This is a genomic window from Halorubrum sp. FL23, from assembly GCF_052439115.2.
Lineage (GTDB): Archaea > Halobacteriota > Halobacteria > Halobacteriales > Haloferacaceae > Halorubrum > Halorubrum persicum.
Genome location: NZ_JBQVRO020000011.1, coordinates 1 through 57,196, shown reverse-complemented (window position 1 = coordinate 57,196; position 57,196 = coordinate 1). Strand labels below are relative to the sequence as shown.

At 64.8% G+C, this 57,196-nt stretch carries 50 protein-coding genes and 2 pseudogenes (1 of these 52 cut by a window edge); 27 read left to right on the top strand and 25 right to left on the bottom strand.

Annotated features, from left to right (window positions below; translation table 11 throughout):
- The 5 genes in view from ACT4MF_RS13665 to ACT4MF_RS13645 are tightly spaced (at most 36 nt apart) and all read left to right on the top strand, a layout consistent with a single transcriptional unit that may run on beyond the window.
- Positions 1–285, top strand: partial view of a branched-chain amino acid ABC transporter permease gene (locus ACT4MF_RS13665; protein WP_444683017.1) — the end only. It extends 675 nt beyond the left edge of the window; the window shows 285 of its 960 coding nt (coding positions 676–960); its start codon lies beyond the left edge, outside the window; the stop codon is at positions 283–285.
- Positions 282–1,463, top strand: coding sequence for a branched-chain amino acid ABC transporter permease (locus ACT4MF_RS13660; protein WP_444683016.1), 1,182 nt, complete (start codon positions 282–284; stop codon positions 1,461–1,463). The genes ACT4MF_RS13665 and ACT4MF_RS13660 overlap by 4 nt, the downstream gene beginning before the upstream one ends.
- Positions 1,456–2,244: an ABC transporter ATP-binding protein gene (locus ACT4MF_RS13655; protein ID WP_099255400.1), complete on the top strand. Its 789-nt coding sequence runs from the start codon at positions 1,456–1,458 to the stop codon at positions 2,242–2,244. Before ACT4MF_RS13660 ends, ACT4MF_RS13655 begins: the two co-directional genes overlap by 8 nt.
- A complete protein-coding gene (locus ACT4MF_RS13650; protein ID WP_099255398.1) occupies positions 2,241–2,990 on the top strand; it encodes an ABC transporter ATP-binding protein in 750 nt (249 codons plus the stop codon). The genes ACT4MF_RS13655 and ACT4MF_RS13650 overlap by 4 nt, the downstream gene beginning before the upstream one ends.
- A 36-nt stretch (positions 2,991–3,026) precedes the next feature.
- Complete coding sequence (locus tag ACT4MF_RS13645) at positions 3,027–3,962, top strand: DMT family transporter (protein WP_099255397.1); 936 nt, start codon at positions 3,027–3,029, stop codon at positions 3,960–3,962.
- A gap of 21 nt (positions 3,963–3,983) precedes the next feature.
- On the opposite strand, the gene ACT4MF_RS13640 is transcribed toward ACT4MF_RS13645, so the two are convergent.
- A complete protein-coding gene (locus ACT4MF_RS13640; RefSeq protein ID WP_099255396.1) occupies positions 3,984–4,781 on the bottom strand; it encodes an RIO1 family regulatory kinase/ATPase domain-containing protein in 798 nt (265 codons plus the stop codon).
- Positions 4,782–4,906: 125 nt separating this feature from the next.
- Here ACT4MF_RS13640 and ACT4MF_RS13635 point away from each other — a divergent pair, with 125 nt between their 5' ends.
- On the top strand, positions 4,907–6,055 hold the full coding sequence (locus ACT4MF_RS13635) for an acyl-CoA dehydrogenase family protein (RefSeq protein ID WP_444683015.1): 1,149 nt from the start codon (positions 4,907–4,909) through the stop codon (positions 6,053–6,055).
- Positions 6,056–6,091: 36 nt separating this feature from the next.
- Here the strand turns inward: ACT4MF_RS13635 and ACT4MF_RS13630 are convergent, their stop codons facing one another.
- From ACT4MF_RS13630 to glpA, 4 genes are all read right to left on the bottom strand, one after another.
- Entirely contained in the window at positions 6,092–7,120 is a 1,029-nt protein-coding gene (locus tag ACT4MF_RS13630) for a hypothetical protein (RefSeq protein ID WP_444683014.1), read from the bottom strand.
- Between the two features lie 102 nt (positions 7,121–7,222).
- Complete coding sequence (locus ACT4MF_RS13625) at positions 7,223–8,743, bottom strand: anaerobic glycerol-3-phosphate dehydrogenase subunit C (RefSeq protein WP_444683013.1); 1,521 nt, start codon at positions 8,741–8,743, stop codon at positions 7,223–7,225.
- Positions 8,740–10,119: a glycerol-3-phosphate dehydrogenase subunit GlpB gene (glpB, locus tag ACT4MF_RS13620; protein ID WP_444683012.1), complete on the bottom strand. Its 1,380-nt coding sequence runs from the start codon at positions 10,117–10,119 to the stop codon at positions 8,740–8,742. The genes ACT4MF_RS13625 and glpB overlap by 4 nt, the downstream gene beginning before the upstream one ends.
- Positions 10,106–11,911, bottom strand: a complete 1,806-nt coding sequence (gene glpA / locus ACT4MF_RS13615) for an anaerobic glycerol-3-phosphate dehydrogenase subunit GlpA (RefSeq protein WP_444683011.1) — start codon at positions 11,909–11,911, stop codon at positions 10,106–10,108. Before glpA ends, glpB begins: the two co-directional genes overlap by 14 nt.
- A gap of 391 nt (positions 11,912–12,302) precedes the next feature.
- Here glpA and glpK point away from each other — a divergent pair, with 391 nt between their 5' ends.
- Complete coding sequence (gene glpK / locus ACT4MF_RS13610; RefSeq protein ID WP_099255390.1) at positions 12,303–13,844, top strand: glycerol kinase GlpK; 1,542 nt, start codon at positions 12,303–12,305, stop codon at positions 13,842–13,844.
- Positions 13,845–15,011: a DUF7973 family transport facilitator gene (locus ACT4MF_RS13605; RefSeq protein ID WP_099255389.1), complete on the top strand. Its 1,167-nt coding sequence runs from the start codon at positions 13,845–13,847 to the stop codon at positions 15,009–15,011.
- 109 nt (positions 15,012–15,120) lie between these two features.
- Here the strand turns inward: ACT4MF_RS13605 and ACT4MF_RS13600 are convergent, their stop codons facing one another.
- A complete protein-coding gene (locus ACT4MF_RS13600; RefSeq protein ID WP_099255388.1) occupies positions 15,121–15,519 on the bottom strand; it encodes a hypothetical protein in 399 nt (132 codons plus the stop codon).
- 154 nt (positions 15,520–15,673) lie between these two features.
- On the opposite strand from ACT4MF_RS13600, the gene ACT4MF_RS13595 reads away from it, so the two are divergent.
- From ACT4MF_RS13595 to ACT4MF_RS13585, 3 genes are all read left to right on the top strand, one after another.
- Positions 15,674–15,877, top strand: a complete 204-nt coding sequence (locus tag ACT4MF_RS13595; protein WP_099255387.1) for a hypothetical protein — start codon at positions 15,674–15,676, stop codon at positions 15,875–15,877.
- Between the two features lie 82 nt (positions 15,878–15,959).
- Positions 15,960–17,132, top strand: coding sequence for a Cdc6/Cdc18 family protein (locus ACT4MF_RS13590; RefSeq protein WP_099255386.1), 1,173 nt, complete (start codon positions 15,960–15,962; stop codon positions 17,130–17,132).
- Positions 17,133–17,217: 85 nt separating this feature from the next.
- Positions 17,218–17,901, top strand: a complete 684-nt coding sequence (locus tag ACT4MF_RS13585; protein ID WP_099255385.1) for an HAD hydrolase family protein — start codon at positions 17,218–17,220, stop codon at positions 17,899–17,901.
- Positions 17,902–17,941: 40 nt separating this feature from the next.
- Here the strand turns inward: ACT4MF_RS13585 and hpt are convergent, their stop codons facing one another.
- The 3 genes from hpt to ACT4MF_RS13570 form a co-directional block, all read right to left on the bottom strand.
- Positions 17,942–18,511, bottom strand: coding sequence for a hypoxanthine/guanine phosphoribosyltransferase (gene hpt, locus ACT4MF_RS13580; protein WP_099255384.1), 570 nt, complete (start codon positions 18,509–18,511; stop codon positions 17,942–17,944).
- Between the two features lie 90 nt (positions 18,512–18,601).
- The gene (locus ACT4MF_RS13575; protein ID WP_444683010.1) at positions 18,602–19,378 is read right to left on the bottom strand and encodes an enoyl-CoA hydratase/isomerase family protein; all 777 of its coding nucleotides are present in this window, start codon (positions 19,376–19,378) and stop codon (positions 18,602–18,604) included.
- A 68-nt stretch (positions 19,379–19,446) separates the two neighbouring features.
- On the bottom strand, positions 19,447–19,668 hold the full coding sequence (locus ACT4MF_RS13570; RefSeq protein WP_444683009.1) for a hypothetical protein: 222 nt from the start codon (positions 19,666–19,668) through the stop codon (positions 19,447–19,449).
- 105 nt (positions 19,669–19,773) lie between these two features.
- On the opposite strand from ACT4MF_RS13570, the gene aroC reads away from it, so the two are divergent.
- Both aroC and ACT4MF_RS13560 read left to right on the top strand, forming a co-directional pair.
- Entirely contained in the window at positions 19,774–20,961 is a 1,188-nt protein-coding gene (aroC, locus tag ACT4MF_RS13565) for a chorismate synthase (protein ID WP_099255381.1), read from the top strand.
- Positions 20,962–21,018: 57 nt separating this feature from the next.
- Positions 21,019–22,491, top strand: a complete 1,473-nt coding sequence (locus ACT4MF_RS13560; RefSeq protein ID WP_444683008.1) for a PAS domain S-box protein — start codon at positions 21,019–21,021, stop codon at positions 22,489–22,491.
- A gap of 49 nt (positions 22,492–22,540) precedes the next feature.
- Here ACT4MF_RS13560 and ACT4MF_RS13555 read toward each other — a convergent pair whose 3' ends face one another.
- The 3 genes from ACT4MF_RS13555 to ACT4MF_RS13545 are packed head-to-tail and all read right to left on the bottom strand — an operon-like array spanning position 22,541 to position 24,209.
- Positions 22,541–22,750 (bottom strand): hypothetical protein, encoded by a 210-nt coding sequence (locus ACT4MF_RS13555; RefSeq protein ID WP_444683007.1) that lies wholly within the window; start codon positions 22,748–22,750, stop codon positions 22,541–22,543.
- A 52-nt stretch (positions 22,751–22,802) separates the two neighbouring features.
- The gene (locus tag ACT4MF_RS13550; RefSeq protein ID WP_444683006.1) at positions 22,803–23,603 is read right to left on the bottom strand and encodes a ZIP family metal transporter; all 801 of its coding nucleotides are present in this window, start codon (positions 23,601–23,603) and stop codon (positions 22,803–22,805) included.
- 57 nt (positions 23,604–23,660) lie between these two features.
- Complete coding sequence (locus tag ACT4MF_RS13545; protein WP_444683005.1) at positions 23,661–24,209, bottom strand: TIGR04206 family protein; 549 nt, start codon at positions 24,207–24,209, stop codon at positions 23,661–23,663.
- A 97-nt stretch (positions 24,210–24,306) separates the two neighbouring features.
- On the opposite strand from ACT4MF_RS13545, the gene aglM reads away from it, so the two are divergent.
- Together aglM and ACT4MF_RS13535 are read left to right on the top strand one after the other, a co-directional pair.
- On the top strand, positions 24,307–25,626 hold the full coding sequence (gene aglM, locus ACT4MF_RS13540) for a UDP-glucose 6-dehydrogenase AglM (protein ID WP_444683004.1): 1,320 nt from the start codon (positions 24,307–24,309) through the stop codon (positions 25,624–25,626).
- A 57-nt stretch (positions 25,627–25,683) separates the two neighbouring features.
- Positions 25,684–26,526 carry a DUF7847 domain-containing protein gene (locus ACT4MF_RS13535; protein WP_099255066.1) on the top strand — a complete coding sequence of 281 codons (843 nt, stop codon included), beginning with the start codon at positions 25,684–25,686 and terminating at the stop codon, positions 26,524–26,526.
- Positions 26,527–26,653: 127 nt separating this feature from the next.
- Here the strand turns inward: ACT4MF_RS13535 and ACT4MF_RS13530 are convergent, their stop codons facing one another.
- Entirely contained in the window at positions 26,654–28,003 is a 1,350-nt protein-coding gene (locus tag ACT4MF_RS13530) for an alkaline phosphatase family protein (protein WP_444683003.1), read from the bottom strand.
- Between the two features lie 126 nt (positions 28,004–28,129).
- Here ACT4MF_RS13530 and ACT4MF_RS13525 point away from each other — a divergent pair, with 126 nt between their 5' ends.
- The 3 genes from ACT4MF_RS13525 to ACT4MF_RS13515 all read left to right on the top strand — a co-directional run bounded on the left by ACT4MF_RS13525 (position 28,130) and on the right by ACT4MF_RS13515 (position 29,826).
- Positions 28,130–29,101, top strand: coding sequence for a phosphoadenosine phosphosulfate reductase family protein (locus tag ACT4MF_RS13525; protein ID WP_444683002.1), 972 nt, complete (start codon positions 28,130–28,132; stop codon positions 29,099–29,101).
- A gap of 123 nt (positions 29,102–29,224) precedes the next feature.
- A complete protein-coding gene (locus ACT4MF_RS13520; RefSeq protein WP_444683001.1) occupies positions 29,225–29,500 on the top strand; it encodes a DUF433 domain-containing protein in 276 nt (91 codons plus the stop codon).
- Positions 29,500–29,826: a DUF5615 family PIN-like protein gene (locus ACT4MF_RS13515; protein WP_444683000.1), complete on the top strand. Its 327-nt coding sequence runs from the start codon at positions 29,500–29,502 to the stop codon at positions 29,824–29,826. Before ACT4MF_RS13520 ends, ACT4MF_RS13515 begins: the two co-directional genes overlap by 1 nt.
- 1 nt (position 29,827) lies before the next feature.
- On the opposite strand, the gene ACT4MF_RS13510 is transcribed toward ACT4MF_RS13515, so the two are convergent.
- The gene (locus ACT4MF_RS13510; RefSeq protein ID WP_444682999.1) at positions 29,828–30,739 is read right to left on the bottom strand and encodes an NAD-dependent epimerase/dehydratase family protein; all 912 of its coding nucleotides are present in this window, start codon (positions 30,737–30,739) and stop codon (positions 29,828–29,830) included.
- A gap of 236 nt (positions 30,740–30,975) precedes the next feature.
- Here ACT4MF_RS13510 and glmU point away from each other — a divergent pair, with 236 nt between their 5' ends.
- Positions 30,976–32,184, top strand: coding sequence for a bifunctional sugar-1-phosphate nucleotidylyltransferase/acetyltransferase (glmU, locus tag ACT4MF_RS13505; protein WP_444682998.1), 1,209 nt, complete (start codon positions 30,976–30,978; stop codon positions 32,182–32,184).
- Between the two features lie 16 nt (positions 32,185–32,200).
- Here the strand turns inward: glmU and ACT4MF_RS13500 are convergent, their stop codons facing one another.
- Positions 32,201–34,444 carry a hypothetical protein gene (locus ACT4MF_RS13500; protein WP_444682997.1) on the bottom strand — a complete coding sequence of 748 codons (2,244 nt, stop codon included), beginning with the start codon at positions 34,442–34,444 and terminating at the stop codon, positions 32,201–32,203.
- Positions 34,445–34,589: 145 nt separating this feature from the next.
- Here ACT4MF_RS13500 and ACT4MF_RS13495 point away from each other — a divergent pair, with 145 nt between their 5' ends.
- Positions 34,590–35,750: a sensor histidine kinase gene (locus ACT4MF_RS13495; RefSeq protein ID WP_444682996.1), complete on the top strand. Its 1,161-nt coding sequence runs from the start codon at positions 34,590–34,592 to the stop codon at positions 35,748–35,750.
- Here ACT4MF_RS13495 and ACT4MF_RS13490 read toward each other — a convergent pair.
- Genes ACT4MF_RS13490 through ACT4MF_RS13480 form a run of 3 tightly spaced genes read right to left on the bottom strand, consistent with a single transcriptional unit; the run spans position 35,747 to position 39,424 of the window.
- The gene (locus ACT4MF_RS13490; protein ID WP_444682995.1) at positions 35,747–37,756 is read right to left on the bottom strand and encodes a glycosyltransferase family 2 protein; all 2,010 of its coding nucleotides are present in this window, start codon (positions 37,754–37,756) and stop codon (positions 35,747–35,749) included. The genes ACT4MF_RS13495 and ACT4MF_RS13490 overlap by 4 nt on opposite strands.
- A 19-nt stretch (positions 37,757–37,775) precedes the next feature.
- Positions 37,776–39,041, bottom strand: coding sequence for a HEAT repeat domain-containing protein (locus ACT4MF_RS13485; protein ID WP_444682994.1), 1,266 nt, complete (start codon positions 39,039–39,041; stop codon positions 37,776–37,778).
- A gap of 2 nt (positions 39,042–39,043) precedes the next feature.
- Entirely contained in the window at positions 39,044–39,424 is a 381-nt protein-coding gene (locus ACT4MF_RS13480; protein WP_444682993.1) for a response regulator transcription factor, read from the bottom strand.
- 105 nt (positions 39,425–39,529) lie between these two features.
- On the opposite strand from ACT4MF_RS13480, the gene ACT4MF_RS13475 reads away from it, so the two are divergent.
- Both ACT4MF_RS13475 and glmS read left to right on the top strand, forming a co-directional pair.
- Complete coding sequence (locus ACT4MF_RS13475; protein ID WP_444682992.1) at positions 39,530–40,714, top strand: sugar phosphate nucleotidyltransferase; 1,185 nt, start codon at positions 39,530–39,532, stop codon at positions 40,712–40,714.
- A 2-nt stretch (positions 40,715–40,716) separates the two neighbouring features.
- Positions 40,717–42,582 carry a glutamine--fructose-6-phosphate transaminase (isomerizing) gene (gene glmS / locus ACT4MF_RS13470; protein ID WP_444682991.1) on the top strand — a complete coding sequence of 622 codons (1,866 nt, stop codon included), beginning with the start codon at positions 40,717–40,719 and terminating at the stop codon, positions 42,580–42,582.
- 206 nt (positions 42,583–42,788) lie between these two features.
- Here the strand turns inward: glmS and aglF are convergent, their stop codons facing one another.
- Positions 42,789–43,562, bottom strand: a complete 774-nt coding sequence (aglF, locus tag ACT4MF_RS13465; protein WP_444682990.1) for a UTP--glucose-1-phosphate uridylyltransferase AglF — start codon at positions 43,560–43,562, stop codon at positions 42,789–42,791.
- A gap of 165 nt (positions 43,563–43,727) precedes the next feature.
- On the opposite strand from aglF, the gene ACT4MF_RS13460 reads away from it, so the two are divergent.
- Together ACT4MF_RS13460 and ACT4MF_RS13455 are read left to right on the top strand one after the other, a co-directional pair.
- A complete protein-coding gene (locus tag ACT4MF_RS13460; RefSeq protein WP_444682989.1) occupies positions 43,728–45,161 on the top strand; it encodes an oligosaccharide flippase family protein in 1,434 nt (477 codons plus the stop codon).
- 206 nt (positions 45,162–45,367) lie between these two features.
- On the top strand, positions 45,368–47,257 hold the full coding sequence (locus ACT4MF_RS13455) for an N-acetylneuraminate synthase family protein (RefSeq protein ID WP_444682988.1): 1,890 nt from the start codon (positions 45,368–45,370) through the stop codon (positions 47,255–47,257).
- On the opposite strand, the gene ACT4MF_RS13450 is transcribed toward ACT4MF_RS13455, so the two are convergent.
- From ACT4MF_RS13450 to ACT4MF_RS13440, 3 genes and pseudogenes are all read right to left on the bottom strand, one after another.
- Positions 47,254–47,952, bottom strand: a complete 699-nt coding sequence (locus tag ACT4MF_RS13450; RefSeq protein WP_444682987.1) for an acylneuraminate cytidylyltransferase family protein — start codon at positions 47,950–47,952, stop codon at positions 47,254–47,256. The two genes, ACT4MF_RS13455 and ACT4MF_RS13450, sit on opposite strands and share 4 nt — an antisense overlap.
- Positions 47,953–48,026: 74 nt before the next feature.
- A complete protein-coding gene (locus ACT4MF_RS13445) occupies positions 48,027–48,857 on the bottom strand; it encodes an FkbM family methyltransferase (RefSeq protein ID WP_444682986.1) in 831 nt (276 codons plus the stop codon).
- An 87-nt stretch (positions 48,858–48,944) separates the two neighbouring features.
- Positions 48,945–49,774, bottom strand: a pseudogene (locus ACT4MF_RS13440) (IS5 family transposase).
- Positions 49,775–50,077: 303 nt separating this feature from the next.
- Between ACT4MF_RS13440 and ACT4MF_RS13435 the strand changes: the two are divergent.
- Both ACT4MF_RS13435 and ACT4MF_RS13430 read left to right on the top strand, forming a co-directional pair.
- Positions 50,078–51,502, top strand: coding sequence for a hypothetical protein (locus ACT4MF_RS13435; protein ID WP_444682985.1), 1,425 nt, complete (start codon positions 50,078–50,080; stop codon positions 51,500–51,502).
- Between the two features lie 109 nt (positions 51,503–51,611).
- On the top strand, positions 51,612–52,517 hold the full coding sequence (locus tag ACT4MF_RS13430; RefSeq protein WP_444682984.1) for a glycosyltransferase family 2 protein: 906 nt from the start codon (positions 51,612–51,614) through the stop codon (positions 52,515–52,517).
- A gap of 15 nt (positions 52,518–52,532) precedes the next feature.
- On the opposite strand, the gene ACT4MF_RS13425 is transcribed toward ACT4MF_RS13430, so the two are convergent.
- The 3 genes from ACT4MF_RS13425 to ACT4MF_RS13415 form a co-directional block, all read right to left on the bottom strand.
- Complete coding sequence (locus ACT4MF_RS13425) at positions 52,533–53,726, bottom strand: glycosyltransferase (RefSeq protein WP_444682983.1); 1,194 nt, start codon at positions 53,724–53,726, stop codon at positions 52,533–52,535.
- 23 nt (positions 53,727–53,749) lie between these two features.
- Positions 53,750–55,189: a sulfatase family protein gene (locus tag ACT4MF_RS13420; protein WP_444682982.1), complete on the bottom strand. Its 1,440-nt coding sequence runs from the start codon at positions 55,187–55,189 to the stop codon at positions 53,750–53,752.
- A gap of 629 nt (positions 55,190–55,818) precedes the next feature.
- Positions 55,819–56,796 (bottom strand): IS1595 family transposase, encoded by a 978-nt coding sequence (locus tag ACT4MF_RS13415; protein ID WP_444682981.1) that lies wholly within the window; start codon positions 56,794–56,796, stop codon positions 55,819–55,821.
- 71 nt (positions 56,797–56,867) lie between these two features.
- Between ACT4MF_RS13415 and ACT4MF_RS13410 the strand changes: the two are divergent.
- Positions 56,868–57,062, top strand: a pseudogene (locus ACT4MF_RS13410) (acyltransferase); the annotation flags it as partial.
- Positions 57,063–57,196 lie beyond the last annotated feature (134 nt).

Genomic DNA, 57,196 nt, shown 5'->3' with positions numbered 1-57,196 from the left:
CGGATGGGGTTCAACCTCCTGCTGGTCATCTTCGCGGCGGTGATCCTCGGCGGCATCGGCTCCGTCTACGGCGCGATGGCGGGCGGCTTCCTCATCGGCATGATAAACCAACTAACGCCGTTCTTCTCCAACGTGGTCGGGGCGCTCCCGATCGCCCCGAACTGGCTCGAACGGTTGCTTGAGAGTCTGATCAGCATCGAGTACGCGAACGCGATCGCGTTCGTGATCATGGTCGCCGTGCTGTTGATCCGGCCGAACGGGATCGCCGGAGAGGGGGCGATATGAGCGCCCTCGACGGCGTGACGGAGGCGGTGGCGGACCTGAGTCGCCCCGAGACGTGGGTGCTCGGCGTCAGCGCCGCGTTCGCGCTGTTCCTGCTCGCCGCGCTGCTCACCGGCGCGCTCGGGCCGACGTACTTCCTGTTCCTCGTCGGCCTCGCCGGGATGTACGCGCTGTTGTCCTTCGGGCTGAACGCCCAGTGGGGGTTCACCGGGCTGATCAACTTCAGCGTCGCCGCGTTCTTCGGGGTCGGCGCGTACGGCTCCGCGCTGATGACCGCCGACAGCTCGCCGATCGCGGGCGGATTCAACCCGCTCGTCGGGCTCGTCGTCGCGCTCGTCGTGGCGTTCGTGCTGGCGCTCCTGATCGGCATCCCGACGCTCCGGCTCCGGGCCGACTACCTCGCGATCGCCTCGCTCGGACTCGCGGAGGTCGTGCGGCTGATCGTCCTCAACGAGCGCTGGCTGACCAACGGGAGCGCGGGGTTACGCGGCATCCCGAGCTTCTTCCAGGGGTGGCCGGTGCTCTCGTCGTTCCCGGAAGCGATGCCGGGGCTCCGGCTGGTGGTGATCCCCGGATCGCCGATCCTCCTCGAAACGGCGTTCTGGCAGTCGCTGCTGAACGTCGCGCTCGTGCTCGCGTTCGCGGGCGGGGCGTTCCTCGTCTTGCGCCGCGCCCACCGGTCGCCGTGGGGACGGGTACTGCGCACGATCCGATCGGACGAGGACCTCGCGCGGGCGCTCGGCAAGAACACCTACTCGTTCAAGATGCAGTCGTTCATCCTCGGCAGCCTGATCATGGCGCTGGCGGGCGTGTTCTACACCCACCTGAACCTCTACGTCGGGCCGGGGGATCTCGACCCGATCACGACGTTCTACGCGTGGGTCGCCGTGATCTTGGGCGGCAGCGGCTCCAACCGCGGCGCGCTGTTCGGCGGCATCGTCATCGTCACCATCCGCGAGGGGACGCGCTTCCTCAACGACGTGGCGCTCCCGATCGACCCCGCGCCGCTGCGGCTGCTGCTGATCGGCGTCGTGATCGTCGCGGTCATGCGCTACCGGCCGCAGGGGATCCTCCCGCCGCAGCGAGAGCTGATCTGGCCGAGCGCGGTCGACGGGGGCGGAACCCCCGAGCCGCCGGACAGCGGCGTCCGCGAACAGAAAGGGGGTGGTGGCGATGAGTGAGGGCGCGCTCCCGAAGGAGGACGCCGTCCTCCGCGTCGACGACCTCCAGAAGTCGTTCGGCGGCCTCGCCGCGACGGACCACGCGACCTTCGCGGTCGAGCGCGGCACGATCACCGGGCTCATCGGCCCGAACGGCGCCGGGAAGTCGACGCTGTTCAACCTCATCTCCGGCTTCTACGAGCCGGACGGCGGGACCGTCGAGGTGAACGGGACCGACGTGACCGGGATGGAGCCGTACGAGGTCGCCGACCACGGGCTCATCCGGACGTTCCAGACCCCCCGCAAGCTGGAGGGGATGACCGTCCGCGAGGCGATGCTGGTCGGCCCGCGGAAACAGCCCGGGGAGTCCTTTCTCAAGCTGTTCGCCGCGCCGGGGGCCGTCGGGGAGAGCGAGTCGGCGAACCTCGCCGAGGCGGAGCGGATCTTAGAGGAGTTCGAGATCGACCACCTCGCGACCCAGCCGGCGACCGACATCTCCGGCGGGCAGATGAAGCTCGTCGAGCTCGCGCGGGCGATGCTCGCCGAGCCGGAGGTGCTGCTGCTCGACGAGCCGGTGGCGGGCGTGAACCCCACGCTCGCGAAGAAGCTCAAAGACCAGATCCGGCGGCTCAACGAGCAGGGCACGACGTTCCTGCTGATCGAACACGACATGGAGTTCGTGATGGACCTGGCCGACCCGATCGTCGTCTTAGATCAGGGACACGTCCTGACGGAGGGGACACCGGAGGGGGTCCGCAGCGACGATCGCGTCATCGACGCGTACCTCGGAGGCGGCACATGAGCGACGACACCACCCGGCCCGCAGGGGCCACCGACGGATCCGATCCCGTGCTCTCGCTGTCGAACGTCGACGGCGGGTACGGCGAGGTGCAGGTGCTCGACGACCTCTCGATCCGGCTCGATCCGGGCGAGATCGTCTGTCTCGTCGGGCCGAACGGGGCCGGGAAGTCGACGGTCCTCAAGACGGCGTTCGGCATGCTGACGCCGTGGACGGGGTCGGTCGAGTACCACGGCCGCGATATCGGCGGGATGGCGCCCGAAGACATCGTCCGCGAGGGGATCGGCTACGTCCCCCAGACCGACAACGTGTTCGGCTCGTTAACGATCGACGAGAACCTCCGGATGGGCGGTGTCGCCCGGGACGGCGGCCTCGAAGACGTGATCGAGACGCTGTACGACCGCTTCCCGATCATCGATCGGAAGCGGACCGCGAAGGCGAAGACGCTCTCCGGCGGCCAGCGGCAGGTGTTGGCGTTCGCCCGCGCGCTCGTGATGGAGCCCGACGTGCTGCTCATCGACGAGCCGTCCGCGGGGCTCGCGCCCAACACCGCCGACGACGTGTTCGAGGACGTCCAGGAGGTCAACGATATGGACACGGCGATCCTGATGGTCGAACAGAACGTCACGAAAGGGCTCGGCATCTCCGACCGGGGGTACGTCCTCGATCAGGGGACGGTCCGGTTCGAGGGGACGCCGGAGGAACTGCTCAACGACGAAGAGGTCTCGCAGCTGTATCTCGGCGGCTGAGACGCCCCAGCGACCCCTTTCCCCTTCAGAACTCGTATGTCACCCAGCGTCGGCCGATACGCGTTCGCGCTCGCTCCCCTCGCAGCCGCGGCGCTGTGGGGCGGGATGTACGTCGTCAGCAAGTGGGGGTTCGAGCTGATCCCGCCGGTGACGCTCGGCTTCCTGCGCGTCGCGGTCGGCGCCGGGGCGCTCTGGCTGGTCGTCGCCGGACGGGGTGGCCCTGCGCCCTCCCGCGAGGAGTGGCGGCCGTTCATCGCGCTGGGCGGCTGGGTGACGCTGACGGTCGCGACCCAGTTCGTCGGCACGGAGCTGACCAACGCCAGCCAGGGGTCGCTCCTGACGGTTCTCACGCCCGTGTTCACGGTGCTGCTCGGCGCGGCCGTGCTCGGCGAGCGCGTCACGGCGACGAAGGCGGGCGGAATGGCGGCCGCCGGCGTCGGGACCGCCGTCGTCATCGCCGGCCAGTACGAACTCGGATCGATAGCCGCCGGCAACGCGCTCGGCGTGGCCCTGCTCTTGGCGGGCAGCGCGACGTGGGCCGGCTACACCGTCTGGGGGGTGCCCGCCGTCAGGCGCCACGGCGCGCTGCGGGCGGCGACGTACTCCTCGCTGGCGAGCGTCCCGATGCTCGGCGCGCTCGCCGCCGCCGAGCTGTGGTATCTCGGCCTCTCGCCGGCGGAGATCCCGGCGACCGCGGAGTCGGTCGCCGCCGTCCTGTACCTCGGTGTGGCGTCGACGGCGGCCGCGTGGTACCTCTGGTACAAGGGGTTGGAGTACGTGCCCGCCGGGACCGTCGCCGTCTTCTTCTTCGCACAGCCCGCGGTCGGGGCGGCGCTCGGCGCCGCGCTGCTCGGCGAGGCGCTCGGGTCGGGGTACCTCCTCGGCGGCGCGCTGATGACCGTCGGGATCTGGGCCGTGAGCCGAGAGCGCGCGGGGGCGCCCGACGAGACGCCGGACGCGGCCGCCGAGTAGCCCGCCTCCCCGACGGCGTCCCTACGTCGCCCGCTTCTCGAGTTCGCCGTTGAGCCCGGCGGCGTCGAACTCGTGGTCGGGTCGGACCGCGACGAAGTCGAGGAACCGCCGGGCGGCCAGAATTTCGTCGGTCGAGTAGCTCTCCAGCGCGGCGTCGACGGCGTCGGCCGCGCCGATCAGGGGTTCCAGCGCGGCGAGGGCGCTCGCGAGGTCGTACGACCGCGCCGACTCCCGGCCCGCCTCGCTCACGCTCGTCGCGTCGATGACGTAGAGGTCGCCGTCGCGCACGAGCACGTTTTCGGCGCGGAGGTCGCCGTGGGCGAGCCCGGCGTCGTGGATCGTCCGGAGCGTGGCGAAGAGCGCCGGGGCGAGCGCCGCCACGTCGTCGGCGTCGAGCTCGTCGAGCGTCCGGAACTCGGGGAGGTACTCCAACACGACGACGCCGAGGTCGCCCACCTCCAGCGCCTCGATCGGTTCCGGGGCGTTGACGCCGATCTCGCGGACCTTCCGCGTCGCCTCCAGCTCGTGGCGCGCCATCTCGTAGGGGGTCTCGTAGCGCTCGAAGAACCCCTCGGTGCCGGCCGAGAAGGCCCCGAGGTTGCGACCGGTGGTGAACAGCGCGTGGACCAGCGTGTTCTGGCGGGTGACGACCTTCACGAACAGATCGTCGTCGATCACCATCGGGGTCGACAGCCAGTTGTCGGCGTCGAGGAAGCGGACCCGCATCTCGTCGCGGTCGTACCGGTCCGCCAGCTCGCGGACGACCCGCTCGATGTCGGGCCAGTCCACTCGACCGCGCACGAGCCGGCGAAGCTCCATGAACGGTGGGAGACGGTCGGGAGTGATAAATGGTCACGTCGGGACCGAAACGCGCGGCGCGTCGGCCCGCAGGATCGATCACGGTCGTTCGTATCGTTTATGCCGGCGCGACGCAATTCTTGCGCATGGACTTCGACCTGCCCGCGGAACACCGGATGATCCGCGACACCGTCCGGGAGTTTTGCGAGGAGGAAATCCGCCCGATCGCTCAGGAGATCGAGGACGAACACCGGTTCCCCGACGAGGTGTTCGCCGACCTGAACGACCTCGACGTGATGGGCGTGCCCGTGAGCGAGGAGTACGGCGGGCTCGGCGGCGACCAGCTCATGTACGCCGTCGTCACCGAGGAGCTGGGGCGCGTCTCCGGCGGCATCGGGCTCTCGTACGCCGCCCACACCTCGCTTGGCGCGAAGCCGATCGAGCTGTTCGGGACGGCCGACCAGAAGGAGCAGTGGCTCCGGCCCCTCGCCGAGGGCGGCGAGCTCGGCGCGTGGGCGCTCACGGAACCGGGGAGCGGCTCCGACGCCTCGAACATGGACACGACGGCCGAGTACGACGCCGACGCCGGCGAGTACGTCCTGAACGGCACCAAGCAGTTCATCACGAACGCGACCGTCGCCAACAGCGTGTTGGTGAAGGCCGTCACCGACCCCGACGCGGGGTACGACGGCATCTCGACGTTCATCGTCGACCCCGACAACGACGACGGGTTCGAGGTGACGACCGTCTGGGACAAGATGGGGCTCAACTGCTCGCCTACCTGCGAGATATCGCTCGACGGCGTGCGCATCCCGGAGGACCGGCTGCTCGGCGAGGAGGGCGAGGGGTGGACGCAGACGATGAAGACGCTCGACGGCGGGCGGATCTCTATCGCGGCGCTCTCGGTGGGGCTCGCCCAGGGCGCCTACGAGGCCGCCAAGGAGTACGCCGGCGAGCGCGAGCAGTTCGGGAAGCCGATAGCGAAGTTCGACGCGATCCGGGACAAGGTGGTCCACATGCACCGACAGACCGAGCGCGCCCGCCTGCTCACGCAGAAGGCGGCCGCGAGGTACGACGCCGGCGAGTCGGTTACGCGGGAGTCGGCGCTGGCGAAGCTCGACGCCAGCGAGGCCGCCCGCGAGGTGGCAGAGGAGGCGGTCCAGACGCTCGGCGGCTACGGCTACACCACCGACTTCGCGCCGCAGCGCTTCTACCGCGACGCGAAGCTGATGGAGATCGGCGAGGGAACGAGCGAGATCCAACACGTCGTGTTGGGGCGCGAACTCGGACTGTAACCGACCGCGCACGCCGTCACGGGCCGGGACGACCGGTCACAGGTTCCGCTCGATGTACCGGTTCACCGACTGCACCCGATCGGGATCGAACGTCCAGAGCCCGCGCCAGACCCGCGGCTCGGTCTCGATCGCGAGCAGGCCGACGCCGTTTTCGATCCCCTCTTTGAGGTCGCTGCCGGGGTCGGCGTCGATCGACTGCGGGCCCTCCGGCGGGCGGTACACCACGAACCAGCTGTCGGTGAAGTCCGGCGTGTCGCCGCCGTGGATCACCGCGCCGAGGTCGCGCGGGAGGTCGTCCGGGATCCCGTAGAGGTGCGTGTCGACGCCCGCGGACGAGACGCGGTCGTACACCTGCCGCGTGCCGACCTCGTCGTTGAGCCGCGAGAGGCGCTGGAAGGAGGACCGGAGCGTCCCGTCGCCCGCCATCCAGGCGGCCCGCTCGATGAACCGGGAGATGGTGATCAAGAGGAGCTTCTGGCGGTTCGACTCGGGGTACCCGCGCAGCGTGAACGTCGTGTCGGCGAGCCCGCTGATCACCGACGGGAGATCGATGTCGTCGAGGGTGCGACTGCCGGTGATGTACAGGTCCGAGTTCACGAACAGCACCGCCTCACCGAGCTCGCCGAGCGTCGACCCGGCGATCACCTCGTCGCCATCGACGAGCAGCGCGAGGTTTTCCAGCTCATCGGGGTCGTCGCCGTCGAAAGGCACGTCCTCGTGTTCCCGGAGCGTGTCGATGTCGATCACCGGACCGGCGGCGCCGGGCTCCGACGCCCCGGGAGTGTCGGGACCGACGCCCTCCCCGTTCCGGCCGACGATCCGATCCGTGGTGAACTCCCGCGTGGTGAGCCCGTCGTGCGAGTCCGAGCGATCCGGCGCGGCGTTCGGGTCTCGACTCCGTTGGGGAGGTCCGCTCGGGACCACCGTCTCGTCGACCACGTTCACCGCCCCCTCCCCGAACGTGTCGATGAGCATGTTCAACACGGGGTCCGGGTCGGTGCGGTTGACGACGACGATGGACCGATCGTCGCCGTCGAACCGGTCGAGGAACCGTACAAGCGTCACGTGCTCAGAGTGAGGTGGTTCGGATAATAAACGTTCCTTCGCGGTTATCTCGCCTGAAAAACAGAGCCGGTCGACGCCTGAACCGCTCCGCAGCGGGCGATTTTACGCGCCGACCGCGTCCTCGAGAAGCTGGAGCGGGTGCTCGACCTCGTAGCCGGTGCCGTGCTCCATCTGCATCGCGCAGGTCGGACACTCGGTCATCCCCACGTCGCCCTCGGCGTCCTCCATGTGCTCGAACATCTCTTCGCCGATCTTCATCGACTTCTCGTACTTCTCCTCCTTCCAGCCGTAGGTGCCGGAGATCCCCGAACAGGAGTCGCCGACGTCCTCCATCGTGACGCCCTCGACGTCGCGGAACGTCTCGACGGCCTGCCGGGAGAGCCCCTGATTGCGGGCGTGACACGGCGCGTGGTAGGCGAACGCCTGCTCGTCGGCGAGTTCGGTCCCGGCCAGCTCGCCGCCCAAGTCCTCGTTGATCCGGAGGTACTCCAGCGCCTCGTAGGTGTGCTCGGAGACGTCTTCGATCCCGTGGATGTCGAACAGCTCGGGGTACTCCTGGCGCAGCGACAGCGAGCAGGAGGTACAGGAGGCGATCACGTCCGCGCCCTCACCGATGGCCTCGACGAGGTTCTCGACGTTCGTCTCCGCGTGCCGGCGCGCGTCTTTCAGCATGCCGTTGGCGAACATCGGCGTGCCCGAACACTTCTGTGGCGGCACCAGTACCTCGTAGCCGAAGTGCTCGTACACCCGGACCATGGCCTTGCCGACCTCCGGGGTGTTGTAGTTGGAGTAGCAGCCGTGGAAGTACGCGACGCGTTTGTCCGGGTTCTCCACCTGCGCGCCCCCGCGGGCCTTCCACCACTCGCGGAACGTCTCCGTGGCGAACTCCGGGAACTCGCGGTCGCCGGCGATCCCGAGCACCTTCTCGCCGATTTTCATCGCGCCCGGAATCTTCGTCGCGGCGTTCGCCAGCCGCGGCACCTTGCTCGCGATGGACGCGAAGAAGCGGTAGTTCGAGAGGATGCGGTTCCTGATGTACTCCCGGGAGAGCTTCTCCATCTGCTCTTCGACGAACTGTCCGCGCGCCTCGTTGTGCATCTGCGAGAGGGGGACCGAGGAGGGGCAGGCGTCGTCACAGCGCATGCAGTTCGAACAGGAGGTGATCGACTCGTCGATGTCGTGGTCGTCCTTGCGCTTGAGTCGCCACTGCTCCGGCCCCTGGAACTTCGGCCCCGGGAACTCCTCGTCGACCTCGGCGACCGGACAGGAGGTATCACAGCTCGTACACTTGTAACAGGAGTCGGCGCCCTCCCGGAGGTCGAGGTCGCCGCCGGGGAACACGTCGACCGGGTCGTACGCGTCGGGGTCGAGTTCGGGCGAGTCGCTCCCGCCGGTCGCGCTCTCGACCCCGCCGTCGGTGGCGGCGCGGTCCGCGGCCGGACCGGGGCCGTCACCCGCGCCTTCCTCCGGCACCGCTCCGTCGTCGGGGACGAAGATCGACGGCTGCTCGTCGATCCCCGCCTCGGGAACGCCGGGAGTGGCGGCGGGATCGCCGTCGCCGTTGCGCTCCCCGTCCGTTCCGTTCGCCTCGTCCGCGTCTCCGTCGTCCGTGTGTCGTGTCATTGGGTTGCCTCCGTCGCCGCCTGCCGCCCCGCCACTACGCCGGTCGCGAGCGACACTCCGCTCGCGGACTTCTCCCGCGCCACGTCCGCGCCGCCGACGACGCCGCCGGCCGCGAAGACGTTCGCGTACGCCGCGTCTCCCTCCGCGTCCAGCGCGCGCCCGTCCTCGTCGATGCGCACGCCGAACCGCGCGTAGGGCTGGTCGCCGAACGCGTCGTCGACGAACCACTCGTAGCGGTCCGCCGGCTGCTCGACCGGGAGCCCGAACGCGGGCTCGCGGACGCCCTCCCGGTCCGAGTCGAGCCCCTTCCCGACGAGCCCGCCGGTCGCCAAGACGAACGCGTCGGCGCCGTAGGGGGTCTCGCGCCCCTTTCGGTCGACCGAGACCGTCTCGATCGCGCCGTTCGCCTCGGTCTCGATCCCGACGACCGGGTTCCCGGTCTCGAACCGGACGCCCGCCGCGTCGAGCGCGTCGTACAGCCGGTCCTCCAGTCTGAGCCCCGGAAGGCTCGGCGGCCCCATCGGGATCTCGAAGACGTCGGCCCCGAGCCGCTCCGCGAGCTCGGCGCGGACCGCGTCGCCCGCCTGATCGCCGAGGAACGCCGGGAAACCGACGCGCTCGACGCGGTCGACGCCGCCCGCCTCGTCGACCACGTCGTGGAGGTGCGGCGAGACCGCCTTCGCCAGCGCCTCGCGGGCGGGGGCGCCGTCGATCTCCTCGTCGTGGTCGAGCGCCTTCGCGAGGCGAGTGACCTTCGTGTCCGCCCGGAACGCCTCGGCGAACTCCACCTCCGCGCCGGCGACGTCGAAGGGGACGCCCGCGGCCTCCAGCCGCCCGGCGAAGGCCCGCGCGTCGTACTCCGTGAGCGACCGGAAGCCGACTATCAGGGTCGGTCGGTCGTCGCTCGCGAGGCCCGCCTCGGCGGCGGCCGGGTAGCGCGCGGTCGGCTTCACGCTCCCGCCGAACGTCGGGACGAGCGCGTTGCTGTCGGTGTGGCCTCCGCGATACGCGTCGCCGACGAGGTCGTCGAACAGGGTCAACCCCTCGCGGAGCGCGTCGGCGCCGAGGACCCGGTAGGGGTGGCTCTCCGGGAGCCGGTCGATCGCCTCGAAGGGGTCCGCGAGCGGCCCCTCCGGGTCGGGCCACTCGTCGCGGTCGAGCTCGCGGCCCGCCGTCGGCGGCCCCTCGCGGAGCGGGGTCGCGGGCTCGGTGGCCGGCACGTACCCGAGCGCGTCGATCAGCCCGGAGGCCTGCCGGAGCGTGCTCGACTTGTGCGAGACCAAGCGCACGTCAGCGCCCTCGCGGGCCGCGGCGACCGCCGAGGTGATCGCCGCCAACCCCCCGCCGACGACGAGCACGTCGCTATCGATCGCCATCGATACCTCCGTCTGCGGTCGCGTCGTCAGCTGCGCGACCGCCGTCGGCCGTCGCGTCGTCCGCTGCGCGACCGCCGTCGGCCGCCGCGGCGCCCGCGCCCTCGTCGGTCACGCCGCTTCCGCCGGCGCCGGCGTCGAACGCCCCGAAGTCGACCTCGCCGTCGACGTTCGCCGGGTCGCCGTCGCGGTTCATCGTCGTGGCGTGGAGCAGGTGGTTCAACATCGCCTGCGAGAGCTGGCGCCCCCACAGGGCGTGTCGCTGCCCCTTCCAGCGCTCCTGGTACAGCTCGTCTTCGGCGTCGCGGACGACCGGTTCCGGGTACTCCTGTGCGAGCTCGGCGGCGATCCGGTGTGAACAGAACCCGCCCTGACAGTTACCCATCGAGGCACGGGTGCGCAGGCGGACCGCGTTGAGGTCGCTGCCGGCCTCGCCGATCGCGTCCTGCACCTCGGCGCGGGTGACGCCCTCGCACTCGCAGACGACGGGGTTGGGGTCGTACTCGTCGAGCACGTCGTCGGCGCGCGAGCCGAGCCGCTGCCCCGAGCGCCGCGCCACGGGCGACCGGAGCCCGAACTCGTCCATCAGCTCGTCCATGCGCGCCGGGTTCTCCGACCCCGGTAGCGGCGCGTCGGCGGTGTCGCAGGTCGCCTCGTGGTCGAGCGCGTCGCAGACGTGGTCGCTGATGGACTCGGCCATCATGCGGTAGGTGGTCAGCTTCCCGCCGACGATGGTGGTCATCCCCGGGAGGTCGTCGCGGTCGCCGTGGTCCAAGAGGAAGTAGTCGCGGGTGATGTCGGTCGGGTCCTCGGTGCCGGTTCCCGGCGGCTCGTAGAGGGGCCGGACGCCCCAGAACGACCGCAGCGTCCGGGCGTCCTTCAGCGCGGGGACGAGCTCCGAGAGCGTCTCGATCATCAGGTCGACCTCCCACTCCTCCTCGGGGTAGTCCTCGGGGTCGTCGACCTCCTCGTCGGTGGTGCCGAGGATGCAGGCGGTCTCGTGGGGGACGATGATGTCGGCGTCACCCTTCGGTCGACAGCGGTTGACGACGGTGTCGACCTGCCGGGTGTTCATCACCGTCATCACGCCCTTCGAGGGGCGCACCTCCACGTCGACGCCGGCCATCTCACCGACGTTGCCCGCCCACGCGCCGGTCGCGTTGACGACGTGGCGCGCGCGGATCTCCTCGGTCGTCCCCGGCTCTCGGTGCACTCGCTTTCCGGGGCCGGTCTCGTGTTCGATCTCGACGCCGACGATCTCGCCGTCCTCGACGAGCACGTCGGTCACCGGCGCGTGCGTCTCGATCCGCGCGCCGTGTTCGCGGGCGTCGGCGGCGTTGGCGACGCAGAGCCGGAAGGGGTCGACCGCGCCGTCCGGGAGCGCGATCGCCTTCTCCACGTCGCGGGCGAGGTACGGCTCGCGGCGCCGCGCCTCCTCCCCGTCGATGACCTCGACCGGGATGTCGCAGGCGCGGCACCCCTCCAGCTTCTCCTGAAAGTACTCCTCGGAGTCCTCCGGGCGCTTGACGAACAGCCCGCCGGTCTCCTCGACGCAGTGGCCCGCGATGTCGCGGAGCACCCTGTTCTCCTCGATGCACTCGCGCGCGCTCTTCTGGTCGGAGACCGCGTACCGCCCCCCGCTGTGTAAGAGCCCGTGCATTCGCCCCGTCGTGCCGTGCGTCAGGTTCCCCTTCTCGACGAGCACCGCGTCGAGCCCCCGCCGCGCGAGGTCCCTGACGACGCCGCACCCCGTCGACCCCCCGCCGACGACGACGACGTCAACCTGTTGGTCCATGTCGATGAGGTCGGACCCCGTCCACTTTACTTTACCTCCTGCTTGGAGCCAAGCATAACAATCAGGGATGTTCAAGTAGTACAATCGTTGTCGACAGCGGTCTATTTATATATCAACTTTTTCGACACCGGAGAATACCGGATTTTAACAGGAAGATTATTATGGTAGTACATTATGTTCACGAGTGGCGTGGTAGCTTTCGTGAAGATATGCCGCGGCGGCGGTGACACCAACTCGCCGGGCGAGGCGCGAACGGCGGCTCGCCCGGCCACAGGGCGGATAGGGTGTCGCAGTCGGCGGCCCGGGGACGAACGGCGTCCCCCGTCGACGCTCGCGGTGCGGTCGGCGTCGACGACGTGAACGGACCAGCGCCACAGGAGGGATCCAATACATGACACAGTATGTCGGTGCGATAGACCAGGGGACGACCGGTACCCGCTTCATGGTGTTCGACCATGAGGGCCAGGTCGTCGCGAACGCGTACGAACAGCACGAACAGATCTACCCCAACCCGGGGTGGGTCGAGCACGACCCCATCGAGATCTGGGAGAACACACAGCAGGTCGTCCTCGACGGCCTCGCGGACGCGGGGCTGGAAGCGAACCAGCTCGAAGCGATCGGGATCACGAACCAGCGCGAGACGACGATCGTATGGGACAAAGACTCCGGAAAGCCGGTCCACAACGCCCTCGTGTGGCAGGACCGCCGGACGACGGACCGCGTCGAGGAGCTGCAGGAGGCGGACAAGGTCGAGGAGATCCGCGATAAGACCGGCCTCGAAGCCGACGCGTACTTCTCCGCGACCAAGACCGAGTGGATCCTCGACAACGCCGAGCCGCTCAAGATGCAGAGCTCTCGGGGCGGCGACCTCCGTGACCGAGCCCGCGAAGGCGAGCTCATCATGGGGACGATCGACGCGTGGCTCATCTACAACCTGACGGGGAACCACATCACCGACGTCACCAACGCCTCCCGGACGATGCTGTACAACATCCGGGATATGGAGTGGGACGACGAGCTCTTAGAGGAGTTCGACGTGCCGAAGGAGATGGTGCCCGAGGTACGACCCTCCTCCGACGAGGACTACTACGGCCACACCGACGCGGACGGCTTCCTCGGCGAGGAGGTCCCGGTCGCCGGCGCGCTCGGCGACCAGCAGGCCGCGCTGTTCGGCCAGACCTGCTTCGACGAGGGCGACGCGAAGAACACCTACGGCACCGGCTCGTTCTACCTGATGAACACGGGCAACGAGGCCGTCAAGTCCGACCACGGGCTCCTGACGACCATCGGGTTCCAGATGTCCGGCGAGCCGGTCCAGTACGCGCTCGAAGGCTCGATCTTCATCACCGGCGCCGCGATCGAGTGGCTCGAGGACGTCGACCTGATCAACAACGCGGCCCAGACCGCGGAGCTGGCGCGGTCGGTCGACTCGACCGACGGCGTCTACATGGTCCCGGCGTTCACCGGGCTCGGCGCCCCGCACTGGGACGGCCGCGCTCGCGGGACCATCGTCGGCATGACCCGCGGGACGAGCAAGGAGCACATCGTGCGGGCGACGCTCGAGAGCATCGCGTATCAGACCCGCGACGTGGCGGAGGCCATGGAGGCCGACTCCGGCGTCGAGACGACCAGCCTCCGTGTCGACGGCGGCGCGGTCAAGAACAACTTCCTCTGTCAGCTCCAGTCCGACATCATCCAGACGGACATCGCCCGACCCGAAGTGGACGAGACGACCGCGCTCGGCTCGGCGTACGCCGCCGGGCTCGCCGTGGGGTACTGGGACAACGTCGACGAACTCCGCGACAACTGGCAGGTGGACCGCGAGTTCAGTCCCGAGAAGGACCAGGCGGACGTCGACAAGCTGTACAGCCGGTGGGACGACGCGGTCGATCGCTCCCGCAACTGGGCACAGGACGACGAGGAGGACGAATAGATGAGCGTCGAACTGGTTCCGGATCTGGCCATCGCGGCCGACACCGTGCTACAGGTCGGATACGAGCCCGGTGCGCCGACCGACGTCATCGAGAGCCTCACCAACCCGGGGATCCTCCTCGGCGCGCTCGCCGGGGGCGCGTTCGGGGCGGCGCTCGGTGCGCTCCCCGCGTTCATCTTCACGGGCTTCCTCGTGATCGGCGGCTCGCTCGGCGGCGGCGGTTTCGGCGTCGACGTGGGCTTCGGTCCGGTGTTCGGTCCGCACATTTCCTTCGCGGGAGGTGTCGCAGCCGCTGGGTACGCGGCCAACAAGGGATACATGGAGTCCGGATTCGACTATCACAACGCGAAGGACATCGGCTTCGCGTTGGGGAGTAAGCCGGACATCCTCGCGGTCGGCGCCGTCTTCGGCGTCTTCGGCGTCCTTATCGAACAGCTCTCCCGGCAGCTCGCGCTACCGGTCGACCCGATCCCGGTGAGCATCGTCATCAGCGCGATCGTGGTCCGAGCCGTCTTCGGGTACAGCATCGTCGGTAAGGTGAGCGACAAGGCGAACGGCTACTTCGACATGGGGCCGTTCGAGCGCGAGGAGATGCGCGATCCCGGTGAGGTCAAGGGCGACGGCGAAAAGGCCAGCGAGGACCGCCTCGCCGTTGAACCGTGGCTCCCGAACATGTACAAGTGGTCGCACGTCGCGGCGATCGGCTTCTTCGCCGGTCTCGCCTCCGGCGTCATCACGTACAACATGATCAGCGGCGGGCACGGCCTCATCGCCGTGTTCGCCGGGTTCGGAATCAGTGCGGCGTCGCTGCTGTTCTTGAACCTCGGCGTCGACCGGATCCCGGTCACACACCACATGACGCTGGCCGGAGCGACCGCCTTCCTCTCCACGTGGGAGGGGGGGATCCTGATGCTGACCGACCTCTCTGCGGCGGACTTGACGGCGCCCCTCGCGTTCGGCGCCGCGCCCGCGCTGCTGTTCGGTGCAGTGTTCGGGCTGTTCTCCGCGGTCGTCGGTGAGGCGTCTCAGCGCGTGTTCTACGCGCACTCCGACACGCACTTCGACCCGCCGGCGGCCGCCATCGTGGTCTGGACGCTGGTGCTCGGACTGCTGGTCATCGCTGGATTGCTCAACTGGGCCGTCTGGATCCCCGGGACAGGGATCTAACGCGCCCCCGATCTCGGCAGGTTTTATTATGTCACTTCGCTCACCCGCGGTCGGTTGGAACCATCTCGACAGCGGCAGCTGTCGAGACGAGCGCGAGCGGATGCGACCGTCAATCGGGGAGCAATACCGAGAGACCGAGAAACGCGACACCAGCCACCGCAACGGCGCCGACGGCAACCGCCGACGCCCCGACGCCGAGAGAACGGGCGATCAGTGCGAGTCCGCCAGCGGTCGCGAGCGCGATGCCGATCGCGCCGTGGTGGTAGCTCCCGGCCGTCGGCTGGTCGGCGATTGCCGCCGAATCGCCGTCGACGAACGCGCGGGCGCCCCACCAGACCGACGCGAACCGGACACCGACCCCGACCGCGGCTGCGGCGATCGAGACGAACTCGATGTCGCCGATGGTGAGCATGCCGGACCCGAACGCGACCAGCGTCGCCAAGACGGCGACCACTTTGCTTCGGTCGTCGACCGTGTGGAGCGTCTCAACGGCCGGATCGTTCGACATACCCGGGGTAGTTCGCCCGACGGTCGTATAGGTTTCCATCGGAGCGGAGCCGCGCGGCCGACGGCGACGACCGTCGAGGAGAGCGCACGATCGCCGTGTGCTGACCGCGGACTGAACGTGAGGTATTTAAACGCCGCGCCGAGGATGACGTGGTATGTTGGATCGGCTGGGGTTCGAGCGGCGGGATCGCCGGAACCTCCTCGTGGTGATCGCGGTTGTGGCGGTCGTGACGGCGATCGTCTCGGAAGGAACCGCCGGCGTTCGACTCCTCGTCGGGCTGATAACCGGCCTCATCAGCGGGGTCATGTTCATCATCTCGACGGTGCTCATCAACCGGTACAAACCCGACCACTGGTGACCCCGGACTGGCGACCGCCACTCCGAGGCCGGAACTCCCGCGGTTCGTGCCAGTTTTATCCGAACACGCAGGAGGGGCGCCCGTGAACATCGACGACCGTATCGAGCGCCGGCTCGGCTACGACGTGGGGGCCGGCGTCCTCGTGGACATCGACGCCGTCTCGCCGGTGTCACACACCGGTCCGCCGGTCGGGCGAGGGCCGGCGATCGAGCGGCTCCTCGACGTGTTCGAACCGGCCTTCGCCGGGTCGCTCCCGCCGAGCGCCTACGTCCACGGGCCGAAGGGAAGCGGGAAGTCGGCGATCGTCACCGAGCTGTTCGAACGGCTCGCCTCACACAGCGGCCCGCGACGAGCGATCCAGACCTCGACGCGCGCGGTCGAACCGACGCTCCCCGGGTTCGTCTACGTCGACGCGCGGCGGGCGTCGACGCGGTTCCGGCTCTGTCACGCCGCCCTCGACGCGGTCAGCGACGAGGCGGTCCCCGAACACGGGGTCGGCACGGACGAGCTGGTCGAGTCCCTGCGCGACGCCGTCGACACCGGGCCGGATCTGGTCGTCGCGGTCGATCACGTCAACGAGGCGGAGACGCCGGACGCGAGCGCGGTCGTCGAGTGGCTCGGGGCCGTTAGCGACCGGGTCGTTCCGGTGTGTCTCGGCCGTGAGGAGCCGGGAGAGATCGAGTGGACGCCCGACGAGGCGGTGGCGTTCGAGCCGTACCGGCGGCACGTGCTCGTCGAACTGCTGACGAGCCGGTGTTCCACCGGGCTCGGCCGGGACGCGCTCACCCACGACCAGATCCGCGAGGTGAGCGAGTGGGCCGAGGGGGACGCGCACGACGCGTTCGCCGCGATCGCCGGCGCGGCCATCACGGCGGAGCGCGCCGGCGCCTCGACGGTGCGGCCCGAGGACCTCGACGGGGGGATCGAAGCGGTCCCGCGCCCGGGCGTCGCGCTCGGACGGGTCCTCGCGCTCTCGGAGAGCCGGCGGCGGCTCCTCTACGAGCTCGTGAGCCTGACCGACGACGACCGGGCGTCGGTGAGCGCCGCGACCGAGACGATCGCCTCGCGCGAGGCGGTCGACCTCTCGCCCTCGACGGTGCGGCGCGTCCTCTACGAACTCGCCGACGCCGGCCTGCTCGACCGGGTGACGGCGCACCGGAGCGACGGGAAGGGACGACCGCCCAGTCGGCTCGTCCCCCGGTTCCCGACGCTCGTGTTCCGCGAGCTGTTCGATCGACCCTCGTGGTCGGTGTGAGCCGGCTCCGCCGTCCTTTCTCTCGCCGCCTCGCGGACCGTCCGCGAACGCAAGACAGTTGCGCGTCGTGCCCTCACCTCCCGGTATGGTTCCGCCCCTCGCGTTAGATATCGACGGGACGCTGACGACGGCGAGCGGTCGGATCGACGCGCGCGCCTTCGAGCTGTTGCCCGACTGGGACGCGCCGGTGGTGCTCGCGACCGGGAAGGCGTTTCCCTACCCGGTCGCGTTGGCGCACTTCCTCGGGCGCGCGGAGACCGTTATCGCCGAGAACGGCGGCGTCGTGCACGTCGCCGGCGAGACGGCCGTCCTCGGCGACCCCGAGGCCCCGCGGGCCGTCGTCGAGGCGTTCCGCGAACGCGGCGGCGACCTGGGATGGGGCGGGCGCGACACGGTGAACCGCTGGCGCGAGACCGAGGTGGCGCTGTCGCTCGACGTCGACGAGACGCTGCTGCGCGAGGTCACCGCTGCAGCCGGCGGCGACGTGGAAGTCGTCGACACCGGCTACGCGTACCACGTCAAGTCGACGGGCGTGAGCAAGGGGCGCGGGCTCGAGCGCGTCGGTGACACTCTCGATGTCGACCCCGACGAGTTCGTCGCGATCGGCGACAGCGAGAACGACGTCTCCACCTTCGCGGTCGCCGGCGAGTCGTACGCGGTCGCCAACGCCGACGTCGCCGCCCGCGACGCCGCCGACGTCGTTCTGGAGGAGTCGTACATGGACGGCACCGCGAGCGTGCTCGCCGACCTCCGGGCGCGGAGTGAGTAAGGGAGCGGGAAGGGAGGAAGGGAAAAAGCTGAAGAGGCGCTCAGTCGTCGCCGTGGGCGTCGACGATCACGACTTCGCCGTCCTCGACGGTGACGTTGATGAGCGTCTTCACGTTGTAGTCGGTCTTGTCGAGCTCGTTTTCGCCCGCCTTCTTGATCACCGCGACGACGTCGACGACGTCGGCGCCGACCTCGTCGGTGAGGGCGTCGATGATCGCCTTCATCGTGCCGCCCGTCGAGAGCACGTCGTCGAGAACGAGGACGCGGTCGCCCTCCTCCACATCGTTGATGTACATCTCCGACTCGGAGTAGCCGGTCTCCTGGAACAGCGGCACCTCGCCGTCGAGGCCGTACTGACGCTTGCGGATGACGACCAGCGGGATGTCGGTCATCAGCGAGAGCGCGGTCGAGATGTGGATCCCCATCGCCGCCGGGGTGACGATCTTGTCGACGTTCTCCAGCTCCGCCTTCCGGATGATCCGGATGACGATCTCTCGGAGGAGCTCCGGTTTGAGCATGGGAACGCCGTCGCTGATCGGGTGGACGAAGTACTGGTACTCGCCTTTCTCGATAATCGGCGCGTCGAGGAGCGACTGCCGCAACTGGTCCATGTCGCGGGTACTCGGGCGGATTAATAAAGCGTGGCGATTGTCCGGTCCCGTGGACACCGATCGCACGGGACGAGGGAGAGCGACACGCGCCTACTCGAACTCCGGTTCCCGCTTCTCGACGAACGCCGCCATTCCCTCGCGCTGGTCGTGCGTGCCGAACAGGCCGGCCCACGCCCGGCGCTCCAAGGCGAGCCCGTTCGCCTGGCTCCCGTCGCGGGCGGCGTTGAGCGCCTCCTTCGCCGCGCGCATCGCGACCGCCGGCTTGGCGGCCAGCGCCGCCGCCAGCTCGTCGATCCGGTCGTCGAACGCGTCGTCCGGAACGACTTCGCCGACGAGACCGATATCGGCCGCCTCGCTCGCGTCGACCCGCTCGCCGAGGAAGACGAGTCGCCGCGCCGTCTCGTCGCCGACCAGCCGCGGGAGCCGCTGCGTCCCGCCCCAGCCGGGGATGATCCCGAGGTCGATCTCCGTCTGCCCGATCACGGCGCTCTCGGCGGCGACGCGGAGGTCACAGGCCAACGCGAGTTCCGACCCGCCGCCGAACGCGTACCCGTCGACCGCGGCGACCGTCGGCGCCGGAAACGACTCGATCGCGTCCGCGACGCGGTGGCCGAGCTCGGCGTACGCCTGCGCCTCCGGGGTCGACAGCTCGACCATGTAGGAGATGTCCGCGCCGGCGACGAACGCCTCGTCGCCCGCGCTGGCGAGAACGAGCGCGCGAGCCCCGGCCGCCTCGGCCTCCGCGAGCGCCGCCTCGATCGCTTCGAGCGTGTCGACGGTGAGGGCGTTGAGCTGGGCCGGGCGGTCGACGGTGATCGTCGCCACGTCACTGTCGTCGATGGCGAACGTGATGGTGTCCCACGTCATACCGGTCCGTCTCGCGGCGGGGTGAAAGTCGTTCGGCAGGCGGAACCCCGCTCCGCGGTCGAGCCGCGTCAGATCTCCTCGCGGCTGTCGATCTCGCTGTAGATGAACCACGCGGTGGCGTACGCGCCGGTGAAAAGCAGATAGCCGAACACCAGTCCGACGAGCTGGCGGGAGCCGAGCCCGCCCGGGAGGGTCCGCGAGAGGATCGTCAGCGCGACGACGAAGACGACGAGCGAGAACAGCCCGGAGAGAGCGTACACACCGAGGTCTGAGGTGAGTCGATCGCGCACGCTCACGTCAACGCGGCCCGCTAATAAACCATCTCCGGTCGCGGCGAGACCCCGGTCTATTGCGCGGATTGCAACCCCTATATGCCCTCGGCCATACGGTGGCGTATGAACGGGAACCGGTTCGGTCGGCTCTTCCAGGTGACGACGTACGGCGAGAGCCACGGCGACGCGATGGGCGTGACGGTCTCGGGCGTGCCCGCCGGCGTCGAGCTCGACGAGGAGGCCATTCAGGGACAGCTCGACCGGCGCAAGCCGGGGCAGTCGATGATCACGACCTCCCGGGGCGAGCCCGACGAGGTCGTCGTCAACTCCGGGGTACAGGACGGGTACACCACCGGCACGCCGATCGGGATGGTGATCCAGAACAAGGACGCGCGATCGGGCAAGTACGAGCCGTACGTCACCGCGCCGCGCCCCTCCCACGGCGACTACACCTACTCCGCGAAGTTCGGCACGCGCAACTGGGGCGGCGGCGGACGGTCCTCGGCGCGCGAGACGGTGAACTGGGTCGCGGCCGGCGCGGTCGCCGAGCAGGTGCTCGACGCCTCGGAGTACGACGTGGCGATCAAAGCGCACGTGAACCAGATCGGCGACGTCGAGGCCGACGAGGTGAGCTTCGAGCAGCTGCTCGAGCACAGCGAGGAGAACGACGTGCGCTGTGCCGACCCCGACGCGGCCGCCGAGATGCAAGAGCTGATCGAGCGGTACCAGGAGGAGGGCGACTCCATCGGCGGCTCCATCTACTTCGAGTGCCGCGGCGTCCCCCGCGGGCTCGGTGCGCCGCGCTTCGACGGCTTCCCCTCCCGGCTCGGGCAGGCGATGTTCTCGATCCCCGCGACCACGGGCGTCGAGTTCGGGCTCGGGAAGGAGGCCGTGAACGTGACGGGCAGCGAGCGCAACGAGGACTGGACCTTCGACGACGGCGAGTCGTTCGACCACGTCGAGAGCGAACCGGGCGACCCGGTCCCCGTCGGCAACGACCACGGCGGGCTCCAGGGCGGCATCACCACCGGCGAGCCCATCTACGGGGAGGCGACGTGGCACGCGCCCACCTCGATCCCGAAGAAACAGCGCTCCGCCGACTGGGAGACGGGCGAGGAGAAGGAGATCCAGGTCGTCGGCCGGCACGACCCCGTCCTCCCGCCGCGGGCCGTCCCCGTCGTCGAGGCGATGCTGTACTGCACCGTCCTCGACTTCATGCTGCTCGCCGGCCGGATCAACCCCGACCGCGTCGACGCCACCCCGGGAGAGTACGACACCGATTACCACCCGAGCAGTCCGGACAACGAGTGATCGCTCGCCGGAACAGGTAACTGTAAACGGAGCCACCAGAAATAAACGGGTCGTACGATGGGTCCCTCGCACTCCACCGATCGCTCGTCCGACGAAGACGGTGTCGAGGACGCCGCCGAACCGATCGGCCTCGGAGGCGACTCGGCCGATATGGAGCTCCGGACGTTCCGTGAGGTCGTTCGCAGCGCGGGTCACTCGATCTACTGGACCGACACCAGCGGCACGATCCAGTACGTGAACGCCGCGTTCGAGGAGCAGACCGGATACAGCGCCGAGGAGGCCGTTGGGAGCAACGCCAACATCCTCCAGTCCGGCGTCCACGACCAGCAGTTCTACGAGCGGCTCTGGGACACGATCCTCTCCGGCGAGGTCTGGCACGGCGAGATCGTCAACGAGCGGCGAAACGGCGAGCGCTACGTCGTCAAGCAGACGATATCGCCGATCACGAATCCGGACGGGAAGATCGTCCGCCTCGTCGCCGTCAACGAGGACATCACGGAGCTCCGCGCGTACCGGGAGCGCGCCGAGAAGGAGCGCGACCGCTTCGAGCAGCTCCTCGACGCGGTTCCGGTACCGATCGTCCTCTCCGAGTTCAGCGGCGGCGACCCGCTCGTCGAACAGACGAACTGCGCGTTCAGAGAGCAGTTCGGCTTCGGCGAACAGCGGCTGGTCGGCTCGTCGCTGGACGAGTTCATCGTCGACGAGGACGACGCGGACGCCGCGAGCGAGATCAACGAACGGATTCGGGATGGCGATCGGGTCCATCGGGAGGTCGTCCGCCGGACGTCGAACGGCGAGCGCCGCACGTTCCTGCTGGTCGCGACCCACCTCGCGGGCGACGGCCGCGACGAGGCGCTCGGCGCGTACCTCGACATTACCGACCGCAAGCGGGCGGAGGAGCAGCTCCGGCGGAAGAACCGTCAGCTCGAGGAGTTCGCGGAGGTCGTGAGCCACGACCTTCGGAACCCCCTCAACACCGCCACCGGTCACTTGGAGATGATCGAACCGGAGTGCGAGGGCGACCCCCACATGGAGGCGGTGGCGAACGCCCACGCGCGGATGGAGGACCTGATCGAGAACATCCTGTCGCTCGCGAAACAGGGACAGCTCATCGACGAGAAGGAGGCGGTCGAGCTCGGCGTGTTCGTGTCCAGCTGCTGGCAAACGGTCGCCACGAGGGGCGCAACGCTCCGAAACGAGGCGTCGGGGACGGTACGAGCCGATCCGAGCCGACTCCGGCAGCTGTTTGGCAACCTGTTCCGAAACAGCGTGGAACACGGGGGCGGGGACGTCAGCGTCACCGTCGGCGACCTCCCGGACGGATTCTACGTCGAGGACGACGGGCCGGGAATCCCGGAGGCGGAGCGCGACGACGTCTTCGAGTCCGGCCACACGACCGCCGAGGACGGGACCGGCTTCGGCCTCGCCATCGTCCGCGAGATCGTCGAGGCGCACGGGTGGTCGGTCGCCGTGGCGGAGGGAGCGGCGGGCGGTGCCCGCTTCGAGTTCACCGGCGTCGATCGCGACTGAGCGGTATATCGACGTTCTGCGGCCGCTGGCAGCCGCTCCGTCTCCGCTCTCACTCCCCCGGCGACCACTCGCAGGCGTCGCCAGCGGTCAGGTCGTTCTCGTCGACGTGGACCGCGAGGCACGCGTAGTTACAGAAGTACGCCGGCGAGCCGCAGCCCTCGTCGCAGTCGCGCACGCAGATCGGGTCGTGCTCGAAGATCCGCGAGCCGCAGTGGGCGCACCTCTCGTCGGCGTCGGGCGTGGAGACGGTCGTGGACATGTCCGGAGGTCAGGGCGCGCCGCGTCGAAAAGCCGTCGCGCTTCTGTACGACTCACACCACGACGACCGCGTCGACGACGACCAGCAGCACGAAGCCGACGAGGAACGCCCCGGTCGCGGCGTCGGCGTGGCCGTGGCCGTGCGAGGAGGGGATCAGCTCCCGGAACACCACGGCGAGCATCGCGCCCGCGGCGAACCCGGAGGCGACGGGAAACAGCCCCGACGCGAACCCGACGAGCAGGAACCCGAACACGGACGCGACGACCTGCGGGACGACTCCCGAGAGGGTGGTGTACCAGAGCACTCGGAGGTTCGACATGCCGGTGTCCGCCATCGGCACCGCGAACGCGAACCCGTCGGGCACGTTCTGGAGGCCGATCACGACCGCGAGCACCAGCGCGACTTCCTCTAACCCCGACGCGAACGCGACGCCGATCGCCAACCCCTCCGGGGCGTTGTGGAGGGTGATCGCGCCGCCGATCAACAGCGCCTTCCGGAGCGTGACCTCGCGGTCGTCGACCGCGGCGTCGGCGGCGTCGTCGCCGGTCGCGCCACCCTCGGGGAGCCACTCGCGGTACTGCGCGTGGAGGTGGGGAATGGCGTAGTTCCCGGCGAGCAGGCCGCCGCCGCCGAGGAGCAGTCCCGTCATCACCGCCGAGAGCGTCCCTTCCTCCATTCCGGGGATGATCAGGCCGAAGACGCTGGCGGCGGCCATCAGCCCGGCGGCGAGCCCCAGCGCGGCGTCGTAGACCCGGTGCGTGACGCGAGCCCGAACGAACACCGGGAGCGCCCCGAGCCCCGTCGCGACGCCCGCGACGCCGCTCACCGTCACTACCCCACCGATGTCGGTCATGGAACCTGATTCCGCGTCCGTGGTGTTAAAAACCGTCTCATCGGCAACGCGTCGCGCTCAGGCCTCGACGATGCCGCGGAGGTCGCGCCCGTACGCGCCGACGGCGACCGCCAGCGTCGCGAGCGCGCCGACCGGGATCACGGCGAACCAGCCGGACGTGGTCCCGACGCCGAACCGGGTCGCGACGCCGACGGAGACCCACAGGCTCGCCGCCGCGGCGAGCGCGAGGAGCCCGCCGGTGACCCGCCGGTCCTCGCGCCCGACCGCCACCCCCGCCGTCGCGCTGGCCGCCGCGAGCAGGTGAAAGCCGACCGCGAGCGGCCACGCCCGGATCGACGCCGGGAGCGTGCCGAACGGGCGCGGCTGGTCGAGGAAGTACGCCCACACGGGGTAGCCGCCGGCGGCGACTCCCGGACCCGACGTGTTCAGGAACCCCCAGAGGCTCACCACCGTGAGGTTGTCGCCGGGGATCACAGCCATCGGGACCGCGAGCAGGGCGAAAACGAGGAGCCAGCCGAAGCGGCGGGAGACGCGAGCGACGCGCTCGTCCGACTTCGGTCGTCGCGGGTCGGTCGTCTCCGGTCCCGATGTCGGTCCCTCGGACATGTCCTCGTCTCGGGGAGCCGCGGGTAAGTATCGCCCGGACGCGGTCCGGGTTCGGAGACGCGGAACGTTCTTTGAGCCGGGGGGCGCTTGCTTCGGCATGCGAGTTACCGTCGTCGGCAGCGGCTACGTCGGAACGACCCTCGCGGCCTGTCTCGCGGACGCGGGTCACGATGTGACCGCGATCGACATCGACCCGGACGTGGTCGCGGCGATCAACGAGGGGCGCGCAGCCATCCACGAGCCCGGCCTCGACGACCTCCTGGCCGAACACGCGGGCGACCGGCTCCGCGCCACGACCGAGTACGACGGCGTCCCCGACGCCGACGTGACGTTCCTCGCGATCGGCACGCCGTCGAACGAGGACGGGAGCATCGACCTCGGCGGGCTCACCGCGGCCGCGGAGATGACCGGCGAGGCGCTGGCGGGGGCGGGCGGCGACGCCTCGGCTGCAGATCCCGACGACCGCCACCTCGTCGTCGTCAAGAGCACGATCACGCCCCCGGGCGTCGGGGAGGTCCGCGAGGCGCTCCGCGCGGGCGCCGGCGACGCGGCCGACCGCGTCGAGCTCGCGACCAATCCAGAGTTCCTCCGGGAGGGAACCGCCGTCGACGACTTCCAACACCCGGACAAGCTCGTCTTCGGAACCGAGTCCGACCGGACCACGGAGCGATTGGAGACGCTGTACGAGCCGCTTCTCGCCGCGACCGGCGGGGACGTGCCGGTCATCCGGACCGACCCCGAGACCGCCGTGATGATCAAGTACGCCAACAACGCCTTCCTCGCGTCGAAGATCTCGTTAGCGAACGACCTCGGGAACGTCTGTAAGCAGTTCGGGATCGACGCCTACGAGGTGATGGACGCGGTCGGTCTCGACGACCGGATCGGGGCGAAGTTCCTGCGCTCGGGGGTGGGGTGGGGCGGCTCTTGCTTCCCGAAAGACGTCGACGCCATCCGCGCCGCGGCCCGCGACGCCGGCTACGAGCCCGCGCTCCTCGACGCCGCGGTCGCGGTGAACGACGGCCAACCGGAGCGCATGCTCGAACTGCTCGACTCGCACGTCGACGTCGCCGGGGAGCGCGTCGCGGTCCTCGGGCTCGCGTTCAAGCCCGGAACCGACGACATCCGGAACTCGCGCGCGATCCCGATCATCGAGGGGCTTCGAGAGCGGGGCGCCGAGGCCGTCGGCTACGATCCCGTCGCGACCGAGAACATGCGCGAGCGGTTCCCCGACGTGGCGTACGCGGACGCGGCCCCCGACGCACTCGACGGGGCGAGCGCGGCGCTCGTCGTCACCGACTGGGACGAGTTCGCGGCGCTCGACGACGCGTTCGACGCGATGGCGGAGCCGGTCGTGATCGACGGCCGCCGGGTGATCGAGCGCCGCGAGGGGCTCACCTACGAGGGGCTCACCTGGTAGGCGGTTTTCTCTATTTCTGTCATCTGGATTTATATACCCCGAGAGAGACGTTCGGCTATGGCAGCCCTCCAATCCCTCCGCCCGGCAGTCAGTGGCATCGTTCGCAACCCGATACTCGTACTCGTCACGGCGGTGTACGGGCTCTTTCAGCTCCCGAATCTGCTCGTTGAGTCGACCAGGCCGGTGCTCGCGGCGGCGATTTCGCTCGTCACGTTCGGCGTGATGATCGTCGTCCTGCCCTTTTACCAAGGCGGGCTGCTCGGCATGGCCGACGAGGCGACCGCGGGGAAGACGCGTCTCGGGACGCTGATCGCGGTCGGGAAGGCGAACTACGTCCCGCTGCTCTTGGGCTACTTCGCCCTGCTCGCGGTGAACATGGTGTTCGGGTTCGTCGCGTTCATGGGCGTGCTCATCGTGGTCATCGGCGGGTCGGTCGCCGGGATGGGCGGTGACGGCGCCGCGGCCGTCGACGCGCCGGCCGCCGGCTTCGACCCGACGCTACTGATTCTCGTCGGCATCGTCGCGGTCGGACTGGTTCTGGCGTACCTCCTCGTCACCTTCTTCCTCCAGTTTTACGCCCACGCCGTCGTCCTCGACGACACCGAACTCGTCGACGGGTTCCGCCGCAGCGCAGGGCTCGTCCGATCGAACCTCCTCAGCACGCTCGGCTACACGCTTCTGCTCACGATCGGCGGCCTGCTAGTGGGAGTGTTGGCCGCGGCCGGGTCGATCGTCTTCGGTCCCCAGCAGCCCCCCGGCTCCCCGTTCGCGGACCTCATCGCGATCGAGCCGACCCCGGCGATCGTCGCCGCGGTCGCGATCGGCTACGTCCTCTTGACCGGGATCGCCGGGGCGTTCTACGCGACGTACTCGGTCGCGTTCTACCGGAATATTAGCTGAATGGAGCGGGACCGCGGCGGACTACGGGGTCGAGGTCGATCCCGGGTCGAGGTCGATCCCTGGTCGAGTGAGATCGACGTTTAAAAAACCTGTTTTAAATAGTGAATCGGCGACGCGGGACGGCGGACTACGCGTTCAGGAGGCTTGCGCCGTCGAACTCGTCCTCGTCGTGATCGACGCCCAGTAGATCGAGGATCGTCGGCGTCACGTCGAAGAGGTTCGAGCCCGCGACGTCGAGGTCGGCGTCGGTCGAGTACAGGAGCGAGTTCTCGAACTTGTGCATGCCGTTGCGCGGCCCCTCGGTGAAGACGGCCTCCTTCCCGGAGAAGCCGGACTTCAGGTCGAAGCCGTCGGCGGGGATGACGACGAGGTCGGGCGCGATCTCGTCGTGGTCGCCGTCGAAGACGGTCTCGCCTTTCACGATCCGCCTGCACACCTGCCGGCCGTCCGGGCCGGTGAGCGATTCGAGGTCCGCGATGAGCTCCTCGCGCGTCTGCTCGTACTCGGACTCGGGGACGACGCCCTCCGGCTCGCGGCCCTCCAGGTTGAGGTAGAAGCGGCCGGGGATGAGCGAGTACGCCCGAGTCTCGTCGTCGATATCGGTGAGCGAGTCGTGGTCGTCGCCGTCGTACGAGAGCCACCCCTCGTCGGCGAGGAACTGGTTGCAGTTCACCTCCCACTCCAGTTCGGTGAACCCGTGGTCGGAGGCGACGATCAGCGTCGTGTCGTCGTCGAGTCCGTCGCGGATCTCGCCGATGTACGCGTCGAGGCTCCGGTAGAAGTCGAGGAACTCGGCTTTGTACTCCCCGTCGTTCGCGTAGTCGCCGAACAGGAAGTGGTTCACCCGGTCGGTGCTCATGAAGACGCCGAAGAAGAGGTCCCAGTCGTCCTCCGCGAGGTAGTGGGTGAACACGTCGTAGCGGGCGTCGAGCGTCGCGTGCGCGTTCTCGACGAACTCGGTCTTGTCGTCGTCGTGGCCGAGCTTCGCGTTCACGTCGATTTTGTAGTCGCGGTCCTCGAGGACCTGCCGGACCGCGTCGTCGCTCGCGGCGGCGTCGAGCGAGGGCGAGAGGAACCCGGACACCTGCCGCTGGATCCGGCTCGACGGCGGGAACGTGACGGGGACGTTGAGCACGGTGGCGTCGCGGCCGTCGTCGGTGACGCGGTCCCACAGCCGCGTCGCCGACACGTGTTTCCCCATCGGGACGTACGTCTCGTACGAGCCGATCTCGCGGTCTTGAAAGCCGTAGACGCCGGTCTCGCCGGGGTTCACGCCGGTCGTGAGGCTCGGCCAACACGCGCTCGACTCGGGCGGCACGATGCTCTCCAACCGCCCCGCAGAGCCCGCCTCGGCGATGTCGGTCAGGTGCTCGAAGACGTCGGGGTGATCCTGCACGAGGTCGTACGGTACGCCGTCGATGCCGAGGAAGACCACGCGCTCGTCGTCGCCGCCGCGCAGCCGATCGAACAAGCCCATGGACGAGAGGTGACCTCGAGTCGACAAATCCCTTGTGTTCTGGCGAGTGCCGCCGCTATCCGGGTGTCTTGGCAAGCCGAACCGATTCAGAAGGCCTATTCCCTTCCACGGAGACATATCCGGCGTATGACCGACGACTTCCCGGCGAGCGTCGACGTCGACTACGCCGACGGCGAGGGCGAGGATCCGGCGGACTACCCGTCGCTGCAACACAAGATCGAGAAGGCGATCGAGGTCACGCGGCAGGGGCTCGAGGAGTACGACAACCCGGCCGTGATGTGGACCGGCGGGAAGGACTCCACGCTGACGCTGTACTTCATCAACCAGGTGGCCGAGAAGTTCGGCTACGAGAAGCCGACCGCGGTGTTCATCGACCACTTCCAGCACTTCGACGACATCACCGACTTCGTCGAGCGGTGGGCCGACGAGTGGGACATCGAACTGGTGTACGCCCGCAACGAGGACGTCGGCGCGTACGTCGAGGAACACGGCCTCGAGCCCGGCGACGACATCCCGGTCGCCGAACTGAACGAGCAGAACCAGCACCACATCCGCGACATCCTCGAGTTCGAGGAGGACACGTTCCCGTTCCTCTTGGACACCTACGTCGGGAACCACCTCCTGAAGACGGTCGCGCTCAACAACGCCCTCGAGGCCCACGACATCGACGGCGTGATCTCGGGAGTTCGCTGGGACGAGCAGGAGGCGCGCGCCGACGAGACGTTCTTCTCGCCGCGGCACGATCCCGACCTGTTCCCGCCGCACGACCGCATCCAGCCCATCCTGCAGTTCGCGGAGGCCGACGTGTGGGACGCCTTCTGGAACTACGTCGTCCCCGACACCGTCGAGGCGTTCCCCGACGAGGGGTACGTCCCGCAGGCCGACGACGACCTGCCCGAGGGCGTCACGCAGGAGGACATCCCGATCTCGCCGAAGTACTTCGCCGGGTTCCGCTCGCTCGGCAGCGAGGTCAGCACCGAGAAGACGACCGAGGAGCCCGCGTGGCTCCAGGACCTCGAAGATACGACCGAGCGCGCCGGCCGTGCCCAGGACAAGGAGGACCTGATGGAGCGCCTGCGCGACCTCGGCTACATGTAGCGGCCGCTACTGAGACGGCTCAGTTTATAATGAGTGGGTTTCGGTCAGTACCAAGCGAGAGGTTGGCTCAGCCGAGCGAAATCTCCGCCAAAGCGTTATGACGCTTCACGGAGAAAGGCAGCCATGAGCGTGACCATCCCGGTGGTTTCGACGCCGAACGTGCTCGGCGGAAAGCCGCGGGTGGAGGGGACGCGCGTCGGCGTGCATCAGGTTGGATCGCTGGTCCGCGAACACGAGTGGTCGACGGCGGCCGTCGCCGAGGAATTCGACCTGACGGCCGACGAGATCGCCGCCGCCCTCGAGTACTACGAGGCGAACCCCGACGAGATGGAAGCAATCGCGGAGAAGGCGGCGGCGACGCGTGAGCGACTAGACGACCTGAGTCGCGCGCCGCAGTGATGCGGCTGCTCTGCGACCAGAACGTTGCACGTCGCTATGTTGACGCCTGTATCGAAGCGCCAGATCTTCAAGCAGTCACCGTCCGTGACGCGCTCGATCCGCGTGCGACCGATCCCGACATCGCGGCGTATGCTCGCAAAAACGAGTACGTCGTGTTGACCGCAGACGATGATTTCTTCGAACTGTCAGAGCGATGTGGCTGTCTGTACTTCCACCAACTCGATCAACCGCCTGTCGGTGACGTGCTAACCGCCGTCCGGCGGATCGACAAAGCGTATACCGACCGAACGGAGATCGTCGAAGTCATCCCGGACGGGTGGATCTGACCTACTCATACGGCTCGCACACCATTTCGACGCCCTCTTCGAAACTGATCTCGGGCTCCCAGCCGGTGGCCTCGTGGAAGGCGGAGTAGTCGGCCATCGTGTCGTGGACGTAGCCGTCGAAGGGGCACTCGACGTACTCCGGCTCGACGTCGGTGCCGAGCGCGTCGTTGATCAGCGCGACCATCTCGTTGAACGTGTACGCCTCCTCGGTGCCGACGTTGTAGACGCCCGTGAGTTCGCGGTCGGCGGCGAGTTCGCAGGCCCGGGCCACGTCCGAGACGTGCGTGAAGTCGCGCGTCTGGCTCCCGTCGCCGAACAGCTCGGGCGCCTCGCCGTGAGCGATGGCGTCCGCGAACTGCGCGACCGTGTTCGCGTACTCACCCTTATGCTCCTCGTTGCCGCCGAACCCCTGATACACCGAGAAGAAGCGGAGCCCGGCCATCGCCATCTCGTGGTGGTTGGCGTAGTACTCGGCGTAGCGCTCGCGCGCGAGCTTGGATGCCTCGTAGGCGGTGTGGGCCTCCACGTCCATGTCCACGGGCGAGGGCTCGGTGCGGCTCCCGTAGATCGAGGAGGTGGAGGCGTAGACGACCGTCTCGCACCCCTCTCGGCAGGCGCGCTCGACCGTGTTGACGAACCCCTCGACGTTGACGCGACAGCCGCGCTGAGGGTTCTCCTCGTGCATGTTCCGCGAGGAGAGCGCGGCGAGGTGGAAGACGACGTCGACGTCGGCGGGGAAGTCGTCGTCGAGCACGGAGGCCTCGACGAACTCGACCTCGTCGGCGAGGTTCTCGGGCGTCCCGAGGTAGGTGTCGTCGACCGCGATCACGTCGTTGTCGGCCGCGAGACGGTTCGCCAAGTTCGAGCCGATGAATCCCGCGCCGCCCGTCACGAGGACGCGCTTGTCGTGCATGGGCGTGTGTGGTCACGGCGACGGGATTATCGTGTCGATTTCGGCGGTGATCGGCCGCCTCTTACGGAGACGGCGGGGCGCCCGGGTCGACGCAGTCGTGGATGTGGCCGTCGCGTCGACGCAGGTGTCGCGGGGCCCGGTCGTTGGACACGGCGAGCGCCGCGCCGCCTCGCCGCCTCGCCGGGCGAGGGCGCCGACCACAGCCGATAAACCCCGTCCCGCCGTCGGCTCCGAGCATGTACGGAGTCGTGCTCGCGGCCGGCCGCGGGACCCGCATGCGACCGCTGACGGACCGTTGCCCGAAACCGCTCCTGCCGGTCGGCGACCGCTCGCTGCTCGAACAGGTGTTCGACACCGCGGCCGACGTCGTCGACGAGTTCGTCGTCGTAACCGGCTACCGCGGCGAGGAGATCCGCGACGCGCTCGGCGAGTCGTACCGCGATCGACCGATTCACTACGTCGAGCAGGCGGAGGCGCTGGGGACGGCCCACGCCATCGCGCAGGCCGAGCCCGTCGTCGACGACGACTTCCTCGTGCTCAACGGCGACGTGGTCGTGGATGCGTCGCTCCCCCGGGCGCTCGCCGACGCGGAGGGGACCGCGGTCGCGGCGACGGAGGTCGCGGACCCGCGGGCGTACGGCGTGCTGTCGACCGCCGCCGACGGGTCGCTCGCGGGGATCGTCGAGAAGCCCGACGAGCCGCCGACGACCCTCGCGAACGTCGGGTGCTACGCGTTCGAGCCGGCGGTGTTCGAGTACGTCGACCGAACCCCGGAGAGCGAGCGCGGCGAGTACGAGATCACGACGACGATCGAGCTCCTGCTCGACGACGGCCATCGGATCGACGTGGCGCCCTACGAGGGGACGTGGCTCGACGTCGGCCGCCCGTGGGAGCTGTTGGAGGCCAACGAGCTGGCGCTCGCGGCGTTGGACGGGGGGGTCGAAAACGCCGGCGCCGTCGAGGAGGATGTTCACCTCCACGGAGCGATCGTCGTCGAGGACGGGGCCCGGGTGCGCTCCGGGGCGTACGTCGAGGGCCCCGCGCTGATCCGCGAGGGCGCCGACGTGGGGCCGAACGCCTATATCCGGGGGCCGACCGTGGTGGGGCCGGACGCCCACGTTGGCCACTCGGTCGAGGTGAAGAACTCGGTGCTGATGGCCGACGCGTCGGTCGGACACCTCTCGTACGTCGGCGACTCGGTGTTAGGCAGCGGCGTCAACTTCGGCGCCGGGACGAACGTCGCGAACCTGCGGCACGACGGCGAGAACGTGCGACTCACGGTAAAAGGCGACCGCGTCGACACCGGCCGCCGGAAGCTCGGCGCGATCGTCGGCGACGGCGCGAAGACCGGGATCAACACCTCGTTGAACGCGGGCGTCAAACTGGGCGCCGGCGAGACGACCGGCCTCGGCGAGTCAGTCACCCGCGATCGGCTGTCGGAGTAGGTCGGCGCCGACCGCGTCACTCTCGGTTCGCGTAGCGCCCGAACGCGTCGCCGACGATCCGGCCCGACTCCTTGAGCCGCTCCGTGTATCCCGGCTGGTCCCACGTCGGTGGCGCGAACTGGAGGGGCCGGAGTCGACTCCCCTCAACGCCGGGTATCGCGTGCGTGAAGTTGGTCTCGGCGTCGAGTTCGGCCGCCATCCCCCCTGCGTCGTCGGGGGCGTACGAGGCCGCGGCGACGCCGATCGCCTCGAACGTCTCGTACGCGTCGAGCCCCGCCGTCCAGAAGTCGCCCAGCCGCCGCCGGCGGCTCGGGTCGGCGACGTTGAGCAGTTGCCACGGGAGCCGGAGCTCGATCGCGTCGTCCGACGGCGAGACGTGAACGTCGGCGAGCGAGTCGAACTCGGGCGACTCCGGGTTGCCGTTGCCGTAGCGGAGCCGGCCGGTCTCCACCGACTCGAACGGGACGCGTTCGCCCGTCTCCGGGACGGTGTAGCCGCGGTTGATGACTATCCGGAGCGGCGTGAACGCGCCCGGTTCCGGGTCGCGATAGGCGTCGAGATCGAGTCCGGCCCCGGCTCCGTACTCGTACGCGAACGCGTCGTAGCGGGGGAAGACGGTGACGCGGGAGGCCTCGGGACCCCCGAGCCGCACGACGAAGTCGGCCGGCGCGCTCGCGTCGGCGCCGTACGGGAGGACCCTGTCGTCGGGGTCCGTGAGGCCGAGCGCGAGGAGGTAGTTCGTCTCCGACCAGTCGACGCCCCCGTCGAGATCGGCGAGTTCGACCCTGATCGAGAGGGAGGCGGCGTCGCTCGTGACGCGGAGCCCCGTCAGCTCGCGGCTCGCGTCCGCGCCGTCACCGATCCGGACGGGGTCGCGCTCGGGGGTCGCGGCGGTCGCGTCCGCCCACGCCTCGGGCGACCCGTCGAGGGGGACGGCGCCCGCCGGGTCGAAGGAGAGCAGCCCGAACCGCTGTTCGGGCGTCTGGACGTTCGACCAGTACGGCCGGCGGTTCGGGTCCGAGAAGGGCGCGAGGTTCCAGGTGCGCTTGAACCACTCGTCGTGCCAGCTGAAGACGATCCCCCCGGCGGTGTCCGCCTCGCGGATGTCCGCGTACATCGCGGCGAGGATCTCTCCCTGCTCGGTCTCGGTGTGGCGACCCTGATCGCGGCCGTGGACGTCTCGCTGGGCGATCCCGCGCGAGGAGGGGATGCCGAACTCCGCGACGAGGAGCGGGTGGTCGGTCGCGCCCACGAGGTCGTTCAGGTACCCGGCGTAGCTGTTCGGTTCGCCGCGGTGGTCGACGTACTCGGTGTACGCCGGCGTCTCGTTCAACAGCGGCGGGTAGTACGGGTAGACGTGGTACGCCGCGAACGTCCCGGCGTCGTACGCGTCGGTCGGGGCGATCGCGTCGGGGTCGACGGAGACCGAGTCCTCGTCGACGAACGGCTCGTAGGGGTGATCGAGCGGGTCGGTGGTCACCCAGTTGGTGAACGCGGCCGGGCGCTGGGCGCCGTACTCGTCGGCCTCGTACGCGACCGCGTCGTCGAGGCGGGCCGCGAGCCACGCTTCGAACGGCGGGGCGTCCGGCGCGGTGAGGTACTCGCCGTCGTGGCCGGTCGCGTCGGTCGCGCGGTTCGTCTCTCGGACCACCGCCGGGGGCCACTCGATGCCGGCGACGTACCCGAGGACGGCGTCGCTCACGTCCGCGTCGTACGTCCCGCTCGCGTAGCCGGGCTCGGGTTCGATCGTCGTCGCGCCGTGGACGGCGTCGACGACCTGTCGCATCGAGCGGTCGAAGGCGTCCGACAGCGATGAGGCGTCGCCGGCCTCGCGGAGGGTCTCCTCGCCGATCCAGTTGCCGTGGAGGACGTAGATGGACTCCGCGTGCGACCGGTTGTACGCCGCGAGCGCCCGGTAGAACCCGGGCGGGTGGACGGTGTACACGCGGACGACGTTGACGTTCAGCTCGCCCATCATCCCGAGCCAGCGGTCGTACTCGGCGCGGGTGATCGCCGCCTCGCCCGGGAAGCGCCCGGGTTTGGCCATCCCGAGGTTCACCCCGCGGACGGGGAGGGGATCGAAGCCGCCGCCGTCGACGGCGACCTCGAACCCGTCGTCGCGCACCCGGAAGCGGCGGGACGGGGCGTCGCCCGTGTCCCGTCGCCCGTTCCCGGTCGTGTCGCCCCCGCGGAAGCCGCAGCCGGCGGTGCCGACCGCTCCGGCGACGCCCACGCGGCCCAGGAATCGGCGTCTGCGCACACCGGACAGTGCGGGCAGAGACGGATAACCCTACCTCAACGATCGCCCCGTCAATTCGATCTCGCCGTCGGGGCGCCGTCCGGGTCGAAATGGCGGTTTTATCAGCCGCCCGTGCGAACGAGGGATAATCGCCGGCCCTCCATCTATGTCATCCGAAACGGCCCGCCCCGATCCGTTCAAGAGTCTGCTACAGCTGACCGCGACCGATCTCTCGGCCGAGGAACGGCTCCGCCGAGCGATCGACATCGGACGTGAGTACCTCGGCGTCGACAACGGCGTGCTCTCGTACACCGGCGAGGGGCGTTACGAGGTGGTCGAGACGAACATCACGAGCGGTCCGTACGCGCGGGAAGGCGTCGTCGACCTCGACGGGACGTGGTGTCGTCACGTCGTGAACACGGGAGAGACGCTCGCCTTCGCGGACGCGACCGAGACTGAGTACCGCGACGACATCGCGCTCGACACGACGGGGCTCACCTGCTACATCGGCGCGGAGGTGGCGATCGACGGCGAGACGTACGGGACGCTGTGTTTCTCGGACGAGCAGCCGCGTGACGACCCGATCACCGACGCCGAGCGAGACTTCATCACGGTGCTTGCGGAGTGGGTGAGCGCGGAGCTCGAACGCCAGAAACACTACGCCGAGCTCCGCGAGCAGAACGACCGGCTCGACGAGTTCGCCGGGATCGTCGCCCACGACCTCCGGAACCCGCTCTCGGGTGCGATCGGCTTCACCGAACTCGCACAGGAGGAGGTCTCCGGACAGGTCGCGGAGTTCCTCGGCCGCGTCCGAAGCTCGCTGGACCGGATGGAGTCGATGATCGCGGAGTGTCTGATCCTCGCGAAGGAGGGATCCGACGTGGGCGAGCGAAGGCCGGTCGCGCTCGAACCGCTCGTCCGGCAGGCGTGGGACACCGTCCAGACGCGGAACGCCACGCTGACCGTCGACATCGAGCCGGAGACGACCGTCGTCGCCGACGAGATGCGCCTCCAGCGGCTCCTCGAGAACCTGTTCCGCAACAGCGTCGAGCACGGCGGCCCGAGCGTCTCGGTGACCGTGACCGGTGACGAACACGGCTTCGCCGTCGCGGACGACGGACCGGGGCTCCCGCCCGCGGTCGAGAGCGCGCTCGGCGAGGCTGACACGGAGAACGTGAAGTCGTTCGGGCTCGGGCTACTGGTCGTCCTGCGGGTCGTCTCCGGTCACGGCTGGGACCTCTCGGTCACGAGCTCGGCGGACGGAACCCGGTTCGAGGTGACCGACGTCAACACCGCCGAGCCGGTCCATCAGGCGTTAGACGACTAAGCGGGGCGTCCCGACGAGGGTCCGCCGCCGTCGACCGCCTCGGTCAGCCACACGAAGCCGGCGTCTCCCGCCCCGTCTTCGAACTCCCGCGTCCAGACGAACCCCCCGTCACCGGCGCCGACGGAGGGGTCGGTCGTCCAGACGAACCCGCCGTCGCCGAGCCCCTGGGAGAAGTCCCCGGTCGAGACGAGCCGGAGCGCGCCGTCGGCGGCGGGCGCGAGCACGAACCCGCCGTCTCCCGCGCCGTCCGCGGGGTCGGTCGTCCAGACGAACCCGCCGTCACCCACGCCCTCGGCGAACGTCCGCGTCCAGACGAATCCGCCGTCCCCGACGCCGACGGTCGAGTCGGTGACCGAGACGAACCGTCCCGGCGTCCCGTCGCCGGCGATGCGGTCGAGCCACCGAACGCCGTCGGTGTCGGCCGCTTCGACGAGCCAGTCGATCCACACGAAGCCGCCGTGATCCGCGGTCTCGTCGGTTTCGGTCTCGTCGGTCGCGGCCGACGCGTCGGGTGCCGGCGGCGCGCTCTCCGCTGTCGTGGCTGTCGCTGCGGTCGCCGCCGTCGCCGCAGTCGCTGTCGCGTCCGAATCCGACCCGAACCCCCGCCGCTCCATCACGCCCCACGACTGGTCGCCGCGCAGGTACTCGATCAGCCCGTGCCACGCGATGATCGTCTTCCACTGGCGGTAGCCGAAGTTCTCTAACACGCCGTACCAGAGGAGGCGGAGCACGTCCCACGGCGACTCGTACCGGTTGTAGCTCCACACCTCGCTGAACACCCCGAACCACGAGAGGAAGACTCCGACGCCGACGGTCAACAGCAGGAACGTCAGGAAGAAGCTGATGTCCAGGATCCCGAGGTACCAGGCGACCGGCAACAACACGTAGCCGAACCCCTCGATGAGGGGGCCGAGCGCCTCAGCGGCGGTGAAAAATGGGAGGATGACGGTCCCGATCCGACCGTACGCCCGGCGGAAGAACATCCGCCGGCTCGTGACGATCGTCTCCATCATCCCGCGGTACCACCGCCGTCGCTGGCGGCCGAGGGTCCGCAGGTTGTCCGGGACCTCGGTCCACGCGACGGGCTCTGGGATGAACTCGACGCTGTAGTCGATATCCTCGTCCGAGAGGTACTCGTGCAGCCGGACGACCACGTCGAAGTCCTCGGTGATCGTGTCGTGTCGGTAGCCGCCGATCTCGCGGACGCGATCGGTCCGGAACACGCCGAAGGCGCCGGAGATGAGGATCAGCCCCTTGAGGCGGTTGAAGCCGAGCCGCCCCGAGTAGAACGCCCGGAGGTACTCCATGACCTGCACGCCGGGGAGCCCGGTCTTTGGGAGATTGATCTCCTGGACCTCGCCGTCCTCGACCACGCAGTCGTTCGCGACGCGGATGGTGCCGCCGCTGGCGACCGCGCGCTCCGGCTCCTCGAGGAACGGCTTGACGACCTGCAACAGCGCGTTGCGGTCGAGGACGGTGTCGGCGTCGACGGCGCAGAACAGCCGCTGATCCGTGAGCCAGATCCCGGCGTTGAGCGCGTCGCTTTTCCCCCCGTTCTCCTTGTCGACGACGAGCAGGTCCTCGTGGCTCCGCGAGCGGTACACGGCGCGGATCGGCTCCGACGGCACGTCGTAGGGGACCTCGGCGTCTATCGGTTCGAGGTCGTACGCCTCGCGGAGGCGCTCGACGGTGGCGTCCGTCGACCCGTCGTTGACCACCACGATCTCCTGGTCGGGGTAGTTGAGCGAGAGCATCGACTGGACGCTCTCGACGATCGTCGCCGCCTCGTTGTACGCCGGCACGACCATCGCGACGCCGGGGTAGAAGGGGCTGTCGAACGGGCGGAACGAGGGTGTCCACGCCGAGTCGCGGACGTTGTCGCGGAGCTCGAACAGCGCGAAGACGTGGATCAGCAGGTAGCCGACGTTGATCAGCAGATAGTACGTGACGATCAGCGCGCCCGACCCGACGACGAGCGTCGTGCCGATCGATTCGAGCGTCGTCACGCGAATCCCTCCCGCCGAGTCATCGGCGCGCCCCCTCCGGCTGTCGCCTGGAGATGTCGCGAGCCACGCCGTCGAACCGGGCGTGTTCGCTCGTCCACCGCCACGCCACGTCGAACGGGACAACGGACTCGCTCGGATCGACCAAGGCGGTTGGCTCGTCCGCGCCGAACGGGTCGGCGGGCCCGTCCACGTCGCGGCGCGCGGAAACGCGGTCGTTCGGGCTTCGGTGCGGGAACAGCGCCTCGGCCAGCGCCACCCGAGCGCGGTCGTCGGGCTCCGACGCGGCCGCGGTGCGCAGCGCGGTGACCGCCTCGGCGTCGCCCCACGCCCCGAGCGTTCGGTAGGCGCTCGCCCGCACCGACGGCACGGGCTCGTCGGCGGCCGGGTCGATCCCGATGTCGTCGCGGAGCCCGCGGTTCCAGCCGTACGCGTCGAGCGCGCGCCACGCCGCCGCTCGGACGCGGGGCTCCGGGGCAGACAGCGCGCCGATCACCCACGAGAGGTCGGCTCCCCCGACGACCGTGTGGAGGTGCCGCGTCACGAGGAGCACCTGCTGTTGGAGCGCGGGCTCCCACGTCTCGAAGTCGGCCGCGGCCCGATCGAACAGCGGCGCGGGATCGCTCTCACTGACGCGGTACAGCGTGTCGATCCCGAACACCGAGAACGACCGCGGCTCGGCCTCCAACAGCAGGTCGATTCCGCTCGTCGCGAGGTCGGGAACCTCCGCCGCGTAGAGGACGCGGGCGGCGGCCGCGCGCTCGCGGGGCGTCCCGCGACAGTGCGTTTCGAGCAGCGAGCGGTCCGGCGCGTCGCGCAGCAGCGCGAGCCAGACGAGCGCGTGGATCCGGTCCCAGTAGTCGCCGTCGGCGACCTCGCGTCGGGCCCGCTCGTCGATGCCGAGCGCGACGCCGAGGCCGGCCAAGCGGACGGCGTCGCGCCCGTCGAGCTCGCGGAGGTACACGTCGAGCAGCGACTCGAGCTCGTCGCGCTCCGCGGTCGACAGTTCGCCGACCCACTCGGACCACCCCGGCTCGTCGCGGCCGTAGAGCCGGTCGAGCAGTTCGGAGCGGAGTTCCGCGCGAAGCGGGGTTCGGCGCCGGCGGCGGCGGGCCGCGCGCAGCGAGTAGCCGACGGTCACGATCACCACCGCGACGAGCAGCGATCCCAGCACGACGACCGCGATCGCGAGCGCTGCCGGCGGGACGGCGACCGTCTGGAGGGGGGCCGCTCGGAGGGTGAGCAGGGGGAGTTCGCCGCCCGACGCCGACAACGGGTCCGGAACCACGGTTAGCTCCCGATCAGTCGCTCGATCCGGACGAGGAGTTCGTTCGGGCTGAACGGCTTCGTGAGGTACTCGTCCGCGCCGGATTCGAGCCCTTCGAGCACGTCAGACTCCTGTCCGCGCGAGGTGAGCATGACGATCGGAACGTCGGGGTCGACCGCGAGCTCGCCGCGGCGCACGGTCCGAAGCAGTTGGGTGCCCTTCAGTCGCGGCATCATCACGTCGAGGATGACGATGTCCGGGTCAACGCCGGGGTCGTTCAGCGCCGCTCTCCCCTCCTCGCCGTCGTGGCACGCGGTGACCTCGAACCCCGCGTTCGACAGCTTATACTGGAGGATCGACCGGATCGTCTCGTCGTCGTCGGCGATGACGGCCGCTTTCGTCACGGTAACCGTTCAACTCAGATCTACTTTATATTGTCTGTCCGTCGCTCGGTTGCGGGCCGTCGGGGGCACGTGCGATTTAACATCGGGGCGGGCGACGGATGGCGTATGGCTGATGAGTCAGGAACGGCGGTCATCCTCGCCGCGGGCGAGGGGCGTCGCTTGGAGCCGCTGACGAACCGGCGGCCGAAGCCGATGGTACCCGTCGCGAACCGCCCGCTGCTCGAACACGTGATCGAGGCCGTGGCCGCGGCGGGGATCGACCGCATCGTCCTCGTCGTCGGGTATAAACAGGAGCGCATCCGGAACCACTTCCGCGACGGCGACGACTGGGGCGTGACGATCGAGTACGTCGAGCAGTCGACGCAGCTCGGCACCGGCCACGCCGTCCTGCAGGCCGAGTCGGCCGTCGACGGCCCCTTCGTGGTGCTCAACGGCGACCGCATCGTCGACGCCGGGGCCGTCTCCGCCGTGCGCGACCGCCTCCGGGACGGCGACGCGCCGCTGGTGACCGTGACCGCCGTGGAGTCGCCGCGCGACTACGGCGTCGCCCGTCTCGACGGCGACCGCGTCACGGAGATCGACGAAAAGCCCGAGGGCGCGGTGGACACCAACCGCATCAACGCCGGCGTCTACGGCTTCTCGCCGGCGATCTTCGACGCGATCCGATCGACGAACACGCCCGGAGAGCTCGCCATCACGGCGACGCTGAACGAGTTGGCCGAGCGGGGCGCGGTCACCGGCGTGAGCTACGACGGCCGGTGGCTCGACGTGTCGAACCTCTGGGACGTGCTCACGGTCAACGCGGCGCTGATCCACGACAGCGACCACGCTCGCGACGCCCCCGCGGCGGGACGGCGGGTCGGTGAGCGCGTGACGATCGCCGACGACGTGGTGCTCGCCGGCAACGTCCGCGTCGGGCCCAACGCCACGCTGAGCGGGGCGACGGCGATCGCCAGCAACGTCACGGTGGCGGCCAACGCGGTCGTCGAGAACAGCGTGGTGCTCCCCGACGCCGTCATCGGGCCGGGGGCGGTCGTGCGGGACGCCGTCGTCGCCGGAAACGCGCGGATCGGGCCGAACGCGACGGTCGTCGGCGGCGCCTCGACGGTCGTCGTCGGCGACGCGGTCCACCGCGACGTGACGCTCGGCGGCGTCGTGGGCGACAACGCGACGATCGGCGGCGGGGCGACGCTCACCGACGGCGCCGTGGTCGGCGACGACGTGCGGGCCGACGCCGGCGTCGTGATCGACGGGCGCGTCGAGTCAGGTGCCGTCGTCAGGAGGGGGTAATCATGTGTGGAATCATCGGCTACATCGGCGAGATACACGCGGCTGACGGCGGCGCCGCGAGCGACCGGGCGGCGGACGCGCCCGGCAGCGTCGGCGAGATCGTCCACCGCGGGCTCAAGAACCTGGAGTACCGCGGCTACGACTCCGCGGGCGTCGCGCTCGCGGGCCCGACGAGCGGGCTCACCGTGGCGAAGCGGTCGGGCGAGGTCGACGCGCTGTCGGTGCCGGACGTACCCGACGCGACGCTCGGCGTCGGCCACACGCGCTGGAGCACGCACGGCCCGCCGACGGACGCGAACGCGCACCCGCACACGGACTGCGCCGGCGACGTGGCGGTCGTCCACAACGGGATCGTCGAGAACTACGAGGCGCTCAAGGCCGAGCTGTCCGACCACGAGTTCACCAGCGACACCGACACCGAGGTCATCCCGCACCTGATCGAGGAGGCGTTGGCCGCTGATGGTGGCGACGACGACCTCCTCGCCGCGGTCCACCGCGTCGAGGACCGGCTGGAGGGGAGCTACGCGATCTGCGCGGTCCGCGAGGGCGACGACCGGATCGTCGTCGCGCGCCGCGGGAGCCCGATCGTGTTGGGCCGCGGCGAGGACGCCTCGTTCGTCGCCAGCGACGTGACGGCGTTCCTCGAACACACCCGCGACGTGACCTACCTCGAAGACGGCGACGTGGCGGCGCTCTCGCCGGAGGGCGTCGAGATCTTCGCCGACGGCGAACCCGTCGAGCGTACGATCGAGACGGTGACGTGGGAGGCCGACGCGGCCGAGAAGGGCGGCTACGAACACTACATGCGCAAGGAGATCCACGAACAGCCGAGCGTGCTCCGGCAGACGCTCGCCGGGCGGCTGGACGTGTACAACGGCGATGTCGACCTCGACATCTCGTTCTCGCCGGGCTTTCTCGCGGACTTAGAGGAGATCCGGATCGTCGCCTGCGGCACCTCCTACTACGCCGGCCGGTACGCCGCGCAGCTGTTCGAGGAGCTCGCCGGCGTACGCGCGACCGTCGAAATCGCCAGCGAGTACGAGTTCGGCGCGGGCCGCACGCCCGACCGGACGCTCGTGGTAGCTGTGACCCAGAGCGGCGAGACCGCCGACACGCTCGGCGCGATCCGGCGAGCGAACGCCGCCGGCGCGCGGACGTTCGCCGTGACGAACACTCTGGGGAGCACGGTGACGCGCGAAGTGGACGGGACGGCGTTCATCCGCGCAGGTCCGGAGATCGGCGTGGCGGCGACCAAGACGTTCGCCTCGCAGGTGGCGACGCTCGCGATGCTCGCGGTGGCCGTGGGGCGCGATCGCGGGGCGCTCTCGGCCGCCGACGCGCGGTCGGTACTGAAGGATCTACAGGGGCTCCCCGGCGCCGTCCAACAGGTGCTCGACGAGGAGAACCAGGTCCGGGAGGCCGCCCGCGAGTACCAAGACAGCGAGGCGTTCTTCTTCGTCGGGCGCGCGCTGGGCGTGCCCGTCGCGTTGGAGGGCGCGCTGAAGCTCAAGGAGATTTCCTACGACCACGCCGAGGGGTTCGCGGCCGGCGAGCTCAAACACGGCCCGTTGGCGCTGGTGACGCCCGACACGCCCGTGTTGGCGGTGTTAACGGAGGGTGCGCGCGCCGACAAGACCATGAACAACGTCACCGAGGCGCAGACTCGCGGGGCACCGGCGCTGGGCTGTGTGTCGGCGGGCGAGGAGTACGACACGCTCGACGTGTCGTTCGACGTGCCCGACGTGGGCGTCGTCGAGCCGCTGGCCGCGAACGTCTACCTGCAGCTGTTCGCGTACCACGTGGCGAACGAGAAGGGCCGTGCGATCGACAAGCCGCGGAACCTGGCGAAGAGCGTGACGGTGGAGTAAGCGGGGTTTTGGTGGAACGGTAAACACCGTCGGTCGGATCGGTGACACTAGGTGTCGGATTGTGTAACCGATGGTGGTCCTGAAACCGGGGGAGGGTGACCGAGCGGCGGAGAAATGAGTTAGTTGACTCGTGGTTCGGTAGATATCCGTGGCGATGTCCCCCTATCCGAAGGCGTACGAACGATTTCGTGCTCCTGCTACTGTGTTCATCTGTCCATGACCGATTCGTCGTCATCACCGGACTCCTTCTCACCCTTAGCTTCGGTTGCCAGTTCGTCCAATCGTTCCTCAGCGCGGTCACGATCTTCAGGGTAGCCGACATCGATCCGCCAGCCGTCGAGTCGGATTGCGTCGATAGTGCGGCCCGACTGGATGAGGAGATCGATCGCGTCGGGGAGCTCGTACTCGCCGCGGCCAGAGGGCTGAACGAGGTGACACGCGTGGAAGATGGCGGGCGTGAACGTGTAGAAGCCAGTCATCACGAGGTTGCTCGGCGGGTCGTCGGGCTTCTCGACGACCTCGACGACCTCGCCGTACTCGTTGGTGTCGAGGACACCATACCTGGATGCCTCCTCGCAGGGTACCTCTTCGACGAGGAACGCCGCGTCGGCGCGTTCCTCCCGTTGGCGGTTGACCAAGTCGCCCAGGTTGCCGCGGAACACGTTGTCGCCAAGCATCAGCATGAAGTCGCCGTCGATGTGTGGTTCCGCTTGGAGAATAGCGTGGGCTAAGCCAAGCTGCTCGCGCTGGTGGGTGTAGGTAATTGCGACCTCGCGGTATTCGTCGCCGTAGCGATCGATGATCTGTTCGGCTTTGTAACCGACGACAACGATGAGTTCGGTGGCGCCAGAGTCGATCAGGTTGTCGAACACGTCCTCAATGAGGGGTGTGCCGTTGACCTCGACGAGCACCTTCGGTTTGTCGTCTGTGAGTGGTCGGAGACGAGTTCCCTTGCCGGCGGCGAGTACGACGGCTTGCATGCGTAGGTGGTGTTGGTGGGGTTGGAAATACTTTGTTGCCGATTTGGACATTCCGTGATACCACTCCGAGTCTAAACGCAGACTGTGTTCCGCAATTGCGAAAGCGCGGTATTGATACGTGGTCAGTCGAAAGCGAGCAACTGACGAACACTCCGTGATCCGTACATGAAATACGGCCGAACCTCGATGATCGACTTTTTGTCGAAGATCGTCATGTCGTTCTCGGGGTTCGTTGCGACGATTGTCCTCACTCGAACGCTCGGACAAGAGCGATACGGGGCATACGTCGTTGTCCTCTCGGTACTGGCGTGGGTCGCAATCGCGGGGAATCTGGGACTGTCGCCGGCAATCAAAAAGCGCGTGAGCGAATCTGATGACGGAAATTACGTCGTCGCCGGCGCTATCGTACAGTTGATTTTGTACGCGATTGTTGCTCTCTGCCTCTGGATCGCTCGCCCGTATCTGAACGCTTACATGGAGATTGACGCGACGGCAGTTCTTATTTTGCTTCTGGCAGTCAAACTCGCGACCGATTTTATCCAATCCGTTCTTGACGGCCAACATTTGGTCCACATCTCGAGTCTGCTCTCACCGATCGAGTGGACCAGTCGGAGTCTCGTCCAGGTCGCGCTCGTGTTATCGGGTCTGGGAGTGGTCGGAGCGTTTGCGGGATACGTCGTCGGTGCTCTCGTTGCAGTAGTTATCGGTGTGTACTGTGTATCGTTCGATCCGTCACTTCCCTCCCGTCGGGACTTCGATCGGCTGCGCTCGTATGCGCAGTTCTCGTGGCTTGCATCGGTGAAAGGTCGAACGTTCCTCTCGATGGACACGCTCGTACTCGCCGTCTTCGTCTCAAACAGTGTGATCGCAGTCTATGAGATCGCGTGGAACCTCGCATCACTGTTCGCCATCTTCGGATCATCGGTCAGTCGCACGCTGTTTCCCGAAATGAGCAGGATATCCTCCGCGGAAGGAGCAAGCGACGAAATTTCAGAGTTGTTTCGAATCAGTCTCGCGTACTCTGGATTATTCATCATTCCGGGACTGATCGGTGCGGCGATCGTGGGAGATGTCGTTTTGACAATCTACGGATCTGGGTTCCAGACCGGATACTACATTCTGGTTATCTTGACGTTTGCTCGGCTTCTGTACGGATACCAAGGACAGTTCCTGACTGTGCTTGACGGGATCAATCGTCCGGATCTGACATTCCGTATCAACGGCGTGTTTGTCGTTGTGAATCTCCTTTTAAATATTCTATTGACTTGGCAATACGGTTGGTACGGGGCAGCTGCCGCAACGACAGCGTCTGCTGCGCTCGGACTCGTATTCGGCTACTATTACACGAGCCGGATTATTGATGTTGTTGTGCCGATTGATGTGATCGGGAAACAACTTTTTGCAGCAGGCGTTATGGCACTCGTTGTGTACGGAGGCCGACTCCTGGTCGGTGATTCACTGCCAGTCGTATTCATTCTAGCTATTACCGGTGCAGGCGTGTACTTTATCATACTGCTGGCTATTTCGCGAGAATTTCGTACAACTGTTGAGGAGAATCTTCCGTTCGATGTACCCTTGCTGACGACGAGATCTACGTGAATTTGGTTCATAGACTTCACCTGGCCTAATAATTGGAGGCTTTTTATTCATAAATCATCAAATGGATATCAATCTCGCCCCTCATGGTGCATCCGCCCGTCATGTCTCTACCGTTGAACACATTTTCGTGTAATTGACGTACTCTAAAGTTGATACTTTAGGACGTTGAATGGCCTTTTATATCTCTGGGAGAAACCCATGCACCAATGGCGAGCATCCAACTCGGTGATCGAAGCGTTGGTCCAAACGATGCAACATATATCATTGCAGAAGCAGGAATCAACCACAATGGGAGTCTGCAAACAGCGAAAGAACTCGTAGATGTAGCGGTGGAAGCAGACGCAGATGCAGTGAAATTTCAAAAGCGAAAGCTCGGACGGACATATATTAACGATATTGTTGATGATCCCTCGGTGGCAGAGATGGGGATAGAGTATACTGTATCCAATCTTAAGCGTGTCTCTCTCCGAGACGAGCAGTTTCGAGAGCTAGCACGTTACTGCGAGAAATCCGATATTCAATTTCTTTGCTCTCCCTGGGATTCTGAGAGCGTCGACTTTCTCGAAACTCTGGACATCCCATTCTATAAGATTGGTTCACCTGATCTGACAAATTTTGTGCTTCTTGAACGGGTTATCAAGACGGGAAAACCAATTCTGGTCTCTACTGGGATGGCGGACAAACAGGAAATTCAGCGAACAATTTCGTTTCTAAATAAGCATAATGTTGAGTTCGGTCTTCTCCACTGTCGGAGTACGTACCCTGCCCCCTTTCATAACCTGAATCTCCGGTTCATGGAAGAGTTGATGGATGCGTACGATGTACCGGTCGGGTATTCCGGACACGAACGGGGAATCGCAATTAGTGAGGCTGCAGCCGCAATGGGTGCCTGCTTCGTAGAGCGTCACTTCACATTGGACCGAACGATGGAAGGCCCCGACCACGCCGCAAGCCTAGAGCCGACTGGCCTCAAGAAACTCGTCCGAGACATCAGAAACATTGAGAAGAGCATGGGTAGCAGCGCACGATACATGACGCGAGGTGAGTACAACAATCGTGTAGCACTGGGTAAGAGTCTAGTTTCGGAAGCGCCAATCTCGTCCGGAGAGACCATTTCTCGTGAGCAAGTAACCGCAAAGAGTCCAGCAAAGGGAATCTCTCCACAGCACCTATATGAAGTCGTTGGCTCCCAAGCGGAGCGAGATATTGAGGAAGACCAGCTTATCCAGTGGGAAGACGTAAGAGAAGACGACTACGACGAGTACGATGCAGACCTCGAAAACTGGGGGGTTGTCGTACGCTTTTCCGACATCACCGAACACGACTGGGGAGATCCCGACGTGTACGAGTTCCGTATTAACGGGGCTGATATGGAAGCGGATATCGCGAACGCGCTTGAGGGACAGACTATCAACAAGCGACTCGGTATCCACGCACCAGAACAAAAAGGACACGATCTCGTTGATCTAAGTGCACGGACAGAAGAGACTAGACGCGAGGCGGTCGAAATCATACAAGAAGTCATCGATATCGTTAGGAATGTGGTAAAACCTCACTTCGATATTGACCACGAGCCGTACATAATCATCCATCCTGGTGGAATTACTGTCGACCACATGGAGCTGGAAGCCACTGAAGAGATGAACGACATACTTGAACGCAGCATGTCAGAGTTAGATGACGAGGGAGTAAATTTACTTCTGGAGAATATGCCGCCACTGCCGTGGATTTACGGTGGGCAGCAGTACCACAACAATTTCATGGACGCCGAGGAGATCGCGGCGTATTGTGAGCGGACAGGTCAGCGAATCTGTTACGACACGTCGCACGCAAAACTATGGTGTAACTACAGTGGCGAGGATCTGAGAGAACACGCGGAGACCCTTCGACCGTACGTCGACTATCTACACGTAGCCGACGCTGCAGGTGTTGACGGGGAAGGACTCCAGATCGGAGACGGGGAAATCGACTTTAATCGTATCGCCCCCGTGTTTGATGATTTCGATGGCCCGATCATCACAGAGATCTGGCGAGGCCACGAGCGCCGTGGTGAGGGATTCAAGAAAGCAGCGGAGCGCCTATCGGACGTGTTTTAGTCTAGTAGTCCGCAGTGGTGGAAATCCACTGACCGGCCCAACTGTTCCACAATTTCTAAATCTTCATAGGTATCGATCTCGAAACTGTGCGTCTCCGGCATCTCGTGTATCCCGATGTCTCCGCCTAACCGGCACTCCTCTTCCTCGAGCAATTCCGTTTGTACGGCATACACCGATCCGTTCTCCTGATATCGTTTCGATAAATTCTGACGCATGGACCGATTCTTCGGATCGTAGTTGATCGGTTTTGCCACACCTTGGTCGGACAGTTCCCAATAGAACTTGTGGTCCTCACAGCAAGTGAGTGCCGAGTCGAAACGATCTTTTTCGACTAACTCAACGGTCGCGGCAATGTCGCTCTCGCGCCTCAGTGGTGAGGTACACTGGAGCAGGACGACTGTTGTGGGGTGAACACCATCTGCTCGCATTACCTCGAGGGCATGTAACAATGCGTCCTCAGTGGAGGCGAAGTCTCCAGCAATGTTTTCAGGGCGGTTAATGACAGTTGCTCCTGCCTCCCGACTAACCTCTGCAATTTCGTCGTCGTCCGTCGATACGTACGTATTATCGATCCTCTCGCAAGATTTCGATTGCTCGATAGTGTACTCAATCAGGGGATTCCCGAGGAGATCGACAATATTTTTCTTGGGAATCGCTTTGCTGCCGCCGCGTGCTGGGATAACTGAGACGTTCATAACCACTACTCAAACCATTTGTTAATGACTTTTTGGCTTTGGCACTTTCCATCGCAATTCCATGGAAATGGGAGTCAGTCGGAAGACACTGGATTAGACATTCCTGAATTCTCATATACAAGAGTGCCATTAAGTTCTGCAATCAAATTGAACTGTGAAGATGTAAGCGCTTTTTCGGCTTCCTCAATACCCGAGGCGAACCAATGTGTTTCCAATATTAATAACGGACAGACATTTTCGAGTATACACAGTTCGTTCATCACCAGATCAACTTCACCGCCTTCTATATCACAGATCACGACGGGATTCTGTAAACCATGATCATCGATGAGGTCAGCGAGTGACACAGCTGGAACTGACACTTGATCATCAGTTTCACGATGTATACTACCACCGACAGTGAGATTGTGCCGATTGAACGTTGCAGTGCCACCACTCGACTGGTATGCGCGATGGTCGATCTTGTAAGATGCCCCCTCCATCTGTTTTGTATGCTTGAGAGTTGGGATTAGGTCAGGGTTTGCTTCTACGGCAACAACCTGTGATGATGCGTCTGCAAGGTTGTCCGCAAACGCACTCAAGAATCCTGTTGAGGCGCCCAAGTCGATTAGATCATGTGTACCATCGTAGTACTGTTGGAGCGCCTCAGCCTCCTCGGCTTCGTAGTCACCCCGTGCGAAGCGCGCTCTCACATTCTTCGAGAAGACTGCTGCGTCGGTCGGTAGTCGAACGCCATAGTGTTCGATCGGCGCGTTTCGGATCGCGACGTAATTATAGAGGGTGTCAGAAAGCGGCTGGATAATGGGAGAGAGACGGTACGATAGATAATCCTGTGTGGCAGCTGCTGCGCCGCGAACACCACCAGAGCGAACCTCGTTAATGAATGCTGCCGCTAACGAACGCATATCCTCTCGCACGTCCTATGGATAATTAACGATATCCCTTCCAGATAGGAGTAATTTGCTTTGTTGAATCCGATGATGGCGTGGGGATCACTGTTTGAGAGCTTGTTCGAGGTTGTAGACTGTGGCGGTCACCGCGAGCTCGTGGAACTCGCGGTACCAAGCGCGAGGATGGACAGCGGGGCCGAATCGACGCTTGATGGCCGAAAGGCGGTCTCGGCCATCCAGCGCTGGCCGTATAGCCCGCTGTCCAATCGTGCGTTGTGGGCGTGATCGTACGCAGCGAACAATCGATGGCGCAACAAGGGCCGGATGCCCTCTGAACGGAGGGCATCCCGGAGAGATTGGTCGTCATACCCTTTGTCGCCGGCGAGACTGTCGATTTGCTCGGTGTTGCGGAGAGCGACTCGACGGCCGGTTTGTGTGTCGTGCGGCCAGTGTGCCGAACAGTGGAGATCAAGGATGGCACACGAGTCTGTATCGACGAGTGCCGTCGTTTTGAGCGTGCGTATGTGGCTATCCGAGCGGTGTTGGTAGTGTCTCGATGCCGTTTCACGGTCGAAGAATGTGGCATCGATGGCACCGTGCGAGCCCGGATCGCAGATGGTCGCTGACTCACGAAGGAACCCGCGCCACACGGACATGGGCACCCTCTCGAACGACCGGTACAGCGTTGAGGGTGCGGGAAATGCCGTCCGAGCGAGCTGTAACAGACCACGAACGCGATCCATCTCGCTCGCCCAATCGACGATCTCGCGGTACGTCGCATCCATGTGAACCCGCAAAAAGTGGAGTGCGACATGCTTCCAGCCGGGAAATCCGTGGCCAGTCGGATCACTCACCGCCGTTGGACTGGCGGCACAGCGCTTTTGAGCCAGCGACGCGGCTTGCTTAACGAAGCGGAAGAGCAGGTTGGACACATTCGGCTCTTCCGCTTCGCTTCCACCTTTACAGCGACGTTATCCCGCTGCCTTCTGCGGATTCAACAGAGCAGAGTAATTAGGTGTATTCAGCAGATCGGCTATTTTTATCTGTCTTGAAAATTCAAAAATTGAGTTTGAGACTAAGTTTCAGTAGCAACTGGTATCGGTCAATCCAAGTACTTGAAACTCTGTCGCTGCTGAGACAAGGCCCAATTAAACGGAGTAGGCCAACTACACATACCTGAATAATATAAAATAAAAACCAATAGATTCTCAAACTCACCGAAAAGTCATAATAACGTGACTAGTAACGAGATCTCGTTTCACGGCGATGAATTACGAGATGTGTATCAGGCGTTCTTGGAGTTTGAGTCCGACCTCTCGTTGTTCGAGTGGCGAGAGGACGATATTCCACTCTGGGAACGTCTTCGATTCTCGGTGTACCGTTTAGTTCTTCAAGCAAGCGGAGTCTTCGACCAGCCTCAGGATTCGATTGAGAAGGACACGACCGACTTTCTTCGAGGGGGATATCTCTGGGCTCGGAATATTGTGTTCCGCAACCCCCTTTTCGGCGACGAACATGACTTGCTGGTTTGGGGCCACCAGCGGCGGAAGCAACTTGACGACGGTTACTGGTGGGATCTGTACGTCGATCCAGTTTTCGAGGAACGCCCACTCGATCACCAGTACATCGAGTCGGACCACAACCTAACTCATCATCGACCGCCAAAGAGCAGTAACGTAGATTATCTGGACATCATCACGTTCACTAGCACCATTTATCGAAAACTAATGTGGAGGAGTGAACGGCTAATATCGTCACGGGTGACGGAAATTGAAAAAGAACTCAAGAAACGATTCGGTGTTGATGTTGATATTGGCCGACTCGCGTACGAGGAGTTGACTGATCGGCGCGTATATTTGCCTCTGTATCGTCGTTTGCTAGAACGCGTCTCCCCTGAGATCGCGTTCGTCGTTGTGGGATACGGACGTGAAACCTTCATCGAAGCCTGTTCTGAGGCCGATATCCCTGTCGTAGAACTGCAGCATGGAACTATAGATAAATACCATCTTGGTTATAGTTTCCCCGGTGACCGGGAGAAGCAGTGTGCACCAGATTTCCTGTTCACTTTCGGGCCGGTATGGACCGACGGTGTTGAGCTACCAGTTGACGAGAAGGACGTATTCCCCATCGGCTATCAGTACTTGGAACGAGAGTATGAGCAGTACCAGAATACCGAAAATAGAGAGGAAATAGTGTTCATTTCGCAAGGAACAATTGGTGAGCAGTTGAGTACATTAGCTACTGAGTTGGCCGAGGAACGGCAACAGGACGTAACTATAACGTACAAGCTTCATCCAGGAGAGTACAATCGGTGGCGTACAAATTACCCTTGGCTCTTGGAATCTAACGTTAACGTGGTCGCTGATGGAATAGAACTGTATGAGTTGCTGAGTCGGGCGTCTACCCAAGTTGGCGTATACTCAACTGCGGTCTATGAAGGCCTTCGGTTTAGAACACCTACTATATTGATGAATACAAACGGGGTCAGCCATATGGAGCGATTAGTGGCCGAATACGATATCCCAGTAGTTTCAGATGTAGACCAGCTACAAGCAGCGCTGTCGTCAGTAGAGGAAACAAGGATTGATCCTGAGTTATTTTTCTGCGATGCCCCAATCAAAAACTTCGAACATGCACTAGCGTTAGTCCGTAACCAGTAACAGACAGAAAACTACAGGACAGTTACGAAGCAAACACACGATTTCCAAAAATCTCATACTGAGAAGAATAGAAACTATATTTATGACAACAAGAAATACCGCGGATACTGTGGATACAACCATCGTTATTCCCGTTTACGAACAACCAGAGTTGCTCAGAGATGCCCTTGAAAGCGTTTTTCAGCAGACCTACGATCAGTTCGAAGTTGTCGTAGTGGACGACAATTCTAGTGCAGACATAGACGCAGTAGTAAGTAAGTTTTCTAATGCTCGGCTTGTTTCTCATGAAAAGAATTTGGGTGCAGGTGCAGCTAGAAACACCGGTGTTAAGGCTGCTTGTGGCACCTTCTTAGCGTTCTTGGATGCGGACGATACGTGGAAAGAGACCAAACTTGAGAAGCAGCGCCGCGTCTTCGGAGAGAGATGCGACGAGATAGGCCTCGTCTATACCGGGTTCGTCCAGTACGAGCTAGACGGTACTGAGTGGGAGCGGTATCCCGAAGCGAGGGGAAATATCTACGTTGACGAACTGGAACGCGATCGCGTCCATCCCACCTCGACGGTGATGGTTCGACGAGACGTACTAGAGGAAGTCGGTGGATTCGACACCGACCTGCCAAGCCGCCAAGACTATGATCTCTGGCTCCGCATCACAGAACACTACGAGGTCGATTACGTGGACGAGGTTCTCGTCGACAAGCGCGAACAACCGAACAGCATCTCGAAGGACTTCGACAGCCGAATTGAGGGCGACCTCGCGGTCTTTGAGAAGGTCAAAGAACGCGCAGCCGACCTTGGTTTCGGTACCCGAAGTCGCATCTATTCGTATCACCACCACGTCATCGGTCGAGACTACGAATCCAACGGGAACCGCTGGAAGGCGCTGAAGCACCTCGGTCTCGCCATTGTTCGATATCCGGTCCGGCCGATCTCCTACGCGATGTTCATCATCGCGCTGTTCGGCGTCAACAGAGATGGCCCGCTGTTGACGTTCGTCAAGCAGTTCATTCGGTGAGCACACAAAGCGCACTTAATTTTCTGTGTAGCCTTGCTCCGGATTAGATGATATGTTTTCGACTTCGGAGTACCACTCCGGAGTCACGTCCGCGTTCTCGACTGCTTGATCGACTGCCTCGTGCATACGATCGTGAAACGCTTGGACAGAGAAGCGGTCCGCAAAAGAAGCGATCTTTTGGGTATCCCAGTCGACACCCTTTTCCTCAAACTGTTGAACCGCTCTCCGAATCGTGCGTCCCGACTCTTCTCGTTCAAATGTGTACCCCGTTTTCCCCTCGATGACTTGGTACTGTGTCATTCCCTCTTCGACACCCAGCAGTGGCGTTCCAGCGGCCAAGGCCTCCACAGGAGAGATACCGAAATCCTCGTCTTGTCCGTTGAAAATGAACGCTTTTGCGCCGGCGAGCAGTTGCTTCTTTTCTTCCTCGCTAACGTAGCCGGCGAATTCGACATTTTCGCTCGCAATTTGCTCGAGGTCGTCACGTTCGGGACCATCTCCAGCGACCACGAGTTTCTCGTCAAGATCGTCAAACGCACGCAGGATGTCATCGACACTTTTGTGCCAATCAAGCCGCGACAGCGTGAGGTAGTAGTCGCCAGTCTCGGCATCATTAGGCGAGTAGGCGTTAGTGTTCACTGGCGGATATACTACGTCTATTTTTTTTTCGGAAACCCCCCAGTAGCGGACCATCCGTCGTTTCACTTGTTCAGAGTTGGCGAGGAAGACATCTGGTTTGTGCGTGTTGTGGTCGAACGCGACACGGATCGCGTAGTAGAACAGCAGCATTAGGGGCCCGAACCCACCGTTTTCAACCTCTTGGATCTGGTCAGATTGGCGACGATTCGTGTGATGGATGTACGCCACCCAGACCTGTTCGGTCGGTGGTACGTAGAACAGCGGCTCGTTCCCGCTTGTTACGAGCACATCGGAATCCCGAAGCGGCTCGGCCACCTGCCACCCAAGCATGTGAGCTACCATCCTCGCGATGCCACCCCGCTCCAATGCCCACCTACTCAGTCGACCGTCAATGAGTTGATGAGTCTCGATATCGTGTGGTTCAATACTCTTGTCCTGCCATCCTACGAACAGCGGTCCATCTTGGAACACTCGTGAGAGTTCCCAGGCAACGCGGTCACCACCGCCGTTGACGTGTTCTCCCCAGTGAGCAACTGCTACTTGATCTAGATCCGTTTGTTTTATTCCCATATGTTGGTCTTTAGGTCTGGGATTCATAGGTAGCCCATTTCTTCAAGATGCTTTTTTGTCGCACCGGTCAATTCAAGATCCATTGGCGAACTCTCAATCGGTGTCCCCTCGTTCTCCAACCACTCGTTGACAAACGAACACAATTCAGAATGGACGTTTGGGAATTCATTTTTAACGTCAGTCAACTCATCCGGAAGTTGAAAGAGTTTGGTGCTCTCCTCCGTATGGATCAGTTTGAAATCCCGGGTTCTCGCAGCTGTCACCATTGAGGCTGGCAGATGGGAGAGATCGACGTTGGGATTGTGTTTTTTGATCCGTTCGTAGTTCTCAGAGTCCGGGTCGTCGACCGACCCGCGATAGTCTTGACTAATGGCGACTTCTCTTGTGTGGGTCCGAATGTCATATCCTTGGAATTCGCTAGTATCGGCACGGACAACAGAGAGTAGCGTCTTCATGATGTCTATATGCTGCGTTGGTCGATCCGCGTGATGAGTAACTTCCCTCAGTCCGTGTGTGATTAGAGGAACATGAATAAGACCATCGTGAAGGACCATGTGATGACCGAGAAGTCCGTATTCACCGAATAGATCCCCATGATCCGCGGTAATAACAACGATTGCGTTGTCAAACCTCTCCGTGATAAAATCGAACAACGCCCCGACACAAGTGTCGGTATACTTTATACAGGCGTCGTACATAGCGTTTAGCTTGGCCCAGTCCGCCCCTGAGAGCGGTAACTCGTCTGCCATCCACTCATACATTTTATCATGCATTTCGAGAGAGAACTCAACTGCTTCTTCAGCTGTCGCATCAATCTCAGATGTATATTCATTCATGAACGATGACGGCGGGACATACGGGTGATGAGGATCGTTGTAGTGGATATAACAGAAAATCGGGTCGCTGGAGTTAGCATATCTCCTGATCTTACGCTTTGCAATATCTGAGGTAAAAAACGAATTCTGTTTTCCGTGTGCACTAATATTAGCAGTAAATCCTGGCCCATGCTCACGGACATTGAACCAGTACTTTAGAAAGCTAGTACCCATGTCGTAGGTTAAAAAATCACTCAGTTCTGTCGGAGAGGATTTAACGAACTCGTCGAAACGGATATCAATATTCTTAGCTTTTCCAGCATATCCATTTTCAGAGATACCGATGGTATGATAGCCAATTTCTGACAAGAGATCGGGAACCGTATCCAGCTCTGTCGGCAGCGCATCACCGGACCGTTGACCGATCATTTGGTGACAGGACGGAACTAAACCAGTAAACATAGAAGGAACAGAAACCGGAGTGCGGGTACTGTGTGCAATCCCCTGCTGGAATTGAACTCCGCTTGGACTATCTGCGATTCGAGAAAGTTCGGGAGTGGTATCTCGACCGTATCCGTGTAAAGATGTGTGATCTGCCCTCACACTATCTAGCGTAATCCAGAAGATATTCGGCTTAGTCTCCGTCATTTTTTGTGTCTATTCTACATCCTTGATTAAGCAATTTCTGATTCTGTGGACTCCATCTCAGAACATTTCAAGAGATCCTTTCTGTCCAGTCAGTTCGCATTTTCGTGTCTGTTGCTCACAGTGAAGTAATGAGTATGCCGTTTAAAAATCGGGGCACCGACCAGTTTCATGTTGTTCATATAATTTTAATGCTCTCGTGATCAGAAACAATTTAGCAGATCGTATATAAATTAATAGATGGTATATACAGAGAATTTAATTGACCGTCTAGCATTCAATAAAATTGTGATCAAACGAGTCATCAAGCGCCTCTGGGAAATGTTCAATGGAGCGAAAGATATCCTACACAGATATTGGTACACTTATTTAGTTCGTGAAACAGCTGAAGAAGTGGGAGATAACCTGAGAGTGAATGGTCCAAGTGCGGTTAATTCGAAAACGAAGTTGGGAAATAATGTCAACTTCAATGGGCTGCATGTTCGTGGAGACGGAAAATTCACCATCGGTGACAATTTTCATTCTGGCCCGGATGTCCGTATATTGACCCGCAACCATAACTATCACAGTGGGGATGCGATCCCTTATGACTCTACGTACATTCGCAAACCAGTTGATATCGGAGATCGCTCTTATGTAGAGCTGCGGAAAGACCCGATAACGAGACACTCAACCGCTGTCTCGACAGATACTCCGGCAAGAGTAAGTGATCGAACGATACCGAAAGTGTGAGCGGCCTGCTCCAAGCCTTGCTTGGACAGGCCGCGGAACTTCCGCAGCCACGGTTGGACAATCGAAAACAGACACTCAGCTTGGTTGATGTGGACGCCGTCGGGCGATACGTATCTTTCTTTGTGGATGACTGTTCGATGGGTCCGATCCATCTCTCGGTATGCTTGGAGTCCATCAGTCCAGACCTCTCCCAGCGGCTGGGAGAGGTCTTCAGCCTCCTGAATCACCGGCTCAAGATTGTCTTGATAGTCGATTCCACGGTGTCCACGAATTACGCGAAGTGAGTCGCGGCACGCCGCGACGAGCGTCAACTGATCACCGTGACGCCCCCGCCAGCGTGACCGGCCAGACCGTGACGAGCCGCCGCGAGAACGGCTGTTCCGCGGCGGCTCTTGGCCTTTGTAGCCCGAACAAACCCTGCCAGATTCGTCGACTTGCATCGGTCCATCGACGATCTGGTCGAGATGCTTCCAAACCACGGGGAAGCCGCGCTGAACCGCAGCTTCCACCTCTCGAATCACCGTGTGAACTGTTTTGTAGGCTCGATCGAGGAGCGGCGCAATCTGGTTGATACTGAGCAACGTATCGGCGTAGAGTGTGAACGCGAGAAGTATCTCACCACAGGTGAGATGCTTCTCGTGGAAGGGTGTTCCGTAGGTGTAGGTCGGCTTGAAATCACAGTCTCGGCACCAGATACGGTCGGTTTTCTCCCACGTGACGATCCGCTGCTGCCCGCAGCGCGGACAGGGTGTGTTCTCCCAGAACTGCTTGAGTCGCCGCTCGATGCGGGCATCGAGCGGCTCCGTATCGATCTTGATGATGTCTAACTCGATCAGTTGCTGAAACAGACGACCGAACGCTGACTCAGTGGAGGACATACCTCCTGATTACCGGCGACTTAGTGTAATTATACGGGCTTTCCGCGTTTCTACATAAGAGCGTCGGAGATAATGTGTGGATAGGTGTTGGGACAACGATCCTTCCCGGCGTCGAAATCGGGGAAGGAGCCATTATCCAAGCAGGATCGACCGTTGTTGACGACGTTTCGAAGGGTGCAATTGTTGGCGGCCATCCGGCAGAGCAGTTCTCGATGCGAAATATGGAACATTATCACTCTTTGCAAAAACAAAATAAATTTCATTAATATCCATTATCAACATTTCCCGATAGCTCAACTACGCGATTTGGAAGAACATTTTTAGGTCGCGTCTCAGAACCGTTTAGACTTCACCTCCAGTGGCCTCAACTGAGGTAGTGCAGTGAATCTTCTCGTTGAGT

Coding starts and splice junctions, on each gene's coding strand:
- ACT4MF_RS13660 (WP_444683016.1), top strand. CDS start 282: ATGAGCGCCCTCGACGGCGTGACGGAGGCGGTGGCGGACCTGAGTCGC.
- ACT4MF_RS13655 (WP_099255400.1), top strand. CDS start 1,456: ATGAGTGAGGGCGCGCTCCCGAAGGAGGACGCCGTCCTCCGCGTCGAC.
- ACT4MF_RS13650 (WP_099255398.1), top strand. CDS start 2,241: ATGAGCGACGACACCACCCGGCCCGCAGGGGCCACCGACGGATCCGAT.
- ACT4MF_RS13645 (WP_099255397.1), top strand. CDS start 3,027: ATGTCACCCAGCGTCGGCCGATACGCGTTCGCGCTCGCTCCCCTCGCA.
- ACT4MF_RS13640 (WP_099255396.1), bottom strand. CDS start 4,781: ATGGAGCTTCGCCGGCTCGTGCGCGGTCGAGTGGACTGGCCCGACATC.
- ACT4MF_RS13635 (WP_444683015.1), top strand. CDS start 4,907: ATGGACTTCGACCTGCCCGCGGAACACCGGATGATCCGCGACACCGTC.
- ACT4MF_RS13625 (WP_444683013.1), bottom strand. CDS start 8,743: ATGACACGACACACGGACGACGGAGACGCGGACGAGGCGAACGGAACG.
- glpB (WP_444683012.1), bottom strand. CDS start 10,119: ATGGCGATCGATAGCGACGTGCTCGTCGTCGGCGGGGGGTTGGCGGCG.
- glpA (WP_444683011.1), bottom strand. CDS start 11,911: ATGGACCAACAGGTTGACGTCGTCGTCGTCGGCGGGGGGTCGACGGGG.
- glpK (WP_099255390.1), top strand. CDS start 12,303: ATGACACAGTATGTCGGTGCGATAGACCAGGGGACGACCGGTACCCGC.
- ACT4MF_RS13605 (WP_099255389.1), top strand. CDS start 13,845: ATGAGCGTCGAACTGGTTCCGGATCTGGCCATCGCGGCCGACACCGTG.
- ACT4MF_RS13600 (WP_099255388.1), bottom strand. CDS start 15,519: ATGTCGAACGATCCGGCCGTTGAGACGCTCCACACGGTCGACGACCGA.
- ACT4MF_RS13595 (WP_099255387.1), top strand. CDS start 15,674: ATGTTGGATCGGCTGGGGTTCGAGCGGCGGGATCGCCGGAACCTCCTC.
- ACT4MF_RS13585 (WP_099255385.1), top strand. CDS start 17,218: ATGGTTCCGCCCCTCGCGTTAGATATCGACGGGACGCTGACGACGGCG.
- hpt (WP_099255384.1), bottom strand. CDS start 18,511: ATGGACCAGTTGCGGCAGTCGCTCCTCGACGCGCCGATTATCGAGAAA.
- ACT4MF_RS13575 (WP_444683010.1), bottom strand. CDS start 19,378: ATGACGTGGGACACCATCACGTTCGCCATCGACGACAGTGACGTGGCG.
- aroC (WP_099255381.1), top strand. CDS start 19,774: ATGAACGGGAACCGGTTCGGTCGGCTCTTCCAGGTGACGACGTACGGC.
- ACT4MF_RS13560 (WP_444683008.1), top strand. CDS start 21,019: ATGGGTCCCTCGCACTCCACCGATCGCTCGTCCGACGAAGACGGTGTC.
- ACT4MF_RS13555 (WP_444683007.1), bottom strand. CDS start 22,750: ATGTCCACGACCGTCTCCACGCCCGACGCCGACGAGAGGTGCGCCCAC.
- ACT4MF_RS13550 (WP_444683006.1), bottom strand. CDS start 23,603: ATGACCGACATCGGTGGGGTAGTGACGGTGAGCGGCGTCGCGGGCGTC.
- ACT4MF_RS13545 (WP_444683005.1), bottom strand. CDS start 24,209: ATGTCCGAGGGACCGACATCGGGACCGGAGACGACCGACCCGCGACGA.
- aglM (WP_444683004.1), top strand. CDS start 24,307: ATGCGAGTTACCGTCGTCGGCAGCGGCTACGTCGGAACGACCCTCGCG.
- ACT4MF_RS13535 (WP_099255066.1), top strand. CDS start 25,684: ATGGCAGCCCTCCAATCCCTCCGCCCGGCAGTCAGTGGCATCGTTCGC.
- ACT4MF_RS13530 (WP_444683003.1), bottom strand. CDS start 28,003: ATGGGCTTGTTCGATCGGCTGCGCGGCGGCGACGACGAGCGCGTGGTC.
- ACT4MF_RS13525 (WP_444683002.1), top strand. CDS start 28,130: ATGACCGACGACTTCCCGGCGAGCGTCGACGTCGACTACGCCGACGGC.
- ACT4MF_RS13520 (WP_444683001.1), top strand. CDS start 29,225: ATGAGCGTGACCATCCCGGTGGTTTCGACGCCGAACGTGCTCGGCGGA.
- ACT4MF_RS13515 (WP_444683000.1), top strand. CDS start 29,500: ATGCGGCTGCTCTGCGACCAGAACGTTGCACGTCGCTATGTTGACGCC.
- ACT4MF_RS13510 (WP_444682999.1), bottom strand. CDS start 30,739: ATGCACGACAAGCGCGTCCTCGTGACGGGCGGCGCGGGATTCATCGGC.
- glmU (WP_444682998.1), top strand. CDS start 30,976: ATGTACGGAGTCGTGCTCGCGGCCGGCCGCGGGACCCGCATGCGACCG.
- ACT4MF_RS13495 (WP_444682996.1), top strand. CDS start 34,590: ATGTCATCCGAAACGGCCCGCCCCGATCCGTTCAAGAGTCTGCTACAG.
- ACT4MF_RS13475 (WP_444682992.1), top strand. CDS start 39,530: ATGGCTGATGAGTCAGGAACGGCGGTCATCCTCGCCGCGGGCGAGGGG.
- glmS (WP_444682991.1), top strand. CDS start 40,717: ATGTGTGGAATCATCGGCTACATCGGCGAGATACACGCGGCTGACGGC.
- aglF (WP_444682990.1), bottom strand. CDS start 43,562: ATGCAAGCCGTCGTACTCGCCGCCGGCAAGGGAACTCGTCTCCGACCA.
- ACT4MF_RS13460 (WP_444682989.1), top strand. CDS start 43,728: ATGAAATACGGCCGAACCTCGATGATCGACTTTTTGTCGAAGATCGTC.
- ACT4MF_RS13455 (WP_444682988.1), top strand. CDS start 45,368: ATGGCGAGCATCCAACTCGGTGATCGAAGCGTTGGTCCAAACGATGCA.
- ACT4MF_RS13450 (WP_444682987.1), bottom strand. CDS start 47,952: ATGAACGTCTCAGTTATCCCAGCACGCGGCGGCAGCAAAGCGATTCCC.
- ACT4MF_RS13445 (WP_444682986.1), bottom strand. CDS start 48,857: ATGCGTTCGTTAGCGGCAGCATTCATTAACGAGGTTCGCTCTGGTGGT.
- ACT4MF_RS13425 (WP_444682983.1), bottom strand. CDS start 53,726: ATGGGAATAAAACAAACGGATCTAGATCAAGTAGCAGTTGCTCACTGG.
- ACT4MF_RS13420 (WP_444682982.1), bottom strand. CDS start 55,189: ATGACGGAGACTAAGCCGAATATCTTCTGGATTACGCTAGATAGTGTG.
- ACT4MF_RS13415 (WP_444682981.1), bottom strand. CDS start 56,796: ATGTCCTCCACTGAGTCAGCGTTCGGTCGTCTGTTTCAGCAACTGATC.